The sequence below is a fragment of the Sphingobium chlorophenolicum genome, assembly GCF_000722875.1.
In the GTDB taxonomy this organism is placed as follows: Bacteria; Pseudomonadota; Alphaproteobacteria; order Sphingomonadales; family Sphingomonadaceae; genus Sphingobium; species Sphingobium chlorophenolicum.
Genome location: NZ_JFHR01000001.1, coordinates 1 through 57,172 on the forward strand (window position 1 = coordinate 1; position 57,172 = coordinate 57,172).

A 57,172-nucleotide genomic window follows, 5' to 3' on the forward strand; every position below is an offset into this window, starting at 1 on the left:
CGAGAATATGTTCGGCAGGATCAAGGACTGGCGGCGCATCCACACGCGCTACGATCGTTGCGCCCATACCTTCATGTCCGCCATCTGCATCGCCGCGACCGTCATATTCTGGATCAATCAATGAGTCCTGACCCTAGCGCGGCGCAGGATGTCCGCCGTAGGCCATCGGCGCTGCTGGTTAGCGTCCTCACGCATGGCTCGCCTCCTTTGTCTCGTCGCGCTTAGTACCGGGAGGGACGGCACGGTTTTCCCCGGCGCGATGACGGAACGGCCGATAGTTTCCGAGCTTGGTGCGCGAAGCATACTGGCCATCCTCGAACCCAAGGGGCTTGCCGGCTGCCGTCAGCACCGGCTCTATCGCCTCGACTTCAGGCGCCACCGAAGGAACATCGACGACCGGCGGCGGCACGGGGGGCGAGCTCGCGGGGCGTCCACCAAGCAACGCTTGCCGCCGCTGGTTCACTGCCTCCGCCGCAGCGCGCACGGGATCATCTTCGGTGTGCACGTATTTCATGAACATGGTGACCGTCTTGTGGGCGGTGAGAGCCATACCGACCTTCACAGGGATGCCGGAGTTGGCGATGTCGGTCGCCGAGCGATGCCGAATGCCATGCGTTCCGATATGCGGGAGCCCGGCACGCTGAAGAATGCGCCGCCAGCCCTGGTAATAAGTGTGCTTCGACATCGGCAGTTTGGGGTCGAAGACGGACGGGCAGACGAATGGCGATTCCTCGAGCAGCGGTGCGGTCTCGAAGAGCCGCTGCGCTTCTGCGCTCATGGGCTTGGACATGCCACCAGTCTTGCTGTCGGGCCACACGACGCGCTGATTGTCGTAGTCGATCCAAGCCCACTCGAGCTGCAGGATCTCCGACATGCGCGCCGCGAATTCGAACTGGAGCCGGATCGCCAGAAGGATGAACGGATGCTCAAGCCCCTCCGCCTCGGCGCGCGCGAGGTAGGCGAAGAGCTTCTTCATCTCGCTGTCAGTGATGAGGCGGGTCTTTCCCCGTTCCGGATACTTCGGGACGTGGCGGCACGGGTTCGACCCATCGGGGCGCATGCCCCAGACCTCGGCCATGTTGAACATCTTCCGCACGGCGGCGAGGACGCGGTTCGCGTTCGTGGGCTTCTTCGACATCTTCTTCATCAGATTCGAGATGTCGGCACGCGTGACGTCGGGTACCTTCAGCTGGCCGAGCACTGGGATGATGTAGCGCTTGCCGTAACCGCGGTTCGAATGGACGGTGGATGGCTTGTTGCGGCTCTCCGAGTAGTCGGTGATGAACCGGTCGAAGAGTTCTTTGACCGTCGGCGCCTGCCGGGCCGTGGCCCGCTCGGCGCTGGGATCGACGCCACGGCGAACCTCGGCCAACCAGTCCTGGGCGATCCCTCGGGCTTGCTCGACGGTGATCTCGCCGTAGCGGCCGATAGCGGGCTTACGGCGCTGTCCGTTGTGGGCGACATAAGCCACCATGAAAATCTTGCGGCCGGCGGGCGTGACCTTGACAAGGAACCCGGGTATCGTCGTATCCCGGAGTTCGTAATCGCGCTCCTGCGGGGTTGCGGCGTCTACAGCGGTCTTGGTGAGTTTGATTTTGGGCATTCCTAACCTCCGTTGAGGTCGGATTTCAGGTGCAGAATAGGTGCACCTAGAAAGCCAACCGTAGCGTACGTCCGGCTAGGTATGTGTGATCTGAGAACCGAAAAAAGCTAGTGCTGACAATCGGTTATCGGGAAAACGGATACTGCCGGATACACAAAGGATAGGGCATATCCGGTCTCTCAAAATCCGGTTCCGAAAGGAGTGTCGGTTCGATTCCGACCGCCCGCACCATCCTTGATTTGGCTTCAGCCTTCGCTCAGGCCGTGGCGGACTTTTCCGGCGAATAATCATCAGCCACGAACCGCGCCGCCGCCGTCAGGATTCGGCGCGACAATGTCTCGTCATTGACCGCTCGCGCCAGAGTGAGCGCTCCGACCAGCGTGGAAAGGATTATGGCTGCGTCATCGAAATCTTTGCGTTTGGGCGAGGAAGACAGGACGTCTTCGAATAATTCCAAATGCGCTTCCACGCCTTCGGTGAATTTGGAACGCACCCCATCCCCTTCTCGCGCCGCATCGGATGCCAGCGCGGCGAGCGCGCAGCCCCCTGACGCGAAGTCGCGATGGGCCACCGACAGATAATAGTTGGCGAGCGCAGACACGGGCCGGTCTGCGTCGGCGCAAGCCGCGTCGGCCAGCTTGTTCACGCTCTGGGTCAAGGCCCGTTCGCTCGCCTCCTCCGCCAGCGCCGCCTTGGATGGAAATTGCCCGTAAAAAGCGCCGCGGGTGAGGCCCGCGCCCTTCATCAGGTCATCCAATCCGATCCCATCGAAACCATGCTCCCGGAACAGACGGCTCGCGACATCGATCACATGCTCCCGGTTCATTTCCGCCTGTTTTCGACTGACGCGCATTTTCTCCCTTTCAGCCGCTTGACTCGTTAAATGTCGAATGACATCTATAATAAATGTTGATCATCATGTAAACGCCTGGCTCGCGTCAGGCCGATGAAAGTGAAAGGAACGCTCGTGTCGACGGCAGCAACTGCTCCAACCCAATTCGTGGAGGTCGGCGGGCGCCGGCTGGCTTATAGAGACTTCGGCGCGGGCACCCCCTTGCTGCTCTGCCTCAGATTTCGGGGCACCATGGATAGCTGGGATCCGGCCTTTCTCGACGGGCTTGCCGACAACGGATTCAGGGTCATCATCTTCGACTATAGCGGCCTGGGTTCCTCCACGGGGGAGCGCACCTACAACCCGGCCTCGCTCGCGCGGGACGCCGCGGACCTGCTCGGCGCGTTGCAGATCGAAAAAGCGGCCGTCGGCGGCTGGTCGGTCGGCGGAATCGCCGCGCAGATCCTGCTCGCAACGGCGCCGCAGCGCGTCAGCCACCTGGTCCTGATCGCCACCACGCCGCCGGGACAACTGGTCAAGAGCGGCGAGCCTCTATTCTACGAACTGGCCAAGCGGGACAATGATTTCGAAGACGTCGTCGCCCTGTTCTTCGAACCCAAGTCGGCGGCGAGCCGCCTCGCCGCCGAGCAGTCCGAACAGCGGATCGCCGGGCGGACGACGGACCTTTCTCCGGCCGTTCCCTACGAATGGGCTGGTCCGCAATTGGGCGACGGCCCGCGCAACCCGATGTTTCCGGCCGACGCGGTGTTGCAGGCGCTCAAGAACACGAAGGTTCCTGTCGTCCATATCGGCGGCGACCATGACATCATCTTTCCGGTGGAAAACTGGCACGCCCTGGCCGGTGAACTGCCGACCCTTCGGATAGTGACATTCCCTGAGACGGGCCATGGCCCGCAACATCAATATCCGAAGGAGAGCGCGGACTATATCGCCTCCTTCGTCAAAAACGCCCGCTAACGCAGCCAAAAAAGCCCGGCAGCCATTGGCTGCCGGGCAGGCGAGCTTTCACAAAGTAAAAGCTTCGGGTCGCGGCGCGGCGATTAACCATAAATATTTAGAATGCCAGCGAAATTCCGCGATACATCCAAAATGGATCAATCCCCTGCCGCGCCGCCCTGCAATCTGAACCACGGGATCATCCGCGCAATCGCATCCTCCACCCTGTCAGTGGAAACGGCAAAGCTGAACCGCACATGCCGATGCCCGTCCACCGGATCGAAATCGATCCCCGGCGCCGTCGCCACCCCCGTCTCCCGCAACAGCCGCTGACAGAAGGACAGGCTGTCATTGGTCAGATGCCCCACATCCGCATAAATGTAGAAGGCCCCATCCGGCGGCGCGATCTCCTTCAAACCCAGCGCAGGCAACGCCGCCAGCAGCAACTCCCGATTACGGCGGTAGGTCGCGACATGCCCCTCCAGCTCATCGATGCAGTCGAACGCCTTCAACCCCGCATGCTGCGCCAGGGAAGGCGGCGTCAGGAACAAATTCCCCATCCGCGCCCGCGCCGCGTCGATCAGGTCGGGCGGAAACACCACCCAGCCCAGCCGCCACCCGGCCATGGAAAAATATTTGGAAAAGCTGTTCACGACCACCGCGTCCGGCGCGAATTCCAGCATCGACCGCGCCGCTTCCCCGTAACTCAGTCCATGATAAATCTCGTCCGACACGATCCGGATGCCCCGCGCCCGGCAAACCCCGGCGATCCGCGCCATCTCCTCCGCCGGGATGATGGTCCCGGTAGGATTGGCCGGACTGGCGATGATCACGCCATCGGGCGCGGGTGCCCTGGCCTCCAAAGCCGCCGCACCGATCTGATAGCGCTCGGCAGGCCCGCAATCGACCTCCAGCGGCTCCAGATACATCGCCTTCAACGTGTTCCGATAGGCCACATAACCGGGCCGCGCCGTAGCCACCCGCGCTCCCGGCGCGAACAGGCTGCTCAGCGCCAGCACCAACCCCGGCGAAGCCCCGCAGGTCAGCAATATCTGCTCCGCCTCCACCGCCACGCCGTACCGTTCCCGATAATGCAGCGCGATCCGCTCCTTTAGCGTGGGGCTTTCCCAATAGCCCATCGGATCGCGGTCCAGCACGGCATGGGCCTCCGCAATCGCGGCGGATGGCGCCCCGGTGGAAGGCTGGCCGAATTCCATATGCAGGATGGACCGCCCCTCCGCCTCCAGCCTGTGGGCTTCCCGGCTGATGGCGATGGCGTGAAAAGGATCAATATTGGCAACCATGCGCCGCCTCTTACCCGCCCCGCAACCTTGTCACAATTGCCGCGTTGGACGTGGGTGAACGAAACCATCCTCGACGCCCTGCAATATTATGGCGCCGCCGCCGCGACCATCGCCGCCCTCATCGTATCGCTGAACCTCGGCCGCCGCATCACCGGCTGGGCGTTCATATTGTTCGTGACTTCCTCGATCGCCCTGATCGCCTGGGGTTTCCTGTCCGAAGACAGCGAAGGCATCGGCTTCCAGAATATCGCCCTGCTCGGTATCAACATGGTCGGCGTCTGGCGCTACCTTTTCTCAAAGCACAAACCCCGCGACTAAATTCCCGTCATTCCCGCGAAGGCGGGAATCCATCTCCTGACCGTCCCGCCTTACTCAACTGATGTGAGATGGATTCCCGCCTACGCGGGAATGACGATTCAGAAGCGGCATCACTCCGAAATCCACACCTCCACCGAAACCGCATGCTGGCAAAGCGCCACCCGGATCGGTAATTCCTCCACCGGCCCTCCCGCCAAAGCCCGGTCATAAACCGCCTTCTTCGCCGCCCCGCCAATCTGCAAAAACACATGACGGCTCGCCAATATAGCCGCCGCGCTCATCGACATGCGCTGATGCGGCGCGGCGGGCGGCGTCACCGCCAGCGTCAAGGCTACGGTCGAAAGCCCCTCCGCCAATTCTCCGGCCCCCGGAAACAGCGAAGCCGTATGCCCATCCTCCCCCATGCCCAACAGCACGATATCCAACGGCCAGGGCAGGGCCGCAAAAGCCGCCTCGCACTCGGCCTGCCCGGCATAGGAGTCCGCCGCCTTATTCTTCATCGGAACGAACCGCGCCGCCGCAGCCTTACCCTGCAACAAAGTCTCACGCACCAGCCGCTCATTGCTGTCCGCATGGTCCGGCGCGACCCAACGCTCATCGACCAGCGTCACGATCACCTTGCCCCAATCGAGCGCCGCGCCCGCCAAAGCCTCCAGCACCGGCCTGGGCGACCGTCCGCCCGACAAGGCGATGGTCGCCACCCCCCGCTGCGCGACGGCGTCGCCCAGTATCAGGGCGATCCGCCGCGCCATATCCGCCGCCGCCAGCGCCCCATCTACGAAAAGATGTTCGGTCGGCATGGCGTTACTCCCCGCGTATCTCCGTCAGCCTGCGCTCCCATGCCAGTGCATGGGTCACGATCTGATCGAGATCGGCATAAAGCGGCGTCCAGGGAAATTCCCCCATGATCGCCCGATTGTCGGAAATCAGCGCATCCGGATCGCCCGCGCGCCGCCCCTCCATCCGCCGGTCGATCTTCAGGTTCGTCACCCGGTCCACGGCGTCCAGCACCTCCAGCACCGAAAAACCGCGCCCATAACCGCAATTCAGCAGATAATTCTGCTCCGGTTTCGCCATCAAAGCCTCCAGCGCCAGCACATGCGCCGCCGCCAGATCGGTGACATGGATATAGTCGCGCACCCCGGTCCCGTCCGGCGTATCGAAATCCGTCCCGAACACCGAAACATGGCTCCGCTTGCCGAGCGCTGCCTCGACGGCCACCTTGATCAAGTGCGTCGCCCCCGCCGTAGACTGCCCCGTCCGCCCCGCCGGATCGGCCCCGGCGACGTTGAAATAACGCAGCGCGCAGAAATTCATCGCATGCGCCGCGCTCACGTCGCGCAGCATATATTCGGTCATCAGCTTCGACATGCCATAGGGATTGATCGGCCGCTGTGGCGTCGTTTCCCTGACCGGACTTTCCTCCGGAATCCCATAGGTCGCCGCCGTCGAGGAAAAGATGAAATGCGGCACGCCCACCGTCACCACGCTCTCGATCAGGTCGCGGGTCTTGGCGCTGTTGTTATGATAATATTTCAGCGGATTTTCGACCGATTCCGGCACCACGACCGATCCGGCGAAATGCATCACCGCCTTCACCCCATGGTCGCGCAGCGTCTGCTGCACCAGCGGCTGGTCAGCAATATCCCCCTGAACGAAGGCCACATCGCCCGGCACCGCCCAACGGAAACCCGTCACCAGATTGTCGATCACCACGACGCCATAACCCGCGTCGCGCAGCGCCAACACGGCATGGCTGCCAATATAGCCGGCCCCGCCCGTGACCAGAACCGTCGGCTTGTCGCTCATAAAATCTCCCTGTGACACGCGCTGCCATACCCTTTTACCGTCATGCTGAACTTGTTTCAGCATCCATCGTGCCTCCAGCGCAATTCTTGCAAGAGGCACGATGGACCCGAACCAGGTTCAGGATGCCGACAAGGCGGCAAGCCCGTTCTTTATCAGGGGACTAGATCAGCTTCGCGACGATTCCCACCCCATTCATGCCGCGGCGCGGGACGAAACGGGCCGATAGAAGGTCGCCCCGCTGGCCGCCATCTCCCGCAACTGCGCGGTGGGGGCGAACCGTCCCCCATGCGCCGCCGCCAGCCGGTCCAGCACCGCCACGACAGCAGCGATGCCGACCGTATCCATATGGCTGAACGGCCCGCCGGTATAGGGCGCGAAGCCCCATCCGAAGATCGCGCCGATATCGCCATCCTCCGGCGTTTCCAGCACGCCTTCCTCGAAACAGCGGGCGCATTCGATCAACTGGCGATAGAGCAGCCGCTCCATCACCGCCTCGACATCGGGCTGCGCGTCGGCGCGGGGGAACATCTCCGCCAGCCCCGGCCACAAATGCTTCTTCCCGCCTTCGGGATAGTCATACCAGCCCTTGGCGCTCTTGCGCCCCAGTCGCCCCAGTCCGACCATCCGCTCCATCACCGCATCGGACGGCTGGGCGACATAGGCGTCGCCCAGTTCCTTGCGCGCCGCGACCATGATCTTGTGGCCCAGTTCCAGCGAAACCTCGTCGCCCACGGCCAGCGGCCCAACGGGCATGCCCAGTTGCCGCCCGGCATTTTCGATCAGCGCCGGGCTGATCCCCTCCGCCACCATCTCCACGCCTTCCTGCACATAGGTGGCGAAGCAGCGCGAGGTATAGAAACCGCGCGCATCATTGACGACAATGGGCGTCTTCTTGATCTGGCTGACGAAATCCAGCGCCTTGGCGATAGCGGCCGGGCCGGTTTCCTTGCCCAGGATGATCTCCACCAACGGCATCTTCTCTACGGGCGAGAAGAAGTGGACGCCGATGAAATTCTCCGGCTTGCTCCACGCCCTGGCCAGCTTGGTGATCGGCAGGGTAGAGGTGTTGGACCCGAAGATGATGTCCGCGCCCAGCACTTCCTCGACCTTCTTCGTCACCTCCGCCTTGATGGCGACATCCTCGAACACCGCCTCGATCACGAAGTCCGCCCCGGCCAGCGCCGCATAGTCGGTGGTCGGCGTCACGCGGGCCAGCGTTTCCGCCATCTTCTCCGACGTCAGCCCCTTGCCCAGCCGCTTCTGCAACACCGCCTCGACATGCGCCTTGCCCTTTTCGGCATAGGCCTGGTCGCGGTCGAACAGCACGACCTCCATGCCCGCCTGCGCGGCCACGGTGGCGATCCCCGCGCCCATCATGCCCGCGCCCAGCATGGCCAGCTTCTTCGTCGGCGCCTTGGGCTGGTCCTTGGGCCGCCGCGCCCCGCGTTCGGCCGCCTGCTTGTTGACGAACAGGCTGCGGATCATGTTGGCCGCCTGCGGGTCCGCCGCGACCTTGGCGAAATATTTGCTCTCGATCCGAACGGCGCGATCCATGGGCAGGGTGATGCCTTCATAGACGGCGGACAGCAGCGCGACCGGCGCATTCATGTTGCGCTGGGTCTGCTTCAACGTCATCGGCAGCGCGCCCGCCATGGTCTGCGCGAAGCCGGGGTTGAACCCGCCCGCGCCGCCCGGCACCTTGAATCCCTTGACGTCCCATGGCTGCACCGACGCGTTGGGGTTGGCCTTCACCCAGTCCCTGGCCTTTTCGACCGCCGTGCCCTGCGGCACGACCTCATCGACGACCTTCATCATCGCGGCCTCTGCGGGACGGAACAGCTTGCCCTGCAACATGTACATCAGCGACGCCTGCACACCCATGATGCGCGGCAGACGCTGCGACCCGCCGCCGCCGGGGAACAGGCCGATCAATATTTCCGGCAGGCCAAGCTGCGTCTTCGCACTGTCGCCCACCACGCGGCGGTGACAGGCCAGCGCCAGTTCGAACCCGCCGCCGACGCACGTGCCCTCGATGGCGCAGGCGACCGGCTTGCCGCAGGTTTCCAGCCGCCGGAACAACTGGTTCAGCATGAAAACCTTGTCGAAGATCGCGGCGGGGGAGGGGGCCTTTCCGCCTTCGCTGCCCAGCATCGACCCGAAATATTTAAGGTCCATGCCCGCCATGAACCCGCTGTCCTTGCCCGACGCGATCACCGCGCCCTTGATCGCCTCCTCGGACGAAATGCGCGTGATCGCCGCGTCCAGATCGGCCATGAAATCCGGGCCGATGACGTTCATGGACTGGCCGGGAACGTCGATGGTCAGCGTGGCGATGCCGTCGCCGTCTATGTCGAAATTGATGCTCTGCATTTTGGGCAACCTTTCCTGCCTCCGTTCGTGCTGAGTAGGGGCTGAGCTTGTCGAAGACCCGTATCGAAGCATTGATCCTTCGATACGCCATTTCGACGGGCTCAATGGCTACTCAGGACGAACGGCTCGAATGTTCAAACGCGCTCGATGATGATCCCGGTGCCCATACCCGCGCCGACGCACAGGTTGATGAGCGCGGTGCCCTTGCCGGACCGCTCCAGCTCGTCCAGCGCGGTGCCCAGCACCATCGCCCCGGTCGCGCCCAGCGGATGGCCCATGGCGATGGCGCCGCCATTGACGTTGATCCTGTCATGATCGATGTCCATCGCCTGCATGTAGCGCAGCACGACGCTGGCGAAGGCCTCGTTCAATTCCCAGATGTCGATGTCGGACTTGCTCATGCCCGCCCGCTTCAACAGCTTGCCCGCGACATATTCCGGTCCGGTCAGCATGATCAGCGGCTCCGATCCGATGGATGCCATGGCCCTGATCCGGGCGCGGGGCTTCAACCCGTATTTCTCGCCCATCTCCCGGTTGCCGACCAGCACCGCCGCCGCACCGTCGACGATGCCGCTGCTGTTCCCGGCATGGTGGACGTGATTGATCTTCTCCACTTCCGGATAGCGCAGCAGCGCCACCGCGTCGAAACCGGGCATATCCTCGCCCAGCGCGGCGAAGCTGGGTTTCAGGCTGGCGAGCGACTGCATCGTCGTGTCCGGCCGCATATGTTCGTCATGGTCCAGCACGACCGATCCGATGACGTCCTTCACCGGCACGACCGACCTTGCGAAACGCTTCTCGTCCCAGGCGGCCTTGGCGCGCTTCTGGCTTTCCACCGCATAGGCGTCGACATCGTCGCGGCTGATGCCGAATTTGGTCGCGATCAGGTCCGCGCCGATGCCCTGCGGCGCGAAATAGGTCTTGTAGGCGACCGCCGGGTCCATCGCCCATGCGCCGCCGTCCGAACCCATGGGCACGCGGCTCATCGATTCGACGCCGCCGCCGATGGCGAAGCCCGCCTCGCCCGAATGGACCTTCGCGGCGGCCATGTTCACCGCCTCCAGCCCCGACGCGCAGAAACGGTTGATCTGCACCCCCGGCACGGTCTGCGCATAATCCGCGTTCAGCGCCGCGACGCGGGCGATGTCCGCGCCCTGTTCGCCCACGGGACTGACGCAGCCCAATATCACGTCGTCGACGTCGGCGGTGTCGATCTCCGTCCGGTCGCGCACCGCCTGCAACATCTGCGTCGCAAGCTGAATGGGGGTGATTTCGTGCAGCGACCCGTCGGCCTTGCCCTTGCCGCGGGGCGTTCTGACGGCATCGTAGATAAAGGGTTCCATGACTTTCCAATCCTCTCCGCAGGGCGGGATAACGCGGCTGAATGTATTTACGTTTACGTAAAGTGCAAGCCTCAATCGTCGACCCGCGCCGCCGTTACGGCATCTTCCTTTTGCGCTCCGCCAACCCGCTTCAATTCTTTTAATGCTTCATGGATTTGACCCCGCCGCCTTATTCCGCTTCATGGGGCCGGTGTCAGACTCGGACCCCTCGCAAGCGCCGTCGCCCCTTTCGATTCCGATCTTCCGGGCGATCTGGTGGGCCAGCCTCGCCTCCAACTTCGGCGGCCTGATCCAGTCGGTCGGCGCGCAGTGGATGATGACCTCTCTCTCCGCCTCGCCCCAGATGATCGCGCTGGTCCCGGCGGCGACGACCCTGCCGATCATGCTGCTGTCGCTCTGGGCCGGGGCGGTGGCCGACAATAGCGACCGGCGGGTGGTGATGCTGCTTTGCCAGCTCTTCATGCTCGTCGTTTCCGCCCTGCTGTCGCTGTTCGCCTGGATGGGATGGGTGACGCCCTGGGCGTTGCTGGGCTTCACCTTCCTGGTCGGCTGCGCCACCGCCATCAACGGTCCCGCCTGGCAGGCGTCGGTCGGCGACATGGTGCCCCGCGCCGCCTTGCCCCACGCGGTCTCGCTCAACTCCATGGGCTTCAACATGGCGCGCAGCATCGGCCCGGCGCTGGGCGGCATCATCGTCGCCGCCGCCGGAGCGGCCGCCGCCTTCCTGGTCAATGCGGTCAGCTATATCGGCCTGGTCGCGGTGCTGGCCCGCTGGCGGCCCGAAGCCGTCCCCCAGCTTCTGCCCCGCGAACGCATCGGCATCGCGATGCGGGCGGGCGTCCGCTATGTCGCCATGTCCCCGAAGATCCAGGTCGTCCTGCTGCGAAGCGCCGCCTTCGGCATCGGCGCCAGCGCCGTTTCCGCGATGATGCCGCTGGTGGCCCGCGACCTGCTGGGCGGCGGCGCGCTGACCTTCGGCGCGCTCAGCGGCGCGTTCGGCGGCGGCGCGGTGCTGGGGGCGCTGTCGACGGAGCAGTTGCGCCGCCGCTTTTCGGTGGAGACCATCGTGCGCTGCTCCGCCCTGGCGCTGGCGACGGGCACGGTGATGATGGCGGCCAGCGACTGGCTGGCCGTGGCGCTGGCGGGTCTTTTACTGGCGGGCGCGGGGTGGGTGATCGCCCTTTCGACCTTCAACGTCTCGGTCCAGATGTCCGCGCCGCGCTGGGTCGTGGCCCGCGCCGTCGCCCTGTATCAGATGATCGCATTCGGCGGCATGGCCGTGGGCGCCTGGCTGTTCGGCACGCTGGCGGAGGATCATGGGGTCGTCATCGCCCTCTATGCCGCCGCCGCCGTCCAGTTCGTCTCCGCGATCATCGGCTATGTCCGGCCGCTGTCGCAGGCGGGCGAGGAAAATCTGGACCTCCAGAATCTGTGGCGGGAACCGGAGACCACCGTCCCCATCGAACCCCGCAGCGGCCCTGTCGTCGTCACCATCGAATATCGCATAGCCGCCGGATCGGTCGTCCCCTTCCTCATCGCGATGAGCGAGCGCCGCCGCATCCGCCGCCGCGACGGCGCCCATGGCTGGTCGCTGCTGCGCGACCTGGGCGATCCCGAACTGTGGGTGGAACGCTATCATGTGTCGACCTGGCTGGACTATGTCCGCCACAACAGCCGCCGGACCGTCGCCGACAGGGCGAACACCGAAGCCATCAACGCCCTGCATCTTGGCCCCCATCCGCCGGTCGTCCATCGCATGGTGGAACGGCAGACCGGATCGCTGCCCATCGGACGCTCGGTCGATCCCCGCGAGATGGGCGATCCGATGACCGACCCCACCCGGTCGAGCTGACCGCTATTCCGGCCGTCGTTCGGTCAGATCGTCCGGCGTATCGATGTCGCGCAGGCTTGCGCCCATGGTCTCGATCTGCATCCCCCGGCTCAGCAGCGCCCGCGCCCCCTGGTCTCCGCGCAGCGCCAGCAGTTCGGGAAAATGCTTCCGCCCGATGAAGGCGGGGGGAGAGGAGGAGAAGCCGTCGGTGCTGGCCACGACGGACCGTACGTCCTTGGCCGCCATGCAGATGCGGTTATAATGGGTCTGCGGCACGTCGGGCATGTCGGCCAGGCAGATCAATATGCCCCTGCATTTGCGAATTGGCATGACATGTTCCACTGCGCGGATAATGCTGCCCGATATGCCGTCTTCCTGCCGGTCGTTGACCAATATGTTGTACCCGCGCCGCTCCAGGCGTCGGTGCAGCACCGGCGCCCGGTCGATGGGCCGGACCACCGCCACCAACTCGCCAAAGATCATGGACGCGATGGTTTCCAGCGCATGGACGGCGACCGGCTTTCCGCGCCATTCGGCCATCAGCTTGTCCTCTTCCCCGAAACGGGAGGAAGCGCCTGCTGCAAGGAGGACGGCGGCGATCTGTTCGGTCCGCATGGTTCCCTGTGAATGTTGGTTGCGACCCGGTTTATCCGGTTTGATACTCCTGTGCCATCGGGACGATTGCGTGTCCAGCGGGGCGAGGGGGCTGGCGTTCTCGCCGATCAGACGCCATATGCCCCAAAGCAACAGAGGAGTGGTGCCGTCCATGGAATATGATCCCGATGCCGAAGCCGCTGGCGAGTCGGTCAAGATCCCGGTTCCGGCGGACGTGGCCGATGCGATCCGCACGCTGATCCGCTGGTCCGGCGACGATGCGGGGCGGGAAGGGCTGCTGGAAACGCCCGAACGCGTGGCGCGCGCGTGGAAGGAATATTGCCGCGGCTATGGCGACGATCCGGCCTATCACCTCTCGCGCATCTTCCATGAGGTGGGCGGCTATGACGATATCGTCCTGTTGAAGGACATTCCGTTCCAGTCGCATTGCGAACATCATATGGCGCCCATCGTCGGCGTCGCCCATATCGCCTATCTTCCCGGCCAATATGTCGTCGGCATATCGAAACTGGCCCGCGTGCTGCATGCCTTCGCCCACCGGCTTCAGGTGCAGGAACGGCTGACATCCGAAGTCGCCAACTGCATCTGGGAGCATCTGAAGCCGGAAGGCGTGGCGGTCGTCATCGAAGCCACCCATGGTTGCATGACCGGGCGCGGCGTGCGCACCCCCAATGTCGTCATGAAGACCAGCCGCATGCTCGGCGTCTTCCGTGACGATGTGAAGAGCCGCGAAGAAGTGCTGAAGCTGATCGGCGCGTGAGCGAGGAGGATGCCCCCGCCTACCGCCCCCTGGGAGGGGCGAAGGCGCGTCCGGAACAGTCCGGCGCGCGTCCCTTGGCGCAAAAGCGGCTCGCGCTGGTGACGGGCGGCCATCGGCGGCTGGGCGGCATCATCGCCGCCGCCTTTGCGCGGGCGGGCTATTCGCTGGCGATCCACGGCAGCCACGACACCCGGCTCGATTCCCACCTGGCCCTGACGCTGGAGGAAAATGCGACCGAGTGGGAGGGGTTCACCGTCGATTTCAGCGATCCGGAAAGCGCAGAGGAACTGGTGGCGCTGGTGGCGGAACGCTTCGGCCGTCCGCCCGACATCCTCGTCAACAGCGCGGCCTTGTTCGGGCAGGACCGGATCGACAATGTCAGCGCCGAAGATCTGATGCGCCACTATGCCGTCAATTGCGCCGCCCCCGCTTTGTTGACCAAGGCTTTCGCCACCATCCCGGCAGGGACCGGCGACCGGTGCATCGTCAACATATTGGACCAGCGGATCGACCATCCGCATGGCGATCAACTGGCCTATACGCTGTCGAAAATGGCGCTGGCGGGCCTGACGCGGCTGTCCGCCTCGACATTGGCGCCGCAGGTCCGCGTCAATGCCGTCGCGCCGGGCCTCACCATCGCGACGCCCGATTATGACGACGGCCAGATGGAACGCCTGTCCGTCATGATGCCGCTGGAGCGGCTGCCGCAGGCGGAGCAGATCGCGGAGGCCGTCCTGTATCTGGCGGGCGCTGACGCGGTGACGGGGCAGACCCTCTATATCGACGGCGGCGCGCATCTGCGCAGCTATGACCGGGACTTCATGCATCTGTGCCGATAGCGGCTGCGAAGATGCGGCCCGGCGGGACTGGCCAAGCACCGTCGCCGTGCATAGAGCGATAGCAAATGCTCGCATGAATGGAGACGGCAATGGCTTATGAAACGATCCTGGTGGAACAGCGCGACGCGGTCACGCTGGTCACGCTCAACCGTCCGCAGGCGCTGAATGCCCTGAACGCCCAGGTGCTGAAGGATTTGAGCGCGGCCTTCGCCGCCTATGACGCCGATCCGACGCAGCGCTGCCTGGTCCTGACGGGCAGCGAAAAGGCGTTCGCGGCAGGCGCCGACATCAAGGAAATGGTGGAAAAGGAAGCGGCGGACTTCTTCCTGGAGGATTTCTTCTCCGGCTGGCAGAGCAATGTCGTCGCCACCCGCAAGCCGTGGATCGCGGCAGTCGCCGGTTTCGCGCTGGGCGGCGGGTGCGAACTGGCGATGATGGCGGACTTCATCCTGGCGGCCGACACCGCGAAATTCGGCCAGCCCGAAATCAAGCTGGGCGTTGCGCCGGGCATGGGCGGATCGCAGCGCCTGACCCGCGCCGTCGGCAAGGCGAAGGCGATGGAAATGTGCCTGACCGGCCGCATGATGGGCGCGCAGGAAGCGGAAAGCGCCGGTCTGGCGGCACGGATCGTCCCGGCGGCGGACCTGCTGGATGACGCACTCAAGACCGCCGCGACCATCGCAGGCATGCCGCCCATGGCCGCGATGGTGAACAAGGAAATGGTCAATCTGGCGTTCGAGACAGGGCTGGCTCAGGGCATATTGACCGAACGCCGCCTGTTCCAGATCCTGACCGCGACCGAAGACAAGAAGGAAGGCATGGAAGCCTTCGTCGAGAAGCGCGCCGGAGTGTGGAAGGGCCGCTAAGGCTGCCTGATCAAATCCTCCCTACGCGCAGCGTGGGGAGGGGGACCGCCGCCGAAGGCGGTGGTGGAGGGGAAATACGCAGGTCGCGCCCATTCCCCTCCACCAGCCTTCGGCCGGTCCCCCTCCCCATCTCCCGATGGGGAGGAATAGGATAGGTCCGCCTACCACCCACGATATCCAAAGCGAGGGGAGCTACTTCCCCTCCAACATCTCAATCATCAGCGAAAAGTCCCGCCCAGCTTCGCCCCGATTGGCGAGCAGTTGATAAAGCGACTCCGCCGCATTCCCCATCGGCACGCTCGCCCCGACCAAAGCCGCCGCTTCGCTCGCCAGCTTCAAATCCTTCAGCATCAGCCCCACGGCGAAACCGCCCTGATAGCCATTGTCCGACGGACTTTGCGGCCCCACGCCCGGCACCGGGCAATAGCTGGTCATCGACCAGCTCTGCCCCGAAGACACGCTGGAAATATCGTAGAAGGTCTGCGGGTCCAGCCCCAGCTTCTTCGCCATGGCGAACGTCTCGCATGTCGCCACCATCGTCGCGCCCAGAAGCATGTTATTGCAGATCTTGGCCGCCTGCCCATTGCCCGCGCCGCCGGCATGGATCACCGCCTTGCCCATCGCCGACAATATCGGCCTCGCCCGACCGAAAGCCTGCTCCGTACCGCCGACCATGAAGGTCAGCGTGCCGCCGTTCGCCGCCGCGATGCCGCCCGAAACCGGCGCGTCGACCATCTCGAACCCCTTGGCGACGGCGGCTTCCTCGACCCGCCGCGCCGTTGCGACGTCGATGGTCGAACAATCCAGCAACAGCGCATCCGCCTTCGCCGCGCCGAACACCTCGCCCTGATAGACGCCCTCCACATGCTTGCCCGCAGGCAGCATGGTGACGACCGCATCGGCGGCCGTCACAGCCTCCGCCGCGCTGGCGCAGCGCACCGCGCCTGCTTCGGCCGCCTTGGCCAGCGCCTCTTCCGACAGGTCGAAGGCCCGCACGGCAAAGCCGTTCTTCAGCAGATTGGCGGCCATGCCGCCGCCCATATTGCCCAGCCCGATAAAGGCGATGGTCTGGCTCATCTCAAGGCACTCCTCTTATCCATCAGCCGCGCAATTCGGGCAGCGGCGTCCATTCCTTTTCCGGGGGCAGGGGCGCGAACAGGCTGTCGACCAGTGCATCGGTCACATCCTCCGCCCGCGCCGGATTCCATCGCGGCGCATTGTCCTTGTCGAAGATCACCGCCCGCACACCCTCGACGAAATCGGGACGGCGGATAACATGATGGCCGATGCGATATTCGTTGCGCATATTGTCGGCAAAGTCGGTGAAGCCCGCACCCTCCACCATCTGCCGCAGCGCGACCTTGATGGTCTGCGGCGACTTGGTGGCCAGGGTGGCAAGCTGCTCCCGCGCCCAGTCCGACCCGTCCGCCTCCAGCGCCGCCAATATGTCCTCGAACCGGTCCGAAGCGAACAGCCGGTCGATCTCGTCCCGATGCGCTTCCCAGGCGGAGGGCGGCGGCGTATCGGCCATCCCGTCCAATATCTCGGCCAGTCCGTCCGGATCGGCGATGATCCGCGCCTTCACCGCCTCCAGCTTGTCCGAAGCCATATAATGGGTCGCGATGCCGATGGCCGCGCAATCCGCGCCCTTTACCCGCGCCCCAGTGGTGGCGAGCCACGCCCCCGTCCGCCCCGGCATGCGCGGCAGGAACCAGCCGCCGCCCACATCGGGAAACAGCCCGATGCCCGTCTCCGGCATGGCATAGGTCGTCCGCTCCGTCGCCACGCGATAGCGCGCCGGATCGGAAATCCCCACGCCCCCACCCATGACGATGCCGTCGATAAAGGCGACGATCGGCTTTTCATAGACGAACAGCAGGTGGTTCATCCGATATTCGGTGAAGAAGAACTGCTCCGCCTCCGAACAGTCGCCCTTGGCGCTGTTGGCGATCATGGCGATGTCCCCGCCCGCGCAGAAACCGCGACCCTCGGCATGATCCAGCATGACAGCCACGACCGAGTCATCGACCCGCCACGCCAGCAGCGCATCGATGATCGCGCCGCACATTTCGGTGGTCAGCGCATGGATCGCCTTGGGCCGGTTCAGCCTTATCCGCCCCACGCCATTGTCGAGGGAAATCAGCACCTGATCAGTCATAAAATCTCCCGCGCTCACTGTCGCAGCATGTCGCGGGCGATGATCATCCGCATAACCTGATTGGTGCCTTCCAGGATCGAATGCACGCGCAGATCGCGCCAGAAACGCTCGACCGGATAGTCCATCAGATAGCCGTAACCGCCATGCAGTTGCAGCGCCCGGTCCACCACCGAAGACCCCGTATCCGTCGCCAGCCGCTTCGCCATGGCGGCGAAGCGCGTCTTGTCCGGCGCATTCTCCGTCACCTTGACCGCCGCGGCGTAGAGCAAGGTCCGCGCCGCCTGCAATTCCGTCTCCATATCCGCCAGCATGAACTGCGTATTCTGGAAATCGGCGATGCTCTGCCCGAACTGCTTGCGGTCCTTGGTGTAGGCCAGCGCCTCGTCGATGCAGCGCTGCGCCCCGCCCAACGAGCAGGCGCCGATATTCAGCCGCCCGCCGTCCAACCCCATCATCGCGATGCGGAAGCCTTCGCCTTCGCCGCCGACCAGATTTTCCACCGGCACCCGCACGCCGTCGAAATTCACCTGCGCCGTCGGCTGCGAATGCCAGCCCAGCTTGCGCTCCTGCGCGCCAAAGCTGACGCCCGCCATATCCTTCTCGATGACCAGGCAGCTTATGCCCTTCGGCCCCTCATCGCCGGTCCGCACCATGACGACATAAATCTCATTCTCCCCGCCGCCGGAGATGAACTGCTTGGACCCCGTGACCACATAATGATCGCCGTCCTTCACCGCCCGCGTCTTCAGCGCCGCCGCGTCGGACCCCGAACCGGCCTCGGTCAGGCAATAGCTGCCGATCCGCTCCATCGGCACCATGGAGGGCAGATATTTGTCCTTCACCGCCTTGCCGCCGAACCGGTCGATCATCCAGGACGCCATATTGTGGATGGAGATGAAGGCGCTGGTCGACGGACAGCCATAGGCCATCGCCTCCATGATCAGCGCCGCTTCCAATCGGCCCAGCCCGATCCCGCCCGCTTCCTCCGACACATAGATGCTGCCAAAGCCCAGCTCCGCCGCGGCGCGGATGGTCTCGCGTGGGAAGATGTGCTTTTCGTCCCATTCCGCCGCGAAGGGCGTGATCGCATCGGCGGTGAACCGGCGGGCCATCTCCTGAATGGCCAACTGGTCCTCGGTGAGATCGAACTGGCTCACAAACTCTCCTGACATGCGCTTTGAACTTTCCCTTAGATATAATGCGGAATTGCCTGCAACAACGCAGTTCTGCATAGCGATGCAGCAATTTTGCAGACGGGGCAGGGCGAGCGATGTTCGATTGGGACGATCTCAGGGTCTTTCTGGCGGTGGCGCGTACGCGCAAGATCGCCCCGGCGGCCCGCGCCCTGGGCATCGACGCGACCACCATCGCCCGGCGTCTCGCCCGGCTGGAACGCACGCTCGGCCCCGAATTGTTCGAGATGGGGGCAGGGGAGCGCACCCTGACCGCCCATGGCCAGGCGCTGCTCCACCATGCCGAAAGCATCGAAAGCGCCGCCCTGGCCGCCATGGAGGAGGCGACCGGCCGCGAACATCATCTGAGCGGCCAGGTGCGCCTCTCGGTGGCGGAGGGCTTCGGAACCTGGGTGCTGGCGCCGGGCCTCGCCGATTTCAGCCGTCGCCATCCCGGCATCCGGCTGGACCTCATCACCGCGTCGGGCTTCCTCAACCCGTCCAAGCGGGAAGCGGACATGGCGGTCATGCTCGCCCGGCCCCAGCGGGGTCGGCTGTCGGTCCGGCGCATGGGCGACTATCGCCTGCACCTCTACGCGTCCCCCGACTATCTGGAGCAGGCCGGCGCGCCCGGCAGCACCGCCGCCCTGCGCGGCCATGTGCTGGTCGGCTATGTGCCCGAATTCATCTTCTCGCCCGAACTCGACTATCTGGACGAAGTGGAGGCGGGACTGGAGGCCAGCCTGCGCGCCACCAGCATCAACATGCAGCATCGCATGATCGCGGAAGGTGCGGGTATCGGCGTGCTGCCGGACTTCATCGCCGGGCGCGATTCCGCGCTGACGCCGGTCATGGCGGATCAGGTGGAGATCATGCGCAGTTTCTGGCTCGTCACCCATGGCGACCTTAAGAAACTGCCCCGCATCGCGGCCGTGGCCCAATGGTTGCAAGAGCGCATCGAAACCTTGAAAGCGTGATCGGCCTTCGCCAAATGGCGGGAAAGCGTTCCTAAAACCCATCGACGCCATCCATCCGGCCCGCTAAGGGAGTCTCCATGACAGCAAAATGGTCGCATCTCGCTCATGCAGCATAAGACGAAGTGCAGCCGGGCGATCGCCTTGCCCAACAGCGAATTTCGCACGCGGGCGACCGAATATCTGGACTTTCTGGCCGCCTGGGTGAAGAAGCCGCGCCAGACCGCCTCGGTCGTGCCCAGCAGCCGTTATCTCGCCCGCCTGATGGTCGAACATATCGTCCCGGACGACGGGCGCGTGATCGAACTGGGCGGCGGCACGGGCGTCTTCACCCGTGCCATATTGCGCACCGGACTGCCCCCCGAAAAGCTGGAGGTGGTGGAGATCAATCCCGCCTTCGCGCGCGGGCTGCGGCGTCATTTTCCCCATGTCTCCGTACTCGAAACCCCGGCGCAGATCGTTTCCACGGCGACGGCTGGCGAAGCGGGCGAATATCAGTCGGTGATCAGCGGCCTGCCGCTGCTGGCCATGGACCGCCAACTGCATTCCGACATCTTGTCGGAAAGCTTCCGCATGTTGCGGCCGGGCGGGGCCTTCATCCAGTTCACCTATTCCCTGCGCCCCCCGGTCAACCGCGAGATATTGGACGCGCTGGACCTGGACGTCGTCCGCGTCGGCCAGACCGTCCGCAACTTTCCGCCCGCCACCGTCTTCCGCTTTTTCCGCAAGGGAGAATAGAGCCGGTTGCACGGCGCGGGCGGCACCCTATCTTTGCGCCTCAGCAAAAGGGGGCAATGCCGCGCATGGCATCCATCATCACCGTTTCCGGCCTGACCAAAAGCTATGCTTCGGGTTTCCAGGCGCTCAAGGGCGTCGACCTGGAGATAGAGGAGGGCGAGATTTTCGCGCTGCTCGGCCCCAATGGCGCGGGCAAGACCACCATGATCTCCATCATCTGCGGCAATGTCAGGGCGACCGGCGGCAGCGTCACCGTGGCGGGACATGACATCGTCCGCGACTATCGCGGATCGCGCTCCGCCATCGGCCTCGTGCCGCAGGAACTGCATACCGACGCGTTCGAACGGGTGATCGACACCGTCACCTTCTCCCGCGGCCTGTTCGGCAAGCCGCGCAACGACGCCTATATCGAGAAGATATTGCGCGACCTGTCGCTGTGGGACAAGCGCCACAGCAAGATATTGGAACTGTCCGGCGGCATGAAGCGCCGCGTGATGATCGCCAAGGCGCTGTCCCACGAACCCCGTATACTGTTCCTGGACGAGCCTACAGCGGGCGTCGATGTCGAACTGCGCCGCGACATGTGGAAGCTGATCGGCGAACTGCGCCAGACCGGCGTCACGATCATCCTCACCACCCATTATATAGAGGAGGCGGAGGAGATGGCCGACCGGGTCGGCGTCATCGACAAGGGCGAATTGATCCTGGTCGAAGAAAAGACCGCCCTCATGAAAAAGCTGGGCAAGAAGTCGCTGACCGTCGTGCTGGCCGAACCGCTTGCCGCCGTGCCGCCGGAACTGGCCGAATGGCAGGTCGCGCTGAAGGCGGACGGCCATGAGATCGAATATCTGTTCGACACACAGGCGGAGCGGACCGGCGTGTCGTCGCTGCTGCGCAAGCTGGGCGACCTCGGCATCGGCTACAAGGATCTCAATACGCAGCAGAGCAGCCTGGAGGACATTTTCGTCAGTCTGGTCCATCAGGAGAAGGCGGCATGAGCGGCTTCAATTACCGCGCCATCTGGTCGATCTACAGGTTCGAACTGCACCGCTTCCGCCGCACGCTGCTGACCGGCCTGCTGGTGCCGGTGATCACGACTTCGCTCTATTTCGTGGTGTTCGGCGGCGCGATCGGTTCGCGCATGACGCAGATCGACGGCATAGCATATGCCGCCTTCATCGTCCCCGGCCTCATCATGATGTCGATGTTCACGGAAAGCATCTTCAACGCCAGCTTCGGCATCTACATGCCCAAATTCACCGGCACCATCTATGAACTGCTGTCGGCGCCGGTATCGGCGGCGGAAACGATCATCGCCTATGTCGGTGCGGCGGCCACCAAGTCGCTGATCGTCGGCACGATCATCTTCCTGACCGCGCATCTGTTCGTGGACCTGCCCGTCGCCCATCCGCTGGCGATGATCGGGTTCATGCTGCTGATCGCGATCAGCTTCTGCCTGTTCGGCTTCATCCTGGGCATCTGGGCGCAGAGTTTCGAACAGTTGCAGGTGATCCCGATGCTGATCGTCATGCCGATGACCTTCCTGGGCGGGGCCTTCTATTCCATCCATATGCTGGCTGAACCGTGGCGGACGATCACCCTGTTCAATCCCATCGTCTACCTGATCTCCGGCTTCCGCTGGACCTTCTTCGGACGCGGCGACGTGGGCATCGAACTCAGCCTGCTCTTCGTCGCGGGCATGCTGGTCCTGTGCCTGGCCATCATCGGCTGGATGTTCCGCACCGGCTACCGCATCAAGAAATAGGCAGGCGCGACAAAAGCGAACCTATCCTATTCCTCCCCATCGAAAGATGGGGAGGGGGACCGCCGCCAAAGGCGGTGGTGGAGGGGAAATACGCAGGTCACGCCATTTCCCCTCCACCAGCCTGCGGCCGGTCCCCCTCCCCACGCTTCGCGTAGGGAGGAATTAATGTCCGCTATAGGCCATCTCCCGCCATCCAAATTCGTTCAACTCAACCGATCGATCGCATCCGCATCCAACCCGCCGGGAATGATCATCAGCGGGCAGGGCAACTTCCCCGCATCTGCGCCCGCGAAGTGAGACACCAGAACGCCCGGATGCCCGCTGGCCGCCGCGCCCAGCACCAGCGCCGCAACATCGTCCATCTCCTCCAGCGTATGCCGCACCACCGTCACCGGATCGCCCTGCCGTACGGTGATGCTGGGGCGGATGCCCGATTCGTCGGTCAACGTACCCGCCGCGCTCATCACCAGCGCCTCGGCGCGTTGCAGCGCCTCATCCTCCATCGTCGCCTGCACGCCGCCCCATTGCACGAATTCGGCGGGCGGGATCAGCGCCAGGATGCGGATCGCGCCCGCCGTCTTGGCGGCGCGCCGGGCGGCGAAGCGAAGGGCGGTCTCCGCCTCCGCCGATTCGTCCACGACAACCAGATATGTCCGCATAACCTGCATCCTCATAGCGTAGCGACTATCCGGCCAGCATGCCACGAATCGTTTTTCGAACCGATATGGTTTGTCATGAACCAGTCTGGTGAAATCTGTTCGATTATCGGCCTGCGCGCAAGGCTTGGCTTGACCGGCCCCGCCAAAGCGCCGAAACGAAGCGCATTGCCCCATAGCGGATAAAAATGAGAGGCCCTCTTCCATGAGCAAAACGATCCAGATGCCTGCCCTGTCCCCGACCATGGAGGAAGGGACGCTGGCGAAATGGCTGGTGAAGGAGGGCGACAGGGTTTCCTCCGGCGATCTGCTGGCGGAGATTGAGACCGACAAGGCGACGATGGAATTCGAAGCCGTGGACGAAGGCGTCGTGGCCCAGATATTGGTGGCCGAAGGGTCCGAAGGGGTGAAGGTCGGCACCGTCATCGCCATCATCGCGGAGGAGGGCGAGGATAGCGCCCAAGCCGCCAAGACGGCCCCCGCGCCAAAGGCCGACCCCGTTCCTCCAAAGGCGGAGGCACCTGCTCCCGCCCCGGCCCCCACGGCCAAGGCCGCACCCGCCAAGTCCACCGGCGACCGCGTAAAGGCCAGCCCGCTCGCCCGCCGTCTTGCGGAGGCGAAGGGCCTCGACCTTTCCACCATATCCGGTTCCGGCCCCAACGGCCGCATCGTGAAGGCCGATCTTGAAGGAAGCGCGCCCGCCGCACCGGCCCCCGCTCGGGTTTCGGCCCCCGCCACTATTCCCGCCGCCGCCCCGGCCGCCGCGCAGGATTTCGGCATCCCGCACGAAGTCATCAAGCTCAGCGGCATGCGCAAGACCATCGCGCGCCGCCTGACCGAATCCAAGCAGCAGGTGCCGCACATCTACCTGACCGTGGACGTGCAACTCGACAAGTTGCTCAAGCTGCGCAGCGAACTGAACGCAGGCCTGGCCTCGCGCAACGTCAAGCTGTCGGTCAACGACCTGCTGATCAAGGCGCTGGGCGTGGCGCTGATCCAGGTGCCAGAATGCAACGTGCAGTTCGCGGGCGACCAGATGCTGCAGTTCAAGCGCGCCGACATCTCCGTGGCCGTGTCCATCCCCGGCGGCCTCATCACGCCCATCGTGACCGAAGCCGACAGCAAGGGCGTCGCCGCCATCTCCACCGCGATGAAGGATCTCGCCGCCCGCGCCAAGGACGGCAAGCTCAAGCCGGAGGAATATCAGGGCGGCACCGCCTCGCTTTCCAACATGGGCATGTTCGGCATCAGGCAGTTCGAGGCGGTCATCAACCCGCCCCAGGGCATGATCCTGGCGATCGGCGCGGGCGAAAAGCGGCCCTTCGTGATCGACGACTCGCTCCAGATCGCGACCGTCATGTCCGCCACCGGCAGCTTCGACCACCGCGCCATCGACGGCGCCGACGGCGCCCGACTGATGCAGGTGTTCAGGGAACTGGTCGAAAACCCGATGGGGATGCTCGCCTGATGTCCGCGCTGGACGAACTGCCGCCGACGGACAGCCCGTCGGTGCGCGTCATCGCCATGCCCGCCGACACCAATCCCTATGGGGATATTTTCGGCGGCTGGCTGATGAGCCTGATGGATTCGGCCGCCGGTTCCGTCGCCGCCCGCCACAGCCACGGCCGCGCCGTAACCATAGCGGTGGAGGGCATGACCTTCCTGCGCCCCGTGGTCGTGGGCGATGAAGTGTCGGTCTTCGCGCAACTGGTTTCCGTCGGACGCACGTCGATGAGCATCGCCGTAGAGGCGTGGCGCCGCGCGCGCCACGACGACCGCTCCTATCGCGTGACGAAGGCGACCTTCACCTTCGTCGCCATAGGGGAGGATCGCCAGCCCCGTTCGGTGCCGCCCATCGTCCCTGCGGCGGCGTGACATATTTCAAGAAAAGCGAGTTTGATCATGGCTGAGAATTACGACGTCATCGTCCTGGGCTCCGGCCCCGGCGGCTATGTGGCCGCGATCCGCGCCGCCCAACTGGGCCTGAAGACCGCCATCGTCGAGCGCGAGAATCTGGGCGGCATCTGCCTCAACTGGGGCTGCATCCCGACCAAGGCGCTGCTGCGCTCGGCGGAAATCTACCATTATATGCAGCATGCGAAGGATTACGGCCTGGTTGCCGAGAAGATCAGCGCCGACATCGAAGCGGTGGTGAAGCGCTCTCGCGGCGTCGCGAAGCAACTCAATCAGGGCGTCACGCACCTGATGAAGAAGAACAAGATCACCGTCCATATGGGTGAAGGCAAGCTGGTCGCAAAGGGCAGGCTCAGCGTCACCAAAGACGGCAAGACCGAAGAACTGACGGCGAAGAACATCATCGTCGCCACCGGCGCCCGCGCCCGCGACCTGCCCTTCGCCCCGGCGGACGGCAAGCGCGTCTGGACCTACCGCCACGCCATGACCCCGCCGGAAATGCCCGGCAAGCTGCTGGTCATCGGCTCCGGCGCGATCGGCATCGAATTCGCCAGCTTCTATAATGACATGGGCGCGGAAGTCACCGTGGTCGAGATGATGGACCGCGTCGTCCCGGTCGAGGATGCGGACGTCTCCGCTTTCCTGGAAAAGGCGCTCAAGAAGCAGGGCATGACCATCATGACCGGCGCGGGCGTGGAGAAGCTGGAGGTTGCCGCCAACGGCGTGAAGGCCGCGATCAAGGGCAAGGACGGCAAGATCGTCAACGGCGAATATAGCCATGTCATCGTCGCCATCGGCATCGTCCCCAACACCGAAAATATCGGTCTGGAAGCCTTAGGCGTGAAGACCGAACGCGGCCATATCGTCACCGACCCCGCCTGCAAGACCAATGTCGAGGGCATCTGGGCCATCGGCGACGTCACCGCCCCACCATGGCTGGCGCACAAGGCGAGCCATGAGGGCGTGATCGCGGCGGAGGCGATTGCGGGCCAGCATCCCCACGCGATGGACGTGCGCAACATCCCCGGCTGCACTTATTGCCACCCGCAGATCGCCAGCGTCGGCCTGACCGAAGCCAAGGCGAAGGAGGCGGGCTATGAAGTGAAGGTCGGCATGTTCCCCTTCATCGGCAACGGTAAGGCGATTGCGCTGGGCGAGGCGGAGGGCTTCACCAAGACGGTGTTTGACGCCAAGACCGGCGAATTGCTGGGCGCGCATATGGTGGGCGCGGAAGTGACCGAGATGATCCAGGGCTTCACCATCGGCAAGACGCTGGAAACGACCGAGGCGGAACTGATGCACACGGTCTTCCCGCATCCGACCATCTCCGAATCCATGCATGAAAGCGTGCTGGCGGCCTATGGGCGCGCGCTCCATATCTGATCGGCGCAAAGCCGTGGCAAAAGGCGCGGGGGCTTTGGCTTTCGCGCTTTTTTGCATTCTGGCGATTGCGCTGGCGCAGCGGCACGGATGGCTGGAGTGTCTGAACATCGGCCTGATGGGAATGGCCGGACGAGCGCGAGGAAGCAGCGCGGGCATCCCTATCACCTGGATCATGCAACTGGCCTCGATGATCGGCGGCACGGCGGCGCGTTTCGCCCTATTGGCCGCCTGCGTCATCCTTCTCTGGAGCAGCGCCCGAACCCGCGCCTATTGGCTGCTGTGGGTGACGGTCGGCGGAACGCTGCTCAATATCGCGCTCAAACAGGTCTTCGCCGCGCCCCGGCCAGACCTGCTGCCGCATCTCGACATCGTGCACAGCTACAGCTTCCCCAGCGGCCACGCGGCGGGAAACATGATCCTCTTCGGCGCGCTGGCGATGCTGGCGGGGCGGCGATCCGCCCATGCCGCCGCAGCGCTGGCGATTGCGCTGATCGGCACCAGCCGCGTGTGGCTGGGCGTCCACTGGCCCAGCGACGTGCTCGCCGGATGGATCGAAGGGCTGGGCTGGCTGGCGTTCTGCCGCGTCTGGCTACCAGCGGGGCGAGGGCAGGGCGAGGGCGCGGATCAGGCTGCTATGCGGCGGCATGCCGTCGGCGGTGACGAAGCCATGGACCCAGAAACTGTCGAACACGGTCGCGGCGGCGATTGACAGCAGCAGCAGCGCCGATCCGGCGAACAGCATGCGCGCCCACCGGACCGGTTCTTCCGGCATGAACGCCATCAACGCCAGCGGCAACATCGGCAGGAAATAGCGCCCCTGCGTCCCTTGGATATAATCGGCCCCCAACGGCGTCCCGGTCAGATACATGGCGGTTTCGATCAACAGCGCCACCCCCGCGACGATGCCAAGCCACCACAGCCTCTGCCCCCAGCCAAAACGCTCGCCCGATCCGCTGAAGACCGCCGCGCCCAGCATCAGCAACGCCAGTGGATAGGCCATCAACGGCAACAATATCGCGTTCCACCCGAAGCGGCCCACGATCTGGAGCGCATAGACCGGCGCGCGTTCAGCCACGCTGCCCGCCAGCACATGCAGAAAGGCGAGGGGATCATGAAGGATCACGGCCAATTGCTCGCCCAGCGGCGCGGTCATGACCGTCTTGCCGGTCTTGCGCGACACGATATGATAGAGCGCCTGACTGCCCCCGGAAAATTTCATCCAGAACAGGAAGGCCAGTGCGCCAAGCGCCATCGCGGCCAAAATCGCCAGAGCGCGAAAATCGCGGCGCCTCTCAGGCCAGCGCAGCCCGGCCGCCATCAACGGCAGATAGACGCCCTTCGCCAGCGCCAGCAGCGGAGCCGCCAGATACAGCGCAAAACCGCGCCCGCCGGTCCATCCCATGAAACCCACCCGCAAGGCCAGGGCAAGGCCCAGAAATCCCAGGCCATTGATCACCGCGTCAGGCGAAAGCGATCCATTCTGATAACAAAATGTCGGCAACAGGGCGGCGGCCAACATGGCATTCCGTCCAAAGGGAAGAAGACCAATGGCGACGCCGAGAAGGATCAGGGAAAACAGCGCGTTGACGACCCGCCCTGCATAAAATGCGCCAAGCCTTGGCAAGCCCAGATCATCCCCAATGGTCAATCCCACCGCACCCGGAGCGTAAAGCGTCGGCGCATAATTGGCGACATTGGGAAAATCGGCAAAACGCCGCGCATCGGCATGAGGACCGTCAGCCTCCCAGGCCGCCGCCAACATCCCCTTGTCGAAGCTGCGCGGCGTGGAAGACATGCCTGTCGGAAAATGCACGTCATGCAGGTCGACCGCCGCACGCGGCAACTCCGCGCCGATTATCGCTCCCCGCCGTTCCGTCAGGACACGCCCTTCGGACAGCAGCAGCGCCTTCATATAATGCTGATTTTCGTCCGGAGCCTGAAAGGGCGGCGTGACGCAGGAAAAGAACAAAGTCGCCACGCAAACCAGCGCGTAGAGCAGCCTTTCCCATCCCGTCCATGGCATCGATCAAATCCCGTCCGTCCACGGCGGTGGAGCGCAAGACGCCGGATTAGGCCCAAGCCGTTAATATTTCCCAAGAGTGTCCGGCCCTACCAAATCCTCCCTACGCGAAGCGTGGGGAGGGGGACCGCCGCTGAAAGCGGTGGTGGAGGGGAAATTCGGAGGTCGCGCCTTTTCCCCTCCACCAGCCTTCGGCCGGTCCCCCTCCCCATCTCTCGATGGGGAGGAATAGGACAGGTCACACCCCCAAAAAACCTCAGCCGTCCTCCTCAACCTCCCGCCCAACCGGCGGATGCAGCCGCAACCGGCTGACCCGGCGTCCGTCGCTGGCCAATATCTCCAGCTTCCAGCCGCTTTCCTCATGCTCGACGATTTCGCCCGGTTCCGGAACCCGGCCCGCAATCACGAAAGCCAGCCCGCCCAACGTGTCGACATCCTCCTCGACATCGGCCAGCTTCCCGTCGATCTCCTTGGCAACATCCTCCAGCTCGGCGCGGGCGTCGGCCTCCCAAAGCCCGCCCTCCAGCGGCACGAGCATCGCCTCCGGCTCCTCGTCATGCTCATCCTCGACCTCGCCGACGATTTCCTCGACCAGATCCTCGAAGGTGAGCAGCCCTTCCGTCCCCGAATATTCGTCCAGCACAATGGCCAGATGGGTGCGCTTAGCCCGCATTTCGGCCAGCAGGTCCAGCGCCCCCATGCTTTCCGGCACATAGAGCGGCTGGCGGATCAGCGGTTCCAGACTGTCGGGCACCGGCGCCTTGCCCGCCAATATGGCGAAGGCGTCGCGGATGTGGATCATGCCGACAATGGTGTCGAGCGTGTCGCGATAGACCGGAATACGGCTGTGTCCCGCCTCCGCGAACAGGGCGGCCAGGTCGGCGAAGCTCGCCTTTTCCTCGATGGCGACGATGTCGGCGCGGGGCACCGCCACGTCATCGACCGTATGTTCGGAAAAATGCAACAGGTTGCGGACCATCTGGCGCTCGATCGCCGACAGGTCGCCCTTGGCAGGCGGTGCCGCGCCCTCATCCTGCTCCTCCTCATCATATTCGTCGAGCGTATCCTCCAGCTCGCGGCGCAGGCTGGGGCTTTCTTCCTCGCCGAAAAGCAGCGACTTCAGGCCGCTCCATAAACCGCCTTCGTGGCTACTACTGTCCGATTCCTTGGAACCGTTGCCGTCCTTCGGACTGCCTTCAGCCATGTTCGTTCATTATCCCTGTTATCGATCCCCATAGGGATCGGAAATGCCCAGGCTGACCAGCGATTGCGTCTCAAGAGCCTCCATCGCTTCCGCCTCTGCGTCCTCCATATGATCATATCCCAGCAAATGGAAAGTCCCATGAACGATCAGATGGGTCGCATGATCCGCGACGGAGATGCCCTTTTCGGCCGCTTCGGCGGCGCAAACCCCCTCCGCCAGCACGATATCGCCCAATATCACCTCGCCATCGTCGGTGTTGGCGGTGGCTTCCAGCAGGTCGGCCTGCACCATCGGGAAGGACAGGACGTTGGTCGGCTTGTCCTTGTCCCGATAGGCGCGGTTGAGTTGATGGACCTCCTCGTCGCTGGTCAGCTTCACCGCGACCTCGTACAGCGCCTCGTCCGCCGCGAAGGCTGCATAGGGGCTGTGCTTGATCGCCGCGACGACGGCCCGCTGGGCCAGCAATTCCCAGTCGGTATCGGGCCAGCCCTGTTCATGGAGCACGGCGACTTCAATCATCTGTTTTCATTCCCATCCGGGCCGATTTTTTTCACTCCCGTTCGGGACGATGCTTTCTTCCCTGTCCGGGCTGATGCTTTCATCCAGTTCGGGCTGATTTTCCCCCTCCGTTCGGGCTGAGCGAAGTCGAAGCCCCTGCCTGAGCGCCAGCGAAGGCACCCCCCTCCGCCTGCCTGAGCGCCAGCGAAGGCGCCCCGCTCCACCCGCCAACATCCTTCGACAGCTTCAGGCATCCGGCCCCTCATAGGCCTGCACGATCCGCCCGACGACCGGATGGCGCACCACGTCGCCGATGCCGAACGGCACGACGGAGATGCCTTCCACCCCCTCCAGCCGCGTCACCGCGTCGGCCAGCCCCGAAATGCCCGGCTGCGGCAGGTCGACCTGACGCGGATCGCCGCAGATCACCATGCGGCTGCCCTCGCCGAAGCGGGTGAGGAACATCTTCATCTGGGCGATGGTGGTGTTCTGCGCTTCGTCCAGCACGATGAAGGCGTTGGCCAGCGTCCGCCCGCGCATGAAGGCGAGGGGGGCGATCTCGATCTCGCCCGACGCGATGCGGCGCTCGACCTGTTCGGCGGGCAGCGTGTCGTACAGCGCGTCGTAGATCGGGCGCAGATAGGGGTCGACCTTCTCCTTCATGTCGCCGGGCAAGAAGCCCAGCCGCTCGCCCGCCTCGACCGCGGGGCGTGACAGGATCAGCCGGTCGACGCTGCCGGTGATAAGCTGGCTCACCGCCTGCGCGACGGCCAGATAGGTCTTGCCGGTGCCTGCCGGGCCAAGCGCGAAGATGATGTCGTTGCGGGTCAGCGCCTCCATATACGTCACCTGCGTCGCGGAGCGGGGAACGATGGTCTTCTTGCGCGTGCGGATCATCACCTTGGGCGGTTCGGCCACGTCATGGCGGATGATGCCGTCCAGCGTCGGTTCGGATGACATGGCGATCACCGCCTCCACCGCACCGCTGTCGATTTCCTGCCCCGCGACGATGCGGTTGTAGAGGCCGGTCATCACGTCGCGGGCGCGGGCGGCGGCCTCTGCCTCGCCCTCGATCTGCAACTTGTTGCCGCGCGCGGCGATATAGACGCCTAGCCGGTTTTCGATGGCGACCAGATTCTGGTCATATTGGCCGAACAGCGCGGTCAGCAGATGCGGACGGTCGAAAACGACCTCCAGCCGGGCGCGCTCGGCAACGTCGGTGCGATGGTTCTGGTTCGGTTTCTTCGACATTCAGCAGCCTCCCTTCCCTATAGCCATATCCGCGTGGGCGGATATCCATCTCCTGTCCTTTATGCCTGGCGGACAGGCCGGGAGATGGGTTCCCGACTGCGCGGGAACGACTTTGAGTTGGTTCAAGCGGCCTTCCTCCTGCTGGGTTCGCCGGCCAGACTGTTCGGGCCGGCGCTGATGATATCGACTTCGATCATGTCGCCGATGGAAAGTTCCGGCGCGGTGACATGGACGGACTGGAGCCACGGCGTCTTGCCGATCAACTGGCCGGGATGGCGACCCTTGCGCTCCAGCAAGATGTCGGTGGTGCGCCCGACCGTGGCGGCGTTGAACTCCACCTGATGCCGGTTGATCACCGCCTGAAGGCGGGCCAGCCGTTCGTCCATCACTTCGGCCGGAATCTGATGATCCATGTCGGCGGCCGGGGTGCCGGGACGCGGGCTATATTTGAAAGAATAGCATTGCGCATAACGCACTTGCTCGACGATCTTCAGAGTATCTTCGAACTCTGCATCAGTCTCCCCAGGGAAGCCGACAATGAAATCCCCAGACAGCGCCATATCGCCACGACATTCACGGACTCGCTCGATAATGCGAAGATAGCTGTCGGTGCTGTGACTGCGGTTCATCGCCTTCAATATGCGGTCATTGCCCGACTGCACCGGCAGATGCAGAAACGGCATCAGCTTGGGCTCGTCACCATGCGCCGCGATCAGCCCGTCGCTCATGTCATTGGGGTGGCTGGTGGTGTAGCGGATGCGCTTCAACGCGTCGATCTTCGCCAGTTCGCGGACCAGCCCGTCCATTCCCTGCATCCGGCCCTTGCCGTCCTCGCCCGTCCAGGCGTTGACATTCTGGCCCAGCAGCGTGATCTCCCGCACCCCGCCATCGACCAGCGCCTTCGCTTCATCCAGGATCGCGGACCATGTCCGGCTGATTTCCGCCCCCCGCGTATAAGGAACCACGCAATAAGTGCAGAATTTGTCGCACCCTTCCATGATCGTCAGGAATGCGGTGGGTCGCGCCTGCTGGGTGCGGCCGGGCAGGGCGGCGAATTTCGACGCCAACGGCATGTCGGTGTCGACCGCCTGCTCCCCTCGGCCCGCCTTGTCGATCAGGTCCGGCAGGCGGTGATAGGCCTGCGGGCCGACGACGATGTCGACATTGCGGGCGCGCCGCTGGATCTCGCCGCCCTCAGCCTGCGCGACGCAGCCCGCGACGGCGATCATTGGGCGGCTGCCGTCTTCCCGCGTCATGCGGCCGATGTCGGAATAGACCTTGTCCACCGCCTTTTCGCGGATGTGGCAGGTGTTCAGGATGACCAGATCGGCCTCTGCCCCCTCCGCGGCGGCGGTCATGCCGCGTGTCCCAAGCATCTCGGCCATGCGCTCGCCATCATAGACGTTCATCTGGCAGCCGAAGGATTTGACGTGGAAAGTCGCTGGAGTCTTTTGGGCGTCGTTACGATTCATGCGGTTCAGCTATACAGGGCGCGGCGCCGGAGTGAAAGTGCGCGATGCTGGCGGCGATCCTTTGCCGCGTCATCGCCGCCAAAGCCTTGCGATCCGGGCAGATGGCGGGGTCGAACGGCTCCAGAAAGCGCAGCGTGACGTCCAGCCTGCCCTTGCGTTCAAGCAATCTCTTGACGTTCGCGCCCGCCGGTTCGTCGCTATGCCAACTAATCTCGGCGGTGGCCGGGCCATAGTCGATATGCACCGGTTGAATCCGCACCGATCGGGGAGGGGGCAGCAGGACGGCCAGCAGGGATGGCTTGAACGGCAGCAGGCCGGAGCCGTCGCTGGTCGTGCCTTCGGGGAAAAGCGCGACCGGTTGATGCCCCGCGAGCGCCGCCCGCAAGGCATCAAGCTGTGACGAAAGCGCACCCCGCCGGTCGCGGGCGACGAACAGCGTGTTGTTCTGCGCGGCGAGCCAGCCGATGACCGGCCAGCCCGCTATGCCGTCATGCGCGACGAAGGCCGATCCGGTCGCGCCGCCCAGCGCCAATATATCGACCCAACTGACATGATTGGCGATGATGAAGCTGTCGCCATGAAAGGGATGCCCCTCGATCCGAACGCGAGCCCCCACGGATCGCGCCGCCATGCCCAGAAAGCGTCGCGGCCAGGGCGAATGCCGCCCAGCGGCGCTCCAGAGCAGATGCAGGGGAAGGCAGATCAGCAGGCTGGCGGCCAGCGCTCCTATGCGCGCTATGCGGCGGAATCGGGACAAGCCGCCTCAGTTCTTGCGGTCGAGCGCGACGCCGTACAATTCCATCCGATGGTCGACCAGACGGAAGCCCAGCTTTTCCGCGATCTGCTTTTGCAACTGTTCCAGCTCGGGGTCGACAAATTCGATCACATTGCCGGTTTCGACATCGATTAGATGGTCGTGATGGGACTCGGGCGCCGCTTCATAGCGGGCGCGGCCGTCGCCGAAATCATGACGATCCAATATGCCCGCTTCCTCGAACAGGCGGACGGTGCGGTAGACGGTGGCGATGGAAATGCCCGGATCGATCGCGGCCGAGCGCCTGTGCAACTCCTCCACATCCGGATGATCGGTGGCGTCGCTCAATACCTGGGCGATGACGCGGCGCTGTTCGGTGATGCGCAGACCCTTTTCATGGCAAAGGGCTTCGACGTCGATCTTGCGGTTCATGCAGGCTCACTTGGCTGAAATGTGCGTAAGTCTGAGAAGAGCCTAGCGGCTTTTATCCCAGTATAAAAGGGGCGCGCGGTAGGCGCACCCCTTGCATGGACTTTTACGTGCTGGGCGAGCGCTTATTTGGGCGCGCGGACGCGACGGCGCTTGGTGCCAAGGCCGATCTTCTTCGCCAGGCTGCGGCGCTGTTCGGCATAGTTGGGGGCGACCATTGGATAATCGGCCGGCAGGCCCCACTTCGCCCGATAATCTTCCGGCGTCATCTGATAATGAGTCATCAGGTGGCGCTTCAGCATCTTCAGCTTCTTGCCGTCTTCCAGGCAGATGATGTAGTCCGGCTTGATCGAGGATCGGACCGAAACGGCAGGTTCCGGCTTCACTTCCGGCGCGGCGGCCGGCGTGGCCAGACCGGAAAGCGCGGCGTGCACATTCTGGATCAGTGTAGATACGTCCGAGACGGCGACGCTGTTGTTCGAGACATGGGCCGCGACAATGTCCGACGTCAAAGTAATGAGCAATTCGCTCTGCGCTGATTCGATTTCCATTTCTTTTCCCTGCGAAGGCTATTGATTGCGCGACCCGCCCTAGGAAAATCATTTCAGGAGCGGTATGGGTCAGCTATACCCGTGGTTTCTTTTTTGCAAGGGCTGATTTAAGTCATCTAAGCATATCGATACGAAAGCTAAGCGCATCATGAAGTTGTCCGTCGATGCCGCGATAGTAACCGGGGCGACGGTGTACATATTCGAACCCGGTTTTTTCATATAGGCTTATTGCCGTATTGGATGCGCGGACTTCCAGATTCATCGACGTAATGCCCCGCCTGCGCGCCGTGCCGAGGCTGTCGAGCAGCAGGGCTTCCCCGATGCCCCGGCCGCGCCAGAGTGGACTGACCGCCAGCAACAGCAGTTCGCATTCGTCGAGAACCGAGCGGACCAGGGCGAATCCCAGCGGAGCGGCATCGACGCGGGCGATGGTCAGCCATGTGCCGGGCATCGTCATCACCCCCGCAAGCTGGGGCAGCGTCCATGCCTCCCCGAAGGCGGGATCGAAGGCGCGGACCATCACATCCATGGCGTCGCTCATCGCGTTGCGCTCGCCTTCTTCATAGGTATCGAGGACGAGGCCGGGGATCATGACGGCGCCCGGTCCGCCATCGGCCGCGCATCGGCGTCGCGACAGTAGATGGGTGAGGGGGGAAGCGGCGGAAGTCCGGCGATCAGCGGATAGTCGGCGGCGTCGGGATAAAGGCTGATGGCCGCGCCATGACCGCGCGCCGTCACCAGTGCTTCGGCGCCTGTGCCGTAAAACTGCGCATGGGCAAGCCGCTCCGCCAGCGCGGCGATCGGCGTGGAGGCGGGCTGGGTCAGCGGGTAAAGCCCGTCAGTGGAGAATGTCTGCCAGAACAATTCGCCATGGCCGCCGGTGATGGTGGCGACCACCTCTCCATCGCGATGTTCCGCCGCCGCCCTGGCCGCGATCAGGTTCAGCGCGCCATAGCCGTGCAGGGGGACGTTCCAGGCAAGCGCCAATGCGCGGGCGGCGGCTATGCCGATGCGGACGCCGGTGAAGCTGCCAGGCCCCACATCGACGGCGATCGCATCCGCCTTGCCGCCGTGGGGCAGGGCGGTGATGGCGGGCAACAGCGCCTCGGCATGGCCGCGTCCGACGATTTCGTGAAAATGGCCCACCAGCGCGCCGTCATCGAGCAGCGCCACGGACAGCGCCTGCGTCGCGGTATCGATGACCAATATGCGCAAAGAAAACCCCTGTGGACCGCCCGCCCGATGCGATGCGTAAATCAGCGGTTAGTCGATCGGCGCGGGTTTGCCAATTGGTCCCGGCCTTCAGACGGCGCGAACCTCGGTCACTTCGGGGACATAATGTTTAAGCAACTGCTCTATGCCGTTTTTCAACGTCGCGGTGGACGATGGGCAGCCCGAACAGGCGCCCTGCATCCTGAGATAGACCGTGCCCTTGTCGAAGCCGCGATAGACGATGTCGCCGCCATCGTTCGCCACCGCTGGACGGACGCGGGTGTCGATCAGTTCGCGGATTTGCGAGACGATTTCCGCGTCTTCGGGATCGTCGGCGAATTCCTCCTCTTCCGGCACGAAGATGTCCCCGGCGGAACCCGGCGCAAATAGAGGCATATTGGCCGAAAAATGCTCCAGCAAGATCGAGAGTATGTCGGGCTTCACGTCGTTCCACTGCGCGCCCGGCGCGATGGTCACGGAGATGAAATCGCCGCCGAAGAACACGCCCGTCACGTCGCCCAGGCCGAACAGCGCATCGGCGAGGGGGGAAGCTTCCGCCTCTTCGGGCGTGGCGAAATCGCGGGTGCCCATTCCCATGACCACGCGGCCGGGAAGGAATTTGACGGTGGCCGGATTGGGCGTCGCTTCGGTCTCTATCAACATGCGCGCTATGTGGAGAGAAGAGTGCGCAAGATCAAGCTTTCGTGCTAAATTGCGTGTCGGAACTTCGCTTGATGCCGTCGATTGAGTCCCTGTGAAAGATCGAATGGAGAGAGAAGATGAACAACGAGTCCGACATCCGCCATCGTTTCTGGTCAGAGCTGTCGCAAAGCCCGTTTGTGATGATCGGCTTGCAGGGTTCCCATGACCATAGCATGCCGATGACCGCCCAACTCGATCCCGGCGCCAACCATTGTTTCTGGTTCTATACGACGCGGGAAAACCGTTTGGCGGCTGGCGGCCCCGCTATGGCGCAGTTCGTCGCCAAGGGGCATTTCCTCTTCGCTTGCATCGACGGCACGCTGGTGGAGGAGACGGACCCGGCAGTGATTGATCGCTATTGGACCCATGAGGTGGCGAGCTGGTATCCGGGCGGGAGGCAGGACCCCCATCTGCTGATGTTGCGTTTCGACTTGGGCAGGGCGGAAATCTGGCGGGCAGACATGTCGCTGGGTGGCATGTTCCGGCAGATGTTCGGCGGTGATGTCCGCGATGAGATGCGCGGCAAGCATGTGGAAGTAACGCTTTAAATCACTGGGACAGGCGGACCGTCATCCCGGCGCTCGCCGGGATGACGAACTATCTTGATTTTCCCCGGCATTCCCGCCATATGCGCTGCAGCGCAGCAGACGGGCTTCATTTGCCCCATCAGCGATTGGCAGCGTGATCGCTCCGGCCGGACAGGCATCGGGGCCGGCCAATGAAAGTCTGCGCCAAGCTTTGAGGCTTCCCTTTTCACGCGGGTCGTTTCGTAACCCGCCTTGCGTCCCGGCCATGCCGGATGACGCCGGGGCCGATTGTGAGTTATCATTCATGCAATTTACCGACCTTGGCCTTGCCGAGCCGATCCTGAAGGCGCTCGCCGCCAAGAAATATGGTTCGCCCACGCCCATCCAGGCGCAGGCCATCCCGATGCTGCTCAAGGGCAAGGATCTGTGCGGCATCGCGCAGACCGGCACGGGCAAGACGGCGGCCTTCGCGCTGCCCAGCCTTGACCATTTCGCCCGCAATCCCAAGCCGACGCTGCTCCAGGGCTGCCGGATGCTGGTGCTGTCCCCGACCCGCGAACTGGCCGCTCAGATCGCGCAGAGCTTCCGCGATTATGGCCGCTTCCTGAAGCTGTCGGTCGAAGTGGTGTTCGGCGGCGTACCGATCAACCGGCAGATCCGGGCGCTGGGACGCGGCGTCGACATCGTCGTCGCCACGCCGGGCCGCCTGCTCGACCTGATCGACCAGCGCGCCTTCACCATCAAGGACACGGAAATCTTCGTCCTCGACGAAGCCGATCAGATGATGGACATGGGCTTCATCCACCCCCTGAAGCGCATCGCCAAGCTGCTGCCGAAGGAAAGGCAGAACCTCTTCTTTTCCGCCACCATGCCGTCAGAGATCGAGGCGCTGGCCGCCCAGTTCCTGCACGATCCGGTGAAGGTCAGTGTCGCGCCCCAGTCGACCACGGCGGAACGGGTGCGCCAGCAGGCGACCTTCGTCAACCAGATGGAAAAGCAGGCGCTGCTGAACCTGACGATCAGGAACGAGGATATCGACCGCGCCTTGATCTTCACCCGGACCAAGCATGGCGCTGACCGCGTCGTGCGCTTTCTGGAGGGGGCGGGGATTCAGGCCGTCGCGATCCACGGCAACAAGAGCCAGGCGCAGCGGACCACCGCGCTCCAGGCATTCCGCCACGGCCATGTGAAACTGCTGGTGGCGACCGACATCGCGGCGCGGGGGATCGACGTTTCGGGCGTGTCTCACGTCATCAATTTCGAACTGCCCAACGTGCCGGAACAATATGTCCACCGCATCGGCCGCACCGCGCGTGCTGGGGCCGAGGGTATCGCGATCAGCTTCGTGGCGGACGATGAGCGACCCTATCTGAAGGCCATCGAACGCACGACCAAGGTGAAGCTGGACGTCGTGCCGCTGCCGGAGAATTTCGTGGAGGCGGTACGCAATCTTCCCAAGGCGGCGCCGCAGCGCAAGGGCCGCGAGCAGACGCCGGAGCAGAAGGCGCGGCGCGCCGATGGCCAGCGCCGTTATCAGGACCAGCAGAAGCAGCAGCGCGGCAATGCCGAACGCGCGCATCGCCCCGATGGCGAAGCAGCGCCTGCAAAGAAGAATTTCCGCCGCCGCCGCGGTGGGAGCAGCGTTGGCGCGCATAAGGGCGCAGTGCAAAAGACCGGCGGGCGGTGAGCTGATCCGAACGCGCTTGGTTGAAGTGACAGGCTTTGTGCTCCTGCGAAGGCAGGAGCCCAGTCCCGCCGTCTGATTGCGTTTCTACCATTTGAACTGGGTTCCTGCCTTCGCAGGAACACGCCATGTTGAGATCGCCGCGTCCCCCGCTCTTTGTCAGTGGCCATTCAGGAAAATCTCTTTAGGCTGCGCGGCCATGAGCTTTTCCTTCCGGCGTTCCGCCGCTTCGCTGTCCGTTCTCGCCTTGCTGCTTTCGGGAATATCCGCGCCTCTCGGTGCGAGGACGGACCCGACGGTCGCCCCCGCAACGCCGGGTTCGACCAAGGCGCAGGTCAGGCCCTGGCTCTATGAGAATAGCGATGTGCCGATCGATCCGGCCTGGCGCTTTGGCGAATTGTCCAACGGCCTGCGCTATGCCATCCGCCGCAACGGGGTGCCGCCGGGGCAGGTTTCGGTAAGGCTGCGGATCGACGCCGGCTCGCTGATGGAGCAGCCCGACGAACTGGGTTACGCCCATTTCATGGAGCATCTGACCTTCCGCGGCTCCCGCCATGTGCCCGACGGCGAGTCCAAGCGCATCTGGCAGCGGCTGGGCGTCACCTTCGGCAGCGACAGCAATGCGCAGACCACGCCCACCGGCACCACCTATGCGCTCGATCTGCCGCAGGCGACCCAGACCAGCCTGGGGGAGAGCCTGAAAATCCTGGCGGGCATGATGATCGATCCGAACATCGTGGACAGCGCCGTCAATGCCGAGCGCGCCGTGGTGCTGGCGGAAAAGCGGGAGGGCGACGGGCCGCAGATGCGAATCTCCGATGCCACGCGCAGCCACTTCTTTGCTGGCCAGCCGCTGGCCGACCACAGCCCGATCGGCACGGTGGCGACGCTCAATGCAGTGACGGCGACGAAGATGGAGGCGTTTCATCAGCGCTGGTATCGGCCGGAAAATGCCGTGATCTCGATTGCGGGCGATATCGATCCGGCCATGGCCGAACAGTTGATCAAGGATCATTTCGCGCCCTGGACCGTGGCTGGAAAGGGCGCGCCGCTCCCCGATTTCGGGGAACCGGACGCCAAGGCGCCCGCGACCAAGGTGACGGTGGAACCCGGTGCGCCGACGGGCCTCACCATGGCCTGGCTGCGGCCGTGGAGGCCGCATGCCGACACCGTCATCTATAATCAGGACAAGCTGACCGACATGTTGGCGCTGCAGATCATCAGCCGTCGGTTGGAGCAGGCGGCGCGTGGCGGCGGCAGTTTCCTGCAGGCCAGCGTGGATCAGCAGGATGTCAGCCGATCCGCCGACGGCACCTTCGTCACCATCGTGCCCACCGGCGACAATTGGGAACGGGCGCTGGCCGATGTCCGCGCCATCATAGAGGATGCCAAGGCCGCACCGCCAAGCCAGATCGAGATCGACCGCGAATATGCGCAGATGGACACGGCGCTGGCGATCCAGGTCGAAAATGCCGATACCGAAGCAGGCGCCAAGCAGGCGAGCGATCTGGTGAGCGCGGTCGATATCCGCGAAACTACGGTCAGCCCGCAGGCCGCGCTGGACATTTTCCGCTCGGGCAAGCCGGCGATGACCCCGCAGAAGATATTGGATTCGACCCGGCGGCTGTTTTCGGCGGGCGTCTTCCGCGCGCATCTGATTACCGGCAAGATACTGCCCGGCGTCGATGCGAAGCTGGCGGCGGCGGTCGCGGCACCGGTCAAGGCGGCGACCAATGCGCGGCTGGGCGACAAGGTGGTGACCATGGCCGACCTGCCCACGCTGGGCGCGCCGGGCAAAGTCGTTTCGCGCACCCCGGTAGGCCTGCCGGGGATGGAAAGCATCGTCTTTTCCAACGGGGTGAAACTGACCCTCTTCGCCAATGATGCGGAAACGGAGAAGGTGCGGATCAACGTCCGCTTCGGCCATGGGCAACAGGCTTTCTCTCCCACCAGGCCCGTGCCGGGCTGGGCGGCGGATTATGCGCTGGTGGCGAGCGGGATCGGCAAGCTTGGCCAGCGGGAATTGGACGATTTGACCAACGGGCGGCGCATGGGGATGGACTTTTCCATCGACGACGACGCCTTCGAACTGCAGGCGGTGACGCGCCCCGCCGATTATAAGGACCAGTTGCGGCTGTTCGCGACCAAGCTGGCGGCGCCCGGCTGGGATCCTGCGCCGATTGCGCGGGTCAAGACCGGCGCGGGGGTCGCCTATGATGCGATGGCGCGGGCGCCGGACTCCGTGCTGGCCCGCGACCTCAATTGGCTGCTGCGCGACAAGGACGTCCGTTTCCGCACGCCGTCGCGGGCGGAGATCGATGGGCTGACGCCGCAGGCCTTCCGGGCGACATGGGAACCGCTGCTGGCTTCCGGGCCGATCGAAATCCAGATTTTCGGACAGGTGAAGGCGGATGACGCCATAGCGGCGGTCGCGTCGACCTTCGGCGCCTTGCCGCCGCGCTCCGATGATCCGGTTCCGGCGGCGAACAGGCGGATGCGTTTCCCCGCCCATGTCGAAACCCCGGTCGTGCTGCGGCACAAGGGCGACAAGGAACAGGCTGCGGCGGTCATGGCCTGGCCGACGGCAGGCGGCTTTACGCTGAGCAAGGAGGCGCGGCAATTGGAGATATTGACGCAAATCTTCAACGACCGGCTGTTTGACAAGTTGCGATCGACCGAGGGGGCGGCCTATTCGCCCAGCGTCCAGAATAATTGGTCCTTTTCCTATGAAAGCGGCGGCTACATATTGGTAACGAGCCAGGTGCGGCCGGATCGCATCGGATATTTTTACGGCGTGGTGAAGGATATGGCGGCGGACCTCGCCAAAAATCCCGTCAGCGAGGATGAATTGCAGCGGGCGGTCGCTCCGATGCGGCAATTGCTGATGCGCGCCGGCACCGGAAACGCGTTCTGGATGAACCAGATGGAAGGGGCGACCCATGATCCCCGCTATGTGCAGGCGATGCAGACCATGGCGCAGGATATGCTGACGGTTACTCCGGCCGATCTTCAAGCTCTGGCGGCCAAATATCTGGTGCCCGGCAAAAGCTGGTCGGCGGTGGTCCTGCCGGAAGGGGTGGCCGCGCGATAGGCGGCGTCAGGCGGGGGCAGGGGCCGCCTGTTCCAGCAACTGGCTGTACAGGCGGACATATTCCAGATGGATAGCGCGGATTTGCGGATTGCGGGAACGGGCCGCGAGCCTGCGGTTGCGATCCAGCCTTGCTTCGAAATAGCTGCGATCGAACGACGCGCTGATGATCATTATCTGGCCTCCCGGAACGATTTGGGAGCGAGAATGCCTGGCCGCGGCGGAAAGTTGCCGCACCGCACCCATATTCCTGCCGCGACGCGACAGGATGGACGAAAGGCGCGGCGTGCCGATCAGTGCATGGCGCGGAGAGCGGTGACGATCATGAAGGCGGCCTGCGGCGCCATGCGTTCGGCGCTGATCTGCGGCGCCGACAGGCTGCGATGGGCCAGACCGAAGAGGCAGGCTAGGATGATCTCCTCGGCGCTTTTCAGCGCTTCGCCCGAAAGGTTCGGATTGGCGGCGCAGGCAAAATCGCTCAGCGACTTGCGCACGATCTGACACATTTCCGTGATGGTGCCGCCGACCCGTTCGTTGCGGAACGCTTCGGCCAAAATGTCGAAGGACAAGGCTTCGTGCTTGCTGTCCATGACTTCCAGCAGCAGCAGTTCGAAGGTTTGCTCGATGCTGATCTCTCCCGCGTCCAGCCGGTTCCGCAGGTTCAGGATCATCGCCTCGCGTTCGCTCATGTCGTACTTTACGATGGCTTCGATAATGTCTTCCTTGCCCTTGAACAGGCGGTATATCTGGCCCACGGAGACATGGGCCGCGGCGGCCAGTTCGGCCATCGCGCTTTGATGAAACCCATGAGCGGCGAACAGATCGCGGGCCGCATTCAATATGCGGTCCCGGCCCGTCTGTTCATGCTGCATCGCAATCAAAAATCTTCACCCGGCTTTTTTACTCTTGAACAAATTGTGCCATGTTCCAACCTGCGCCGCAAGCGGAATGAACGTTCATTCCAAATGATCATAGATGCGAAGACGGAGCGCCGGCCGATGCAAAAGGGGATATTCGTCGGACTGTTGGCCTGTGCGTCGGCCCTGGTTGTGGGCGGTTGCGGCCAGCAGCAGCAACCGGCGCCGCCGCCCCCGGCCGTGGGCGTGGTGAAGGTGGCGGTGGACTCGGTGCCTCTTGTCGTGGAACTTCCCGGCCGCGTCGCAGCGGTGGAAACCGCCGAAGTCCGTCCCCAGATCAGCGGCGTCATCCGGCGGCGCCTGTTTACGGAAGGGGCCCTGGTGCGGGCCGGTCAGTTGCTCTACGAGATTGAGGATGCGCCCTATCGCGCCGCCCTGGGCCAGGCGCAGGGCGCGCTGGCGCGGGCGCAGGCGTCGATCCGGGCCACGGGATTGCAGGCGCAGCGCTACAAGGATCTGGTCGGCATCAATGCGGTCAGCCGTCAGGAGGCGGACAACGCCGCCGCCGCCGCCCAACAGGCGAACGCGGACGTCGCGGCGCAGCGGGCAGCGGTTCAGGCGGCCCAGGTGAATCAGGACTTCACGCGCATAAGGGCGCCGATCTCCGGACGCATCGGCCGTTCCCTGTTCACGCCGGGCGCGCTGGTGCAGGCGGGGCAGGCCGCTGCACTGGCTACGATCCAGCGGACGGACGTTGTGCATGTGGACGTGACCCAGTCGGCCGCGCAGATCATCGACCTCAAACAGGCGATGCAGGCGGGCGGCGTCAGCGCCGCCGACGGCGCGCGGGTGCAGTTGCTGCTGCCCAACGGCAGCGTCTATCCCATTGAGGGGCGGCTGCAATTTTCCGAGGTGACGGTCGATCCCAGTTCGGGCGCGGTGACCCTGCGCGCAACCTTTGCCAATCCGGACGGCCTGTTGCTGCCGGGCATGTATGTCCGCGCCAAGCTGGTGGAGGGGCGGCGCAGCCAGGCGATCCTGGCGCCGCAGCAGGGCATCTCCCGCGATGCGCGCGGCCGGGCCACGGCCATGGTCGTGGGGGCAGGGGACAAGGTCGAACTGCGTCAGGTCGAAACCGACCGGTTCGTGGGCGACAAGTGGATCGTCACGAAGGGGTTGAAGGCGGGCGACAGGTTGATTGTCGAGGGGCTGGTCAACCTGCGCCCCGGAACGGTCGTGAAGCCCGGCGCGCCGCAACAGGTGACGGCGGCCGGCAACCAGGCCAATGCCGGCGGGGCGAAATAAGCGATGGCCCGTTATTTCATCGACAGGCCCATCTTTGCATGGGTCATCGCCATCGTCATCATGCTGGCGGGCGTGCTGGCGCTGCGGTCGTTGGCCGTCGCGCAATTTCCTGAAATCGCACCGCCCGCGGTGACGGTGACGACCTCCTATCCCGGTGCGAATGCCCAAACGCTGGAAAGCACGACGACGCAGATCATCGAGCAGCAGCTAAAGGGCATCGATCGCCTCCGCTATTTTTCGTCGAGCAGCGATTCCGCCGGCAACCTGACCATCACCCTGACCTTCGAACAGGGCACCGACGCCGACATCGCGCAGGTGCAGGTGCAGAACAAGCTGGCCCAGGCAACCCCGCTCCTGCCCCAGGAAGTGCAGCAGCAGGGCCTGCGCGTCACCAAATCGTCCTCCACCTTCCTGATGGTCATGGCCGTCTATTCGGAGGATGGCATTCACGATCAACTGGATGCGGGCGATTTCGTCGCCTCCACGCTCCAGGATCCCATCAGCCGCGTCGACGGCGTGGGCGACACCCAGTTGTTCGGCTCGCAATATGCGATGCGCATCTGGCTCGACCCTTATAAAATGGCCAATCTGGGCATCACCACCGGGGACGTGAAATCGGCCATCCGGGCGCAGAATGCGCAGGTTTCCGCAGGGCAGATCGGCGCTGCGCCCTCGCCCAAGGGGCAGGCGCTGAACGCGACGGTGACGGCGCAGTCGCGGCTGAAGACTCCCGAAGAGTTTCGCCAGATCAGATTGCGCGACAATGGCGACGGCTCCGTCGTCTACCTGTCGGATGTCGCCAGGGTGGAGATGGGCGCGGACACCTACAGTTTCGCCGCCAGGTTCAACGGCCATCCCGCCGCCGGTTTCGCCATCAAGCTTGCGCCCGGCGCCAATGCGCTGGACACTGTCGAAGGGGTCAAGAGCCGGGTCGCCGAACTGTCCAAATCCTTTCCGTCCTGGGTCAAATATGATTTCCCGGTCGACAATTCGACCTTCGTGAAGCTGTCGGTGGAACAGGTCATCAGCACTTTGTTCGAGGCGATCCTGCTCGTCTTCGTGGTGATGTTCATTTTCCTGCAGAACTGGCGCGCCACGTTGATCCCGACCATCGCGGTGCCGGTGGTGTTGCTGGGGTCGCTCGCAGTTCTCTATGCGGCGGGTTTCACCATCAACACGCTGACCCTGTTCGGGATGGTGCTGGCCATCGGCCTGCTGGTCGACGACGCCATCGTCGTGGTCGAGAATGTCGAGCGCATCATCCAGGAGGAGGGCCTAAGCCCTAGGGAAGCGGCGAAAAAGTCGATGGACGAAATCAGCGGCGCGTTGATTGGCATCGGCCTGGTGTTGTCGGCGGTGTTCCTGCCAATGGCGTTCTTCGGCGGGTCGACCGGCGTGATCTTCCGCCAATTCTCCATCACCATCGTTTCGGCCATGGTGCTGTCGGTGCTGGTGGCCTTGATCCTGACTCCGGCGCTCTGCGCGACCATCCTGCGGCCAAGGGGGCAAAGCCATATCTGGACCGGCTTTTTCGGTTCGCGTTTCGGCCGCTTCTTCGACTGGTTCAACCGGACCTTCGACCGCAGCGTCGTCCGTTACGGCAAGTCGGTGGAAAAGGTGGAGCGCCGCTGGGGCCGCACGATGCTGGTCTACGGGCTGATCGTGATCGGCATGGGGCTGATCTTCCTGCGCCTGCCGGGCGGTTTCCTGCCCGACGAGGATCAGGGCTTCATCGTCAACCAGGTTTCCCTGCCGACCGGATCGACGCTGGAGGAGACGGAGCGGACTCTGGCCAGGATGCGCGATCATTATCTGATCGACGAAAAGAAGAATGTCGCCGCCGTCTTCACCATTCCGGGCTTCGGTTTCGTGGGGCAGGGGCAGAATGTCGGCATCGTCTTCGTCCGGATGAAGGACTGGTCGGAACGCAAGGGCGCCGATAATAATGTGTCCGACATCGCGCTTCGCGCCAATGGCGCCTTCCGCAAGATATCCGCCGGCATGGCGATCGCCTTCGTGCCGCCCGCCGTGCAGGAATTGGGCAATGCGACCGGCTTCGACTTCCAACTCGTGGACCGGGGCAATCTGGGCCATGACAAGATGGTGGAGGCGCGCAACCAGTTGCTGGGCATGGCGATGACCGACAAGCGGCTGGCGCAGGTGCGTCCCAACGGCCTGGAGGATACGCCGCAGATCAAGCTGAACGTCGATCAAGCGGCGGCTGGCGCGCTGGGCGTGGCCCAGGCCGACGTCAACGACACGATCAGCACGGCAATGGGCAGCAGTTACATCAATGACTTCATAGACCGCGACCGGGTGAAGCGCGTCTATGTGCAGGCCGACGCGCCCTTCCGCACCGCGCCCGATTCCATTGGCGCGTTGCATGTGCGGGGCAGCGGTGGCGTGATGGCGCCAATCTCCTCCTTCGCGACCACCGAGTGGATCCATGGTCCGGCCAAGCTGGAGCGCTTCAACGGCGTGCCGTCGATGCAGATCATGGGCGCGCCCGCGCCGGGCGTTTCGACCGGCGAGGCGATGAAGGCGATGGAGGAAATGGCGGCCAAGCTGCCCGCGGGCGTCGGCTATGAATGGAACGGCATTTCCTATGAGGAAAAGACCTCCGGCGGACAGGCCGCGCCTCTCTATGCGCTGTCGATGCTGATCGTCTTCCTGTGCCTTGCCGCGCTCTACGAAAGCTGGTCGGTGCCGATCGCGGTCATGCTGGTGGTGCCGCTGGGCGTGTTCGGCGCGGTGCTGGCGGCGATGATGGTGGGACTGAACAACGACATCTACCTTCAGGTCGGGTTGATCACGACCATCGGCGTGTCGGCCAAGAACGCGATCCTGATCGTGGAATTCGCCGAGGAAAAGATGCGCGAAGGCCTGCCGCCCGCACAGGCGGCCCTGGAGGCGGGCAAGCTGCGTCTGCGTCCGATCCTGATGACCAGCTTCGCCTTCATCTTCGGCGTGCTGCCGCTGGCGGTGGCGAACGGAGCGGGCGCGGGCGGTCAGAACGCCATCGGCACGGCCGTGGTCGGCGGCATGCTGGCCGCGACGGTACTCGCCATCTTTTTCGTGCCGGTCTTCTTCACCGTGGTGAAGCGGCTGTTCCGCGAACATCATGGCCGCGGTGAAGGCGGTCATGAGGGCGCGCCGTCCGTGCCGCAGGAGGCATAAGCATGGACAAGATCAAGCTCTTCCCTGCGGCCGCCCTGGCGCTGTCGCTCGCCGCCTGCGACATGGCCCCCAAATATGTGCGGCCCGCGCTGCCTGTGCCGGATGCCAGCCCGCAAGGGCCGGCCTATGCCGGGGCGGACGGGCAGGCGATCGTTCCGGCGGATACGGCCTGGAAGGATTTCTTCGTCGATCCGCGCCTTGTCAGGGTGATCGAAACGTCGCTCGCCAATAATCGCGACCTTCGCGTGGCGCTCGCCAATGTCGAGCAGGCGCGGGCGCAATATCGGGTTCGTCGGGCGGATATCTTTCCAACCCTCGGCGTCAACGGCGGCGCGACCTTTCAGGACCAGCCCTTCGCCCAGCAGGGCGTTTCGGGGCGGACGGACATATACACCGCTTCGGTGGGCGTCTCGGCCTGGGAAATCGACCTGTTCGGGCGGGTGCGCAACCTGACAAAGGCAGCGCAGGAGCAATATTTCGCCTCGGTCGAGAACCGCAACGCCGCGCAGACCGCCTTGGTCGCGGAGGTGGCCAACGCCTGGCTCGGCATGGCGGCGGATCAGGAAAGGCTGAAGATCGCCCGCAATCTGGAAAGCGCCTTCGGCCAGACGCTGGACCTTACCAAGGCGCGCTTCGCCAAGGGGATCGCGTCGGAACTGGAGGTGCGCCAGGCGCAGACCAGCTATGATCAGGCGCGATCCGATATCGCCCAGGCGACGACGCTGGTGGCGCAGGACCAGAATGCGCTGAATCTGCTGGCGGGCGGAACCGTGCCCGTCGAAGACCTGCCGACGGCGATGCCGGAAGAGGATGTGACTCTGGTCAACCTGCCCGCCGACCTGCCCTCCATGGCCTTGCTGCGCCGCCCCGACATCATGGCGGCGGAACATCAATTGCTGGCCGCCAATGCCGATATCGGCGCGGCGCGGGCTGCCTTCTTTCCGAAAATCTCGCTGACGGCGGCTTTCGGGACGATCAGCCTCGGCCTTTCGAACCTGTTCAAGTCGGGCAGCGACTATTGGTCCGTCGCCCCCTCGGCCAACCTGCCAATCTTCGATTTCGGGCGCAATCGGGGCAATCTGCGCTATGCGCGGGCGACGTACGATGCGATGGTCGCGACCTATGAAAAGAGCGTGCAGACCGGCTTTCGCGAAGTGGCCGATGCCCTGGCCCGTCGCGGCACGATGACGGCGCAGATGGAGGCGCAGACATCCTTGCGGGATTCGGCACGGGTCGGCTATCGCCTGTCCGAAGCGCGGTTCAAGGCAGGCGTGGATGCTTTCCTGACCACGCTGGACGCGCAGCGCACGCTCTACGGCGCGGAGCAAAGCCTGCTCGCGACTCGCCTTGCGCGGGCGACGAACATGGTCGAACTATATCGCGCCATGGGCGGCGGCCTGCGATAATCTTTGACCGCAAGGGGCGGGAAGCGCTTTGCCTGTCATGCTCTATGCTGACCCTGTCATGGGATGGAAAGCATAGAGCATGAATTACACATATCGGACGATGGCCTCGCCCGTGGGCGAACTGACGCTGTTGGCGAGCGAAAGGGGGCTGGCGGCGGTCCTGTGGGAAGATGACGCCCCCGGACGCGTTCGGCTGGAGCCGCGAATCGAAAGCAGCGATCATCCCCTGCTCGATGCGGCCGGACGGCAGTTAGGCGAATATTTCGCCGGGCAGCGGCAGGCGTTCGACCTGCCGCTGGATTTCAAGGGCACGGATTTCCAGAAGCGCGTTTGGGCGGCTCTGCTGACCATTCCCTATGGCGAAACGCGCAGCTATGCCGATATTGCGCGCCAGATCGGCAAACCCTCCGCCTGCCGGGCGGTAGGGGCGGCGAACGGACGCAATCCGATTTCGATCGTCGCGCCCTGCCACCGCGTCGTGGGCGCCAACGGCGCGCTCACCGGCTTTGCGGGCGGTTTGAATGCCAAGCGCTATTTGCTTGAGCTTGAGGGAAGATCGTTCGCCGCCGATTAAAATGGCCTGTCGGGGCCGGTCGAACCCTCTCACCTCATGAAACCATAACGGGCGGCGGATGGGAGCCGGATTGAACATCCGCCCAGGCCTTGCCGCTCTGCCTGTTTGGCAACTCCCCACTCCCTCAATAGCCATAAACCGGCGCCTTGATCGGCGCCCGTTTAACAATATGCTATGTTAATTTGATATATCGTCGAAATCGCTTTGACAGTTTCGATATATGAAACTATAACCATATCAGAGTTCATCTTATGGATGGACGTCGGGCATATATTAGCGGATAAAGGCGGCAGGGTCGCTGGGTCCGTCTGGACATATGCGCGGCCTGAAATGGTTGACGATGCAAAAAAGAGGGGAATGGGAGATGGGTATGAATAAAAGGGCAAAGCTTCGTTTGCAGGGAAGGCTGGTTTTTGCGGCGGCGTCGGCTGCGGTCGCGCTGGCAGCCGCTGCATCGGCCCAGGCGCAATCGGCGGGCGCTCCGGAGGGGGCTTCGGCTCCAAAGGATGAGGGCCAGAACATCATCGTGACCGCGCAGAAGCGCGCATCGCGCCTGGCGGACGTTCCGGCTGCGATCTCGGCCTTCAGCGGCACCTATATTCAGGAGCGCGGCGTCAACGACTTCGAAGGGCTCGTGGAGCAGACGCCCGGCGTCAGCATGACGTCCGACTTCGGGGGCAGCGCGTCCAAGGTGATCTCGGTCCGCGGCCTGGGCGGCAGCGACGATTATCGTCCGAACGGCAGTTCTTCGGCGGCGCTGCATATCGATGACGTCTATCAGACGTCGAACCTCTTCCTCTCGCTCCCCTTCTTCGACGTGGAACGCGTCGAAGTGCTCAAGGGGCCGCAGGGCACGCTCTATGGCCGCAACAGCACGGCGGGCGTGATCAACGTCCTCACCCGCGATCCTACCAAGGATCTCGATGGATATGTAACGGGCGAAATCGGCAGCTACGATCGCTATCGCATAGAGGCTGCTGTCGGAGGGGCGCTCACGCAGGATATCTCGGCTCGCATCGCCGTTCTGCGCGAATGGGGCGGCGGTTACATGGACGGCAAGGGCGCCGGCTACCTCGCCGGCACGCGGGTCTTCGCGGGTACGCCGGTCGTCCCCGATCCGGGCGCCCGCAGCGGATGGGGTGACCGCAACATGCTGGCGTTGCGCGGCACGCTCCTCTGGAACATGCCCACCGACGGCAAGTTGAAGCTCAAGGCCTTCATGAGCCGCGACAAGGGCGAGAACCAGATCACGGACAGCGTTCAGGGCATTGCGAACAACGGCTGGCTGGAACCGGACAACGATCCCTACACCTTCTATTCGTCCCGTTATCCGATGCGCGACATCCGGATGTACGGCGGTTCGCTTAACTATGAGCAGCCGCTGACGGACGACATCACCCTCACCACCATCCTCGGCTACCAATATGGCAAGCGCTTCGTGGAGGGCGCCACCGGCGGTCCGGCTCGCGTATTCGATTGGGATTTCAACGACCGCGTGCGGCAGAAGTCGTTTGAAACCCGTCTGGCGGGCAATATCGGCACGATCGACTGGGTGGTCGGCCTCTATGCGATCAACGACAAGGTCAAGTTCAGGACGGATCTCGACTATACCGATGTCGGTGCGACCCGCGTTCGAACCAATTATATGCAGACGCGCAAAAGCCGCGCGGTCTTCGGTCAGGTCGATTGGCCGATCACCGACAAGTTCACTGTTACCGGCGGTCTTCGCTATACGGATGACAAGGCGCGGTTCGCCGGATCGACGATCGATCTCAATCCCTACGGCATCACGCAGGGCGCCACCCGCTTTCCCGCAGTGCCCGTATTCTTCGACAACCGGGCGCACGACAACAACGTTTCGGGCCGCCTGACCCTGGCTTACAAGCCGATTGAAGAGGTCAAGGTCTATGTGTCCTACGGCACCGGCTACAAGGCGGGCGGTTTCGACGGATCGTCGATCTTCAGCGCGGTCGAGGCGCTGCCGCTGAAGCCAGAAAACGTCAAGGCCTATGAAGCAGGGTTGAAGGTTTCGACCGACAGCGGCTTCTTCGCCTCGGTCGACGGCTTCTATTACGATCTGTCGGAATTGCAGGCTTTCACGATCCTTGCGCCCAATACGCCGAACATCCGCGTCAACGTCGGCAAATCGATCCTCTACGGCGTCGATTTGCAGGTCGGGGTCAAGCTGTTCGACAATGACCTGCATAGCCTTCGTCTGGAAGCGGGCGGCACGCTGCTCGACAGCCGGATCACCGAATTCCAGGGAACGGCTGCACAGGTCGCCGCGAATCTGGGCAATGATCTGCCTGCCGCGCCGCATCGCACCGCGAACGCGTCACTGGTCCACAATCTTCAGCTCGGCGGGGGGCTGGAGTTCAAGACGACATTCGATGTTCGTTACAAGAGCGCCGAATTCAAGCGTCTGAACAACGTCGCGACCTCCAGGGTTCCGACATATGCATTGTTCGGATTGCGCGGGGAACTGTCGTCGGATGCCGGCTGGTCGGTATACGCCTTTGTTCGCAACCTTACGGACGAAGTCTACGCGCTCGACCGCAACCTGGCGCAGCGCCTGGTTGGATCGCCGCGGCTCTTCGGCGGCGGCGTGCGGTATGAATTCTAAAGCGCGCTTCGCTTCCTGGAATATGGTTTAATAATGTCTTCCAAGCCGTCCGGTATTCATCTCCCCGGGCGGCTTGGAGGACGCCTTGGGAAGGCCGAATAATGTCGATCAAACGCATATTGCTTTTGTTGCTTGCCGTTGTCGGCGCATCGGCTGCGCAGGCCGAGGACGGCAAATTCACGATCGCGGTCATTCCCGACACTCAATATTATACCGACTATCGCCATCAGACCGAAGAAGGTTTCCCGTTCGATGCGCGGGAACTCTTCTTCGATCAGATGCGCTATATCGCGGAAAATGCGGAATCGCAGGGCGGCGACATCGCCTTCGCAACCGCGCTCGGCGATGTCTGGCAACATGCCAGCCAGCGCATGACCCCTGAATATGCTGCGAAGGGGTACAAGCATATCAAGACATTCCTGACCGAGCTTCCGCAAATTTATCCGGATTCTCGCGTGCTTACGGTTGAAATGCCGACGGCGCGCCGCGGATATCAGATGATTTCGGGGAAATTGCCTTTCTCGGTGGTGCCCGGCAATCACGATTATGACTCGAACTGGGCCGATTCACGCTGGCCGGAGGGGGCGGGGGGCTTGCCCAACGGCATGCTCGCTTATGGCGGGCTTAAGAACTGGACGTCTATATTCGGCTCGGACACGTCCTTCTTCAAGAAGAAGTCCTGGTATGTCTCCAGCTATAATGGCGGCGCGGACAGCGCGCAGGTCTTCGATGCGGGCGGATACCGTTTCCTGCATATCGGGTTTGAGATGGCGCCGTCCGACGCGGTGCTGAAATGGGCGGAGGGCGTGATCAAGCGCTATCCGGGTCTGCCCACGATCATCAGCACGCACAGCTTCCTCAACCGCGCAGGCGAAAGGCGGGAGAATCCCGCGGTCGATTTCAAGGCGGTCGATCCGGTCCATAACAATCCGCAGGATGTCTGGGACAAGTTCCTGTCGCAGCACGACCAGATTTTCCTGATGCTGAGCGGCCACCAATATGGGCAGGCCCATCGCGTTGACCTCAACAAATTCGGCCACAAGGTCTATCAGGTGTTGTCCGACTATCAGGGGCGCCGGCAGACTTTCGTGACCGCCGCGCCCGCCCGCGCCAATGAGCGCGAAACGATAGGCGACGGATGGATGCGGCTGATGCAATTCGACCTGTCGGGTCCGAAGGCCAGCGTGCAGGTGAAGACCATTTCCACTTATTATAAGAGCACGGCTTCCAAGTTGCCGACCTATTCGGCATTCTACAAGGAAAAGGAAAAGCCGACCGCGACGGATGAGGAGTTCATCGCGTCAGACGAGTTCGCGCTGGATCTCGACGATTTCCATGCCCGGTTCGCCCCCGTGCGGGGCAAGCCCAGCGGCAAGCGTCAGTAACCGCCATGGGGGTCGGGCGCTTCATTGTCCGGCCTGAGCTTCGATACGATGGCAAGGGTGCGGGCGAGCTGCCCCTCCGACGGCATGCTGGCGAGCCGGTCGAAGGCGCGCGCCCCGATAGTCATGGAAGGCATGTCCGCTCCCTTCATGGAAGAAAATCGGAAGCCGTAACCGAATGTGAAGCCAGTTTCGATGGACGCCGCCGGAACAAACCGCCCGCGACATCAGCGCCTATGGCGCCGGGAGAGAAAAGTGGATCAGATTAAACAAGTTGGGACCCCTGCGCCCGCCGCCACGTCGCGGGGTGCGTCAGGCACTCGGACGATGCTCGGCGTATTGCTCGTGGTCTATATCCTCAACTTCCTCGATCGGCAGATCGTCAACATTCTGGCTGAACCCATTGCCAGGGATCTTTCGCTGTCGGATACCGAAATCGGCTTGATGACCGGGCTGGCCTTCGCGCTTTTCTATACCGTGCTGGGCATTCCCATCGCCCGCTATGCTGACCGGCCGTCGACCAATCGGGTCGGGCTGATCTCCGCCTCGCTCGTGATCTGGTCGGGGATGACCGTATTGTGCGGCATGGCCCATAATTTCGTCCAGCTCCTGCTCGCGCGCATCGGCGTCGGGGTGGGGGAGGCCGGCTGCACCCCGGCGGCGCACTCCTTGATCAGCTCCACGGTCGAGCCGTCGAAGCGCGCGTCGGCCATCGCCTTTTACGGCCTGGGCATTCCGATCGGCACCCTGTTGGGGCTGGCCATTGGCGGTTTCGCCAGCGACCTGTGGGGCTGGCGTACCGCGTTCATGCTTGTGGGCGCTCCGGGCGTCCTGATGGCGTTGATCCTGCCTCTCATGATCCGGGATGTGCGGCAAAAGCCGACAGCCGCATCGCCAGCCCCGACAGCCGATCTGACCGTGATCGGGGCGCTGCGCGAGGTATTCGGCACCCGCACCTTCCTTCACTTGGCCATTGGCGCGTCTTTCACCGCCTTCCTCACCTATGGCAAGAATGTGTGGGCGCTGATCCTGTTTCAACGCTCGCACGGCCTCAGCGTGGGGGAAACGGGGCTGCTGCTCGGCATCGCCATCGGCGCCGCAGGGATCGTCGGCACCTGGCTTGGCGGTTATCTGGCGGACCGTTACGGCAGCGTGAACAGGCAGCATATGCTGACCACGCCCGTGATCGGCATGGCGCTTGGCGCGCCTGTTCTCTTCCTCGGCTATTGGATCGACGAATGGCATATTGCCCTCGTGCTGATCTTCATCCCGACGGTGTTCAACGCATCCTATTATGGTCCGACCTTCGCCTGCCTGCACGGGCTCGTGCGGCCGGAGGCGCGCGCCATGGCCAGCGCCATACTTCTCTTCATGCAAAATCTTGTTGGATTGGGACTGGGCCCGCTGCTGTTCGGGATCATGTCGGAAATGCTGAAGCCAGCGGTCGGGGCGGAGAGCGTGCGCTACGTCCTTTACGGCGCCGCGTGGCTGGGCCTGATCCCCGCCTACTTCCTGTGGCGCGCCAGCCTGCGCCTGAATGCCGAACTGAAATCAGGCTGAAGCGGAATATCGGCGCCTGGGCATCCCTGCGATGGCCAGGCGCTGACTATACCCCGTTGGCAAGCGCCCTGATCCGGGCGGCGAGCGACACCAGGCGCGGCCCGACATCGCCCCGCATCTCATTTTCATTGGTTCGGAAAGCAGGCACGGCGCACACCAGCGCCAGGCATTCCCCATCCGCCGTCCGCAGCAGCGGAGCCGCCACCGCGAGAGTTTCGGCCCGCCAGGAGGAAGCGAAACAGAAGCCATCCGTCTTGCAGTCTTCCACGCCCTGGTCCGCTTCGCCCTTTCCATCGGCAAGATGGGGAGCCGTCTCCAGGGTCCGTTGATGAAGCGCGGCACGCTCCTCCGGCGACTTGAGTGACAGGATCGCGCGGCCGATGGCGGTGCGATAGAGCGGGACGGAAAATCCTATATCGGAAATATAGTCGGGCAGCGCCGTATCGTCCGACCGCGTGACGTCCAGCATGATCGCATTCAGGTCATTCGACATGGCGATCGAAACATTGCCGCCGGCGCGCACTGCGAAATCCCGCATGAAGGGCCGCGCGATCTGGCGGATCTTGAACCGCGCCAGCAGCGGATAGGCCACCGAAAGAACCTGGGAGCCCACGCGATAGGCTCCGCTTTCGTTGAGGCCGAGATAGCCGAGTTGAACCAGGGTGTTGGTCAGGCGCGAAACGGAGGATCGCGGCATTCCCGTCCGGGAGGAAATCTCCGAATTGCTCAGCCATGCGTCGTCCGGGCCAAAGGCCGCAAGAACCCGCAAGCCCCGTTCGAGCGTCGTGGCGAAGAAGGGGTCGGAATTCTTGGAGGAACGCTGCCTTGAGGTCGAACCCTGCTTCTCGTCCGTCACAGATTTTCCCACTTCATTTTCCCTCGCGCCCGATTCGCACGGCGGCGTTCGCATAGCAGTTCCGCAATTACACAGGAACTGAACCCGTCAAAAGCATCCCTTGTCGATGGCCCATCGAGAAAATTTAAAAGTTCCAACATACCGACGATAATGCTTTGACAGTTTCGATATATGAAACTATATCAGATTATCATTCAAGTTCAAATGCGCATGGGGTGCCGTGTGCAGAAATCTGCACTCGGTCCGTCCTGGGCCGCGCGGTCGCACGAAATGGAATATTGCCGGTATGGATATGGCCCATAATGATGTCGGGAATTCGTACGACTATGTCGTGATCGGCGCTGGATCGTCAGGATGCGTCGTGGCCAATCGGCTCAGCGAAGACGGAACGCATTCGGTCCTGCTGATCGAAGCTGGCGGCCCGGACAATCTCTTCTGGATGCGCGCCCCGCTGGGAACGGGGCAGATGCTTCGCCGCACCGACGTGATCTGGCCCTATGAGACGGAGGGCGTGCCCGCGCTCAACGGCCGAAAGCTCAGATGGCCGCGAGGGAAGGTCGTCGGCGGTTCCAGTTCCGTCAATGGCACCATCTTCATTCGCGGCCTGCGCGAGGAATATGATCGCTGGCGGGAAATGGGCAATATCGGCTGGGGCTATGACGACGTCCTGCCTTTCTTCAAGAAATTCGAGAATTTCAAGGATGGAGACCCGCGCTACAGGGGGAAGGGCGGTCCGATTTCGGTGGAACGCCTCCGGCTGAATTTGCCGGTCACCAGCGCCTTTCTCGACGCCTGCGCGCAGGCCGGCATTCCGGGCAATGCCGATTATAACGGCGCGTCTATCGAGGGTGCGAGTCCGCTGCAGTTCAACACCCGCTATGGACGGAGGCAAAGCGCCGCCGTCGGATATCTGTCTTCCGCGGCGAAGCGCAAGAATCTGCATGTCCTGGCCAACACGCGGGTCAAGAAGATCGACGTCGTGGATGGAGCCGCCAGCGGTGTGGTCTTGCAGAACGCCGCCGGGGAACGGACCGTCCGCGCCAATCGCGAGATCATCATCAGCGCCGGGGCGATCGGGTCGCCGCAATTGCTGGAGCTTTCCGGGATTGGCAACGCGTTTATCCTCAAAAATGCCGGGCTATCCGTCGTCCACCATTTGCCCGGCGTCGGCGAGAATCTGATCGATCACCTTCAGACCCGCATCAGCCTGAAGGCGCAGAATACCGCGGGCTTGAACGAATTGGTCCGAAATTACCTGTTCCGCATGAAAGTGGGGGCGGAGTGGCTTTTCCTGGGCCGGGGGCTGATGTCGACACCGCTCGCGTCGGCGCATGCCATCGTGCGGTCCCGTCCGGATGCTCCCATGCCCGATCTGAAGCTGCAGCTTCACCATTTCAGCGGTCAGGACCGGATGGCCTATAGCAAGGATCTTGGGATCGACCCTCATCCGGGTCTGACGATAGGCATCGTCCAATTGTCGCCTCGGTCGCGGGGGCATCTCCACATATCGTCGCCCGACGCGAACGTCGCACCCCTCATCTATCCCAACCAGTTCGAAGATGAGGAGGATGTCCGCGTCCTGACGGCGGGGATCAGGATGGCGCGGACCATAGCGGCGCAGGATGCGCTTTCGAAATTCGTCGTGACGGAATTGCGACCGGGCGCGGCGGCTTCCTCCAATGACGAGATAAAGGAATATATCCGGCAGAGCGGGCAGACCTCCTACCATCCGATCGGCACTTGCAAGATGGGACGCGACGACTGGGCGGTGGTCGACGATCAACTGCGGGTGCGGGGGGTCGACAGGCTTCGGGTCGTGGACGCTTCGATCAT

General features: G+C 63.6%; 53 protein-coding genes (1 of these 53 cut by a window edge). 26 read left to right on the forward strand and 27 right to left on the reverse strand.

What is annotated here, in order from left to right; translation table 11 throughout:
- Positions 1-124 (forward strand): transposase (locus tag BV95_RS23345; protein ID WP_037446144.1); only part of this gene is annotated, 124 nt, incomplete at its 5' end.
- 63 nt (positions 125-187) lie between these two features.
- Here the strand turns inward: BV95_RS23345 and BV95_RS00010 are convergent.
- Both BV95_RS00010 and BV95_RS00015 read right to left on the reverse strand, forming a co-directional pair.
- The gene (locus BV95_RS00010; RefSeq protein WP_037446148.1) at positions 188-1,603 is read right to left on the reverse strand and encodes a tyrosine-type recombinase/integrase; all 1,416 of its coding nucleotides are present in this window, start codon (positions 1,601-1,603) and stop codon (positions 188-190) included.
- A 256-nt stretch (positions 1,604-1,859) separates the two neighbouring features.
- Complete coding sequence (locus BV95_RS00015; protein ID WP_037446150.1) at positions 1,860-2,456, reverse strand: TetR/AcrR family transcriptional regulator; 597 nt, start codon at positions 2,454-2,456, stop codon at positions 1,860-1,862.
- Between the two features lie 114 nt (positions 2,457-2,570).
- Here BV95_RS00015 and BV95_RS00020 point away from each other — a divergent pair, with 114 nt between their 5' ends.
- Positions 2,571-3,413, forward strand: coding sequence for an alpha/beta fold hydrolase (locus BV95_RS00020; RefSeq protein WP_202901546.1), 843 nt, complete (start codon positions 2,571-2,573; stop codon positions 3,411-3,413).
- A gap of 137 nt (positions 3,414-3,550) precedes the next feature.
- Here the strand turns inward: BV95_RS00020 and BV95_RS00025 are convergent, their stop codons facing one another.
- On the reverse strand, positions 3,551-4,696 hold the full coding sequence (locus BV95_RS00025) for an aminotransferase class I/II-fold pyridoxal phosphate-dependent enzyme (RefSeq protein ID WP_037446154.1): 1,146 nt from the start codon (positions 4,694-4,696) through the stop codon (positions 3,551-3,553).
- 54 nt (positions 4,697-4,750) lie between these two features.
- Between BV95_RS00025 and BV95_RS00030 the strand changes: the two genes are divergently transcribed.
- The gene (locus tag BV95_RS00030; RefSeq protein WP_013847037.1) at positions 4,751-5,014 is read left to right on the forward strand and encodes a hypothetical protein; all 264 of its coding nucleotides are present in this window, start codon (positions 4,751-4,753) and stop codon (positions 5,012-5,014) included.
- Between the two features lie 110 nt (positions 5,015-5,124).
- Here BV95_RS00030 and pgl read toward each other — a convergent pair whose 3' ends face one another.
- The 4 genes from pgl to BV95_RS00050 form a co-directional block, all read right to left on the reverse strand.
- A complete protein-coding gene (pgl, locus tag BV95_RS00035; protein WP_037446157.1) occupies positions 5,125-5,814 on the reverse strand; it encodes a 6-phosphogluconolactonase in 690 nt (229 codons plus the stop codon).
- Positions 5,815-5,818: 4 nt separating this feature from the next.
- Positions 5,819-6,823, reverse strand: a complete 1,005-nt coding sequence (galE, locus tag BV95_RS00040; RefSeq protein WP_037446160.1) for a UDP-glucose 4-epimerase GalE — start codon at positions 6,821-6,823, stop codon at positions 5,819-5,821.
- Between the two features lie 192 nt (positions 6,824-7,015).
- Positions 7,016-9,193 carry a 3-hydroxyacyl-CoA dehydrogenase NAD-binding domain-containing protein gene (locus tag BV95_RS00045; RefSeq protein ID WP_037446162.1) on the reverse strand — a complete coding sequence of 726 codons (2,178 nt, stop codon included), beginning with the start codon at positions 9,191-9,193 and terminating at the stop codon, positions 7,016-7,018.
- Between the two features lie 134 nt (positions 9,194-9,327).
- Complete coding sequence (locus BV95_RS00050; protein ID WP_013847033.1) at positions 9,328-10,536, reverse strand: acetyl-CoA C-acetyltransferase; 1,209 nt, start codon at positions 10,534-10,536, stop codon at positions 9,328-9,330.
- A 181-nt stretch (positions 10,537-10,717) separates the two neighbouring features.
- Here BV95_RS00050 and BV95_RS00055 point away from each other — a divergent pair, with 181 nt between their 5' ends.
- Entirely contained in the window at positions 10,718-12,388 is a 1,671-nt protein-coding gene (locus BV95_RS00055; protein WP_037446164.1) for an MFS transporter, read from the forward strand.
- Positions 12,389-12,391: 3 nt separating this feature from the next.
- Here BV95_RS00055 and BV95_RS00060 read toward each other — a convergent pair whose 3' ends face one another.
- Complete coding sequence (locus tag BV95_RS00060; RefSeq protein WP_037446166.1) at positions 12,392-12,982, reverse strand: nucleotidyltransferase family protein; 591 nt, start codon at positions 12,980-12,982, stop codon at positions 12,392-12,394.
- 151 nt (positions 12,983-13,133) lie between these two features.
- On the opposite strand from BV95_RS00060, the gene folE reads away from it, so the two are divergent.
- From folE to BV95_RS00075, 3 genes are all read left to right on the forward strand, one after another.
- Positions 13,134-13,742 carry a GTP cyclohydrolase I FolE gene (folE, locus tag BV95_RS00065; RefSeq protein WP_037446168.1) on the forward strand — a complete coding sequence of 203 codons (609 nt, stop codon included), beginning with the start codon at positions 13,134-13,136 and terminating at the stop codon, positions 13,740-13,742.
- Positions 13,739-14,581, forward strand: a complete 843-nt coding sequence (locus BV95_RS00070) for an SDR family oxidoreductase (protein WP_037446170.1) — start codon at positions 13,739-13,741, stop codon at positions 14,579-14,581. Before folE ends, BV95_RS00070 begins: the two co-directional genes overlap by 4 nt.
- Before the next feature lie 89 nt (positions 14,582-14,670).
- On the forward strand, positions 14,671-15,447 hold the full coding sequence (locus BV95_RS00075) for an enoyl-CoA hydratase-related protein (RefSeq protein ID WP_037446172.1): 777 nt from the start codon (positions 14,671-14,673) through the stop codon (positions 15,445-15,447).
- A gap of 192 nt (positions 15,448-15,639) precedes the next feature.
- Here BV95_RS00075 and mmsB read toward each other — a convergent pair whose 3' ends face one another.
- From mmsB to BV95_RS00090, 3 genes are read right to left on the reverse strand one after another with little or no spacing between them, the layout of a single operon-like run.
- Positions 15,640-16,524 (reverse strand): 3-hydroxyisobutyrate dehydrogenase, encoded by an 885-nt coding sequence (gene mmsB, locus BV95_RS00080; RefSeq protein WP_037446174.1) that lies wholly within the window; start codon positions 16,522-16,524, stop codon positions 15,640-15,642.
- Positions 16,525-16,546: 22 nt separating this feature from the next.
- Positions 16,547-17,605, reverse strand: a complete 1,059-nt coding sequence (locus tag BV95_RS00085) for an enoyl-CoA hydratase/isomerase family protein (RefSeq protein WP_037446176.1) — start codon at positions 17,603-17,605, stop codon at positions 16,547-16,549.
- 14 nt (positions 17,606-17,619) lie between these two features.
- Entirely contained in the window at positions 17,620-18,777 is a 1,158-nt protein-coding gene (locus BV95_RS00090) for an acyl-CoA dehydrogenase family protein (protein WP_037446178.1), read from the reverse strand.
- Positions 18,778-18,875: 98 nt separating this feature from the next.
- Here BV95_RS00090 and BV95_RS00095 point away from each other — a divergent pair, with 98 nt between their 5' ends.
- From BV95_RS00095 to BV95_RS00110, 4 genes are all read left to right on the forward strand, one after another.
- Positions 18,876-19,754, forward strand: a complete 879-nt coding sequence (locus BV95_RS00095; protein WP_037446180.1) for a LysR family transcriptional regulator — start codon at positions 18,876-18,878, stop codon at positions 19,752-19,754.
- Positions 19,755-19,859: 105 nt separating this feature from the next.
- Positions 19,860-20,489 (forward strand): class I SAM-dependent methyltransferase, encoded by a 630-nt coding sequence (locus BV95_RS00100; protein ID WP_037446182.1) that lies wholly within the window; start codon positions 19,860-19,862, stop codon positions 20,487-20,489.
- Positions 20,490-20,554: 65 nt separating this feature from the next.
- Positions 20,555-21,487, forward strand: coding sequence for an ABC transporter ATP-binding protein (locus BV95_RS00105; protein WP_037446184.1), 933 nt, complete (start codon positions 20,555-20,557; stop codon positions 21,485-21,487).
- Positions 21,484-22,254 (forward strand): ABC transporter permease, encoded by a 771-nt coding sequence (locus BV95_RS00110; RefSeq protein ID WP_037446186.1) that lies wholly within the window; start codon positions 21,484-21,486, stop codon positions 22,252-22,254. Before BV95_RS00105 ends, BV95_RS00110 begins: the two co-directional genes overlap by 4 nt.
- A 203-nt stretch (positions 22,255-22,457) precedes the next feature.
- Here the strand turns inward: BV95_RS00110 and BV95_RS00115 are convergent, their stop codons facing one another.
- Positions 22,458-22,913 (reverse strand): universal stress protein, encoded by a 456-nt coding sequence (locus BV95_RS00115; RefSeq protein ID WP_013847020.1) that lies wholly within the window; start codon positions 22,911-22,913, stop codon positions 22,458-22,460.
- Positions 22,914-23,115: 202 nt separating this feature from the next.
- Between BV95_RS00115 and BV95_RS00120 the strand changes: the two genes are divergently transcribed.
- Genes BV95_RS00120 through BV95_RS22875 form a run of 4 tightly spaced genes read left to right on the forward strand, consistent with a single transcriptional unit; the run spans position 23,116 to position 26,916 of the window.
- Complete coding sequence (locus BV95_RS00120; RefSeq protein WP_037446188.1) at positions 23,116-24,378, forward strand: pyruvate dehydrogenase complex dihydrolipoamide acetyltransferase; 1,263 nt, start codon at positions 23,116-23,118, stop codon at positions 24,376-24,378.
- Positions 24,378-24,785 carry an acyl-CoA thioesterase gene (locus BV95_RS00125; RefSeq protein WP_037446190.1) on the forward strand — a complete coding sequence of 136 codons (408 nt, stop codon included), beginning with the start codon at positions 24,378-24,380 and terminating at the stop codon, positions 24,783-24,785. Before BV95_RS00120 ends, BV95_RS00125 begins: the two co-directional genes overlap by 1 nt.
- A gap of 27 nt (positions 24,786-24,812) precedes the next feature.
- Entirely contained in the window at positions 24,813-26,207 is a 1,395-nt protein-coding gene (lpdA, locus tag BV95_RS00130; RefSeq protein WP_037446426.1) for a dihydrolipoyl dehydrogenase, read from the forward strand.
- Positions 26,185-26,916, forward strand: a complete 732-nt coding sequence (locus BV95_RS22875) for a phosphatase PAP2 family protein (protein ID WP_156028519.1) — start codon at positions 26,185-26,187, stop codon at positions 26,914-26,916. The genes lpdA and BV95_RS22875 overlap by 23 nt, the downstream gene beginning before the upstream one ends.
- Here BV95_RS22875 and BV95_RS00135 read toward each other — a convergent pair.
- From BV95_RS00135 to BV95_RS00185, 11 genes are all read right to left on the reverse strand, one after another.
- On the reverse strand, positions 26,797-28,230 hold the full coding sequence (locus tag BV95_RS00135) for a DUF2142 domain-containing protein (RefSeq protein ID WP_037446191.1): 1,434 nt from the start codon (positions 28,228-28,230) through the stop codon (positions 26,797-26,799). The two genes, BV95_RS22875 and BV95_RS00135, sit on opposite strands and share 120 nt — an antisense overlap.
- Positions 28,231-28,483: 253 nt before the next feature.
- On the reverse strand, positions 28,484-29,431 hold the full coding sequence (locus tag BV95_RS00140) for a hemolysin family protein (protein WP_037446193.1): 948 nt from the start codon (positions 29,429-29,431) through the stop codon (positions 28,484-28,486).
- 18 nt (positions 29,432-29,449) lie between these two features.
- Positions 29,450-29,950, reverse strand: a complete 501-nt coding sequence (gene ybeY, locus BV95_RS00145; RefSeq protein ID WP_037446195.1) for an rRNA maturation RNase YbeY — start codon at positions 29,948-29,950, stop codon at positions 29,450-29,452.
- A 225-nt stretch (positions 29,951-30,175) separates the two neighbouring features.
- A complete protein-coding gene (locus tag BV95_RS00150; RefSeq protein WP_037446197.1) occupies positions 30,176-31,180 on the reverse strand; it encodes a PhoH family protein in 1,005 nt (334 codons plus the stop codon).
- Positions 31,181-31,302: 122 nt separating this feature from the next.
- Positions 31,303-32,652, reverse strand: coding sequence for a tRNA (N6-isopentenyl adenosine(37)-C2)-methylthiotransferase MiaB (miaB, locus tag BV95_RS00155; protein ID WP_037446199.1), 1,350 nt, complete (start codon positions 32,650-32,652; stop codon positions 31,303-31,305).
- The gene (locus BV95_RS00160) at positions 32,642-33,409 is read right to left on the reverse strand and encodes a lysophospholipid acyltransferase family protein (RefSeq protein ID WP_037446201.1); all 768 of its coding nucleotides are present in this window, start codon (positions 33,407-33,409) and stop codon (positions 32,642-32,644) included. The genes miaB and BV95_RS00160 overlap by 11 nt, the downstream gene beginning before the upstream one ends.
- A 6-nt stretch (positions 33,410-33,415) precedes the next feature.
- Positions 33,416-33,838: a Fur family transcriptional regulator gene (locus BV95_RS00165; protein ID WP_013847009.1), complete on the reverse strand. Its 423-nt coding sequence runs from the start codon at positions 33,836-33,838 to the stop codon at positions 33,416-33,418.
- Between the two features lie 122 nt (positions 33,839-33,960).
- Positions 33,961-34,386 carry a Ros/MucR family transcriptional regulator gene (locus tag BV95_RS00170; RefSeq protein ID WP_007685024.1) on the reverse strand — a complete coding sequence of 142 codons (426 nt, stop codon included), beginning with the start codon at positions 34,384-34,386 and terminating at the stop codon, positions 33,961-33,963.
- A 112-nt stretch (positions 34,387-34,498) separates the two neighbouring features.
- Positions 34,499-34,978, reverse strand: coding sequence for a GNAT family N-acetyltransferase (locus BV95_RS00175; protein ID WP_037446203.1), 480 nt, complete (start codon positions 34,976-34,978; stop codon positions 34,499-34,501).
- Complete coding sequence (tsaB, locus tag BV95_RS00180) at positions 34,975-35,601, reverse strand: tRNA (adenosine(37)-N6)-threonylcarbamoyltransferase complex dimerization subunit type 1 TsaB (protein WP_037446205.1); 627 nt, start codon at positions 35,599-35,601, stop codon at positions 34,975-34,977. The genes BV95_RS00175 and tsaB overlap by 4 nt, the downstream gene beginning before the upstream one ends.
- 87 nt (positions 35,602-35,688) lie before the next feature.
- Positions 35,689-36,261 carry a NifU family protein gene (locus tag BV95_RS00185; protein WP_037446207.1) on the reverse strand — a complete coding sequence of 191 codons (573 nt, stop codon included), beginning with the start codon at positions 36,259-36,261 and terminating at the stop codon, positions 35,689-35,691.
- A gap of 116 nt (positions 36,262-36,377) precedes the next feature.
- Here BV95_RS00185 and BV95_RS00190 point away from each other — a divergent pair, with 116 nt between their 5' ends.
- From BV95_RS00190 to BV95_RS00200, 3 genes are all read left to right on the forward strand, one after another.
- Positions 36,378-36,848, forward strand: coding sequence for a pyridoxamine 5'-phosphate oxidase family protein (locus BV95_RS00190; protein WP_037446209.1), 471 nt, complete (start codon positions 36,378-36,380; stop codon positions 36,846-36,848).
- A 283-nt stretch (positions 36,849-37,131) separates the two neighbouring features.
- A complete protein-coding gene (locus BV95_RS00195) occupies positions 37,132-38,514 on the forward strand; it encodes a DEAD/DEAH box helicase (protein ID WP_037446210.1) in 1,383 nt (460 codons plus the stop codon).
- Positions 38,515-38,710: 196 nt separating this feature from the next.
- Positions 38,711-41,602 carry a M16 family metallopeptidase gene (locus BV95_RS00200; RefSeq protein ID WP_037446212.1) on the forward strand — a complete coding sequence of 964 codons (2,892 nt, stop codon included), beginning with the start codon at positions 38,711-38,713 and terminating at the stop codon, positions 41,600-41,602.
- 6 nt (positions 41,603-41,608) lie between these two features.
- On the opposite strand, the gene BV95_RS24195 is transcribed toward BV95_RS00200, so the two are convergent.
- Both BV95_RS24195 and BV95_RS00205 read right to left on the reverse strand, forming a co-directional pair.
- The gene (locus BV95_RS24195; protein ID WP_169804642.1) at positions 41,609-41,773 is read right to left on the reverse strand and encodes a hypothetical protein; all 165 of its coding nucleotides are present in this window, start codon (positions 41,771-41,773) and stop codon (positions 41,609-41,611) included.
- 119 nt (positions 41,774-41,892) lie between these two features.
- Positions 41,893-42,480, reverse strand: coding sequence for a TetR/AcrR family transcriptional regulator (locus BV95_RS00205; protein ID WP_037446214.1), 588 nt, complete (start codon positions 42,478-42,480; stop codon positions 41,893-41,895).
- A 117-nt stretch (positions 42,481-42,597) separates the two neighbouring features.
- On the opposite strand from BV95_RS00205, the gene BV95_RS00210 reads away from it, so the two are divergent.
- The 6 genes from BV95_RS00210 (at position 42,598) to BV95_RS00235 (ending at position 52,926) form a co-directional block, all read left to right on the forward strand.
- Positions 42,598-43,761: an efflux RND transporter periplasmic adaptor subunit gene (locus BV95_RS00210; RefSeq protein WP_037446429.1), complete on the forward strand. Its 1,164-nt coding sequence runs from the start codon at positions 42,598-42,600 to the stop codon at positions 43,759-43,761.
- Between the two features lie 3 nt (positions 43,762-43,764).
- Positions 43,765-46,938, forward strand: a complete 3,174-nt coding sequence (locus BV95_RS00215; RefSeq protein WP_037446216.1) for an efflux RND transporter permease subunit — start codon at positions 43,765-43,767, stop codon at positions 46,936-46,938.
- A gap of 2 nt (positions 46,939-46,940) precedes the next feature.
- Positions 46,941-48,344: an efflux transporter outer membrane subunit gene (locus tag BV95_RS00220; RefSeq protein WP_037446218.1), complete on the forward strand. Its 1,404-nt coding sequence runs from the start codon at positions 46,941-46,943 to the stop codon at positions 48,342-48,344.
- A 79-nt stretch (positions 48,345-48,423) separates the two neighbouring features.
- On the forward strand, positions 48,424-48,918 hold the full coding sequence (locus BV95_RS00225) for a methylated-DNA--[protein]-cysteine S-methyltransferase (protein WP_037446220.1): 495 nt from the start codon (positions 48,424-48,426) through the stop codon (positions 48,916-48,918).
- Between the two features lie 370 nt (positions 48,919-49,288).
- The gene (locus BV95_RS00230; RefSeq protein WP_234703066.1) at positions 49,289-51,541 is read left to right on the forward strand and encodes a TonB-dependent receptor; all 2,253 of its coding nucleotides are present in this window, start codon (positions 49,289-49,291) and stop codon (positions 51,539-51,541) included.
- Between the two features lie 101 nt (positions 51,542-51,642).
- The gene (locus tag BV95_RS00235; protein WP_037446222.1) at positions 51,643-52,926 is read left to right on the forward strand and encodes a metallophosphoesterase family protein; all 1,284 of its coding nucleotides are present in this window, start codon (positions 51,643-51,645) and stop codon (positions 52,924-52,926) included.
- Here the strand turns inward: BV95_RS00235 and BV95_RS24700 are convergent.
- On the reverse strand, positions 52,920-53,051 hold the full coding sequence (locus tag BV95_RS24700; RefSeq protein ID WP_267880728.1) for a hypothetical protein: 132 nt from the start codon (positions 53,049-53,051) through the stop codon (positions 52,920-52,922). The genes BV95_RS00235 and BV95_RS24700 overlap by 7 nt on opposite strands.
- Positions 53,052-53,250: 199 nt before the next feature.
- Here BV95_RS24700 and BV95_RS00240 point away from each other — a divergent pair, with 199 nt between their 5' ends.
- Entirely contained in the window at positions 53,251-54,483 is a 1,233-nt protein-coding gene (locus BV95_RS00240) for a spinster family MFS transporter (protein WP_234703067.1), read from the forward strand.
- A 46-nt stretch (positions 54,484-54,529) separates the two neighbouring features.
- On the opposite strand, the gene BV95_RS00245 is transcribed toward BV95_RS00240, so the two are convergent.
- Entirely contained in the window at positions 54,530-55,339 is an 810-nt protein-coding gene (locus tag BV95_RS00245; protein ID WP_234703068.1) for an IclR family transcriptional regulator, read from the reverse strand.
- A gap of 292 nt (positions 55,340-55,631) precedes the next feature.
- Here BV95_RS00245 and BV95_RS00250 point away from each other — a divergent pair, with 292 nt between their 5' ends.
- On the forward strand, positions 55,632-57,172 hold the 5' portion of the coding sequence (locus tag BV95_RS00250) for a GMC family oxidoreductase (RefSeq protein WP_234703069.1). The gene runs 88 nt beyond the window's last position; only the first 1,541 of its 1,629 coding nucleotides appear in the window; the start codon lies at positions 55,632-55,634; its stop codon lies off the right edge, out of view.

Bases quoted from the DNA above. Each gene is read 5' to 3' on its own strand.
- BV95_RS00210 (WP_037446429.1), top strand. From the start codon at position 42,598: ATGCAAAAGGGGATATTCGTCGGACTGTTGGCCTGTGCGTCGGCCCTG.
- BV95_RS00195 (WP_037446210.1), top strand. From the start codon at position 37,132: ATGCAATTTACCGACCTTGGCCTTGCCGAGCCGATCCTGAAGGCGCTC.
- BV95_RS00150 (WP_037446197.1), bottom strand. From the start codon at position 31,180: ATGTCGAAGAAACCGAACCAGAACCATCGCACCGACGTTGCCGAGCGC.
- BV95_RS00085 (WP_037446176.1), bottom strand. From the start codon at position 17,605: ATGACTGATCAGGTGCTGATTTCCCTCGACAATGGCGTGGGGCGGATA.
- BV95_RS00200 (WP_037446212.1), top strand. From the start codon at position 38,711: ATGAGCTTTTCCTTCCGGCGTTCCGCCGCTTCGCTGTCCGTTCTCGCC.
- BV95_RS24700 (WP_267880728.1), bottom strand. From the start codon at position 53,051: ATGACTATCGGGGCGCGCGCCTTCGACCGGCTCGCCAGCATGCCGTCG.
- BV95_RS00075 (WP_037446172.1), top strand. From the start codon at position 14,671: ATGGCTTATGAAACGATCCTGGTGGAACAGCGCGACGCGGTCACGCTG.
- BV95_RS22875 (WP_156028519.1), top strand. From the start codon at position 26,185: ATGGGCGCGCGCTCCATATCTGATCGGCGCAAAGCCGTGGCAAAAGGC.
- folE (WP_037446168.1), top strand. From the start codon at position 13,134: ATGGAATATGATCCCGATGCCGAAGCCGCTGGCGAGTCGGTCAAGATC.
- BV95_RS00190 (WP_037446209.1), top strand. From the start codon at position 36,378: ATGAACAACGAGTCCGACATCCGCCATCGTTTCTGGTCAGAGCTGTCG.
- BV95_RS00110 (WP_037446186.1), top strand. From the start codon at position 21,484: ATGAGCGGCTTCAATTACCGCGCCATCTGGTCGATCTACAGGTTCGAA.
- BV95_RS00135 (WP_037446191.1), bottom strand. From the start codon at position 28,230: ATGCCATGGACGGGATGGGAAAGGCTGCTCTACGCGCTGGTTTGCGTG.
- BV95_RS00060 (WP_037446166.1), bottom strand. From the start codon at position 12,982: ATGCGGACCGAACAGATCGCCGCCGTCCTCCTTGCAGCAGGCGCTTCC.
- miaB (WP_037446199.1), bottom strand. From the start codon at position 32,652: ATGAATCGTAACGACGCCCAAAAGACTCCAGCGACTTTCCACGTCAAA.
- BV95_RS00120 (WP_037446188.1), top strand. From the start codon at position 23,116: ATGAGCAAAACGATCCAGATGCCTGCCCTGTCCCCGACCATGGAGGAA.
- BV95_RS00140 (WP_037446193.1), bottom strand. From the start codon at position 29,431: ATGGCTGAAGGCAGTCCGAAGGACGGCAACGGTTCCAAGGAATCGGAC.
- BV95_RS00235 (WP_037446222.1), top strand. From the start codon at position 51,643: ATGTCGATCAAACGCATATTGCTTTTGTTGCTTGCCGTTGTCGGCGCA.
- BV95_RS00165 (WP_013847009.1), bottom strand. From the start codon at position 33,838: ATGAACCGCAAGATCGACGTCGAAGCCCTTTGCCATGAAAAGGGTCTG.
- BV95_RS00050 (WP_013847033.1), bottom strand. From the start codon at position 10,536: ATGGAACCCTTTATCTACGATGCCGTCAGAACGCCCCGCGGCAAGGGC.
- galE (WP_037446160.1), bottom strand. From the start codon at position 6,823: ATGAGCGACAAGCCGACGGTTCTGGTCACGGGCGGGGCCGGCTATATT.
- BV95_RS00225 (WP_037446220.1), top strand. From the start codon at position 48,424: ATGAATTACACATATCGGACGATGGCCTCGCCCGTGGGCGAACTGACG.
- BV95_RS00010 (WP_037446148.1), bottom strand. From the start codon at position 1,603: ATGCCCAAAATCAAACTCACCAAGACCGCTGTAGACGCCGCAACCCCG.
- lpdA (WP_037446426.1), top strand. From the start codon at position 24,813: ATGGCTGAGAATTACGACGTCATCGTCCTGGGCTCCGGCCCCGGCGGC.
- BV95_RS00170 (WP_007685024.1), bottom strand. From the start codon at position 34,386: ATGGAAATCGAATCAGCGCAGAGCGAATTGCTCATTACTTTGACGTCG.
- BV95_RS00185 (WP_037446207.1), bottom strand. From the start codon at position 36,261: ATGTTGATAGAGACCGAAGCGACGCCCAATCCGGCCACCGTCAAATTC.
- BV95_RS00220 (WP_037446218.1), top strand. From the start codon at position 46,941: ATGGACAAGATCAAGCTCTTCCCTGCGGCCGCCCTGGCGCTGTCGCTC.
- BV95_RS00105 (WP_037446184.1), top strand. From the start codon at position 20,555: ATGGCATCCATCATCACCGTTTCCGGCCTGACCAAAAGCTATGCTTCG.
- BV95_RS00095 (WP_037446180.1), top strand. From the start codon at position 18,876: ATGTTCGATTGGGACGATCTCAGGGTCTTTCTGGCGGTGGCGCGTACG.
- mmsB (WP_037446174.1), bottom strand. From the start codon at position 16,524: ATGAGCCAGACCATCGCCTTTATCGGGCTGGGCAATATGGGCGGCGGC.
- BV95_RS00240 (WP_234703067.1), top strand. From the start codon at position 53,251: ATGCTCGGCGTATTGCTCGTGGTCTATATCCTCAACTTCCTCGATCGG.
- BV95_RS00015 (WP_037446150.1), bottom strand. From the start codon at position 2,456: ATGCGCGTCAGTCGAAAACAGGCGGAAATGAACCGGGAGCATGTGATC.
- pgl (WP_037446157.1), bottom strand. From the start codon at position 5,814: ATGCCGACCGAACATCTTTTCGTAGATGGGGCGCTGGCGGCGGCGGAT.
- BV95_RS00230 (WP_234703066.1), top strand. From the start codon at position 49,289: ATGAATAAAAGGGCAAAGCTTCGTTTGCAGGGAAGGCTGGTTTTTGCG.
- BV95_RS24195 (WP_169804642.1), bottom strand. From the start codon at position 41,773: ATGATCATCAGCGCGTCGTTCGATCGCAGCTATTTCGAAGCAAGGCTG.
- BV95_RS00215 (WP_037446216.1), top strand. From the start codon at position 43,765: ATGGCCCGTTATTTCATCGACAGGCCCATCTTTGCATGGGTCATCGCC.
- ybeY (WP_037446195.1), bottom strand. From the start codon at position 29,950: ATGATTGAAGTCGCCGTGCTCCATGAACAGGGCTGGCCCGATACCGAC.
- BV95_RS00175 (WP_037446203.1), bottom strand. From the start codon at position 34,978: ATGATCCCCGGCCTCGTCCTCGATACCTATGAAGAAGGCGAGCGCAAC.
- BV95_RS00125 (WP_037446190.1), top strand. From the start codon at position 24,378: ATGTCCGCGCTGGACGAACTGCCGCCGACGGACAGCCCGTCGGTGCGC.
- BV95_RS00115 (WP_013847020.1), bottom strand. From the start codon at position 22,913: ATGCGGACATATCTGGTTGTCGTGGACGAATCGGCGGAGGCGGAGACC.
- BV95_RS00055 (WP_037446164.1), top strand. From the start codon at position 10,718: ATGGGGCCGGTGTCAGACTCGGACCCCTCGCAAGCGCCGTCGCCCCTT.
- BV95_RS00090 (WP_037446178.1), bottom strand. From the start codon at position 18,777: ATGTCAGGAGAGTTTGTGAGCCAGTTCGATCTCACCGAGGACCAGTTG.
- BV95_RS00100 (WP_037446182.1), top strand. From the start codon at position 19,860: ATGCAGCATAAGACGAAGTGCAGCCGGGCGATCGCCTTGCCCAACAGC.
- BV95_RS00045 (WP_037446162.1), bottom strand. From the start codon at position 9,193: ATGCAGAGCATCAATTTCGACATAGACGGCGACGGCATCGCCACGCTG.
- BV95_RS00025 (WP_037446154.1), bottom strand. From the start codon at position 4,696: ATGGTTGCCAATATTGATCCTTTTCACGCCATCGCCATCAGCCGGGAA.